Here is a 45,118-nt window from a genome sequence, read left to right on the forward strand (position 1 = left end):
TCCGCCGCTACATCATCTGGCGAAACCGCCACGCCGACGACCGGCACCTACGCGCCGTCGTCGACAGGGCGAACGTTGCCTGATGCGGCACTAGCGGGCCCTCGCCGAGCGCGCCAAGCGCGAGGCACACCCCCGAAGCCGTCGAGCAGGCCCACGCCGACTTCACCACCAGCCGGACCGCGACGGTCCCTGAGCCTCGCCCCGCTACCCTTGACGGAGCGTCACTCTGATATCAGAGAGCTACTTGTCACTTCGCGGCAGCTTCGGGAGGACAGGGCCGAGTCAGGAGCGTGTCCTGCCTGCCGGCCAGAACGCGAACTCGTACGCGGCCAGGGAGCCGATGGGGAGTTCGAAGACGGAGCCGTTCTCGTCTTCGGCCCGGATCCGGGGCGGTGCCGAGAGTCGTTCCACGATGAGGAGCGCCATGGCTCCGGAGCCCCCGGAGCGCCGCCGCCACACCTGTCCGGGCGCGCTCAATGTCAGCGGGTCCCCGTCCAGCACGCGCTCGCAGGCAAGGGCGAGGGCGCTGTTCTCGGTGAGACCGTCGAGCAGTATCAGTTCATCTGCACGGGCGCGGATGAAGCGGGCGGCCCCGCGCGGCCCCATCATGCGGACGAACCTGTGGGTCATGGCTGTCTCTCCCTTGTCCCTTCGGGGACGATGACGCACCGCGCCAGTACTCCCTGCACGCCGACCGCCGGGCGCCGGTTCAGGCCACGGATCCGATCCGCAAGGGATGAGAGAGGTCCATGAACCGTCCGCCACCGGTGATCGTGCCTCTGATTGTGCCGCCGGGATCACGAGTCCACGCGGCAGGCCCAGGCGTCCCAGCCCGGGCCACACGGCCGTTCCGCTCGCATCCCCCCCGAGCGGAACGGCCGTGGCGCGTCGTCCTTCGCAGCCTCAGGAGCGTCGACGACGACTCTTGCGCATCAGGACGAGGCTGAGGACGAGCACGACGGAGGCCGCCCCTGTCGCAATCGTTCCGGCGAGCCCCATGAAGACCTTGCCCGGGTACGTGTCAGCCAGGTCGTCCGCCTGAGCGACGGGCTCCAGTGAGGGCTGGGGGGAACCGGTGAGCGGGGCCTGGATCAGAGCGGCTTCGTCCCCGCCGGAGGCATTGCGGGTCACCGCCGGCACACGGGACGGTGCGGGCGACGCAACTGTCGCCGAGGGGCGGCCGGGCGGTGAGGCGCCCGCTCCGGTCCGGAAGATGACGTCCGAGCAGTAGTACGAGGTCTCGGCGAGAGCGCCGGCCTCCCAGATCGTGAAGAGCACGTGTCGACCCTTCTTCCCGGCGGGCAGCTCGATGTCGAAGGTGTAGGCCGAGTCCGACTGGGGCGGGTCGGTGACATCCACGAGCGGCTTGCTCTCCAGATCCGACCAGCGCAGAGGGACCGTGGGGTCGTATCCGTTCTTGGTGATGTAGACGATGAACCGGCCCTTGTGGGCCACGGTCGCGAGGAGGGAGAACGTGAAGTCCGTGCTCGGCTTCACGATCGTCGCCGGCCAATCGGACCTCGGCAGGTTCAGCCCGCGGTACGCGTCGAGCCCGGCGCCGCACAGCTCGCCGTCCGGTACCTCATCCTGGTGCTGCCCGTTGACGCCCTTCCGGCGGGAATTGTCCCACTCGTCCAGCGCTCCGGCATCGCTGGACGCCTGGGCGGCCACGCAGGCCGGCGAGTCCCCGTACCTCTCGTTTCCCGGGGCACACGCGGCACCCCGGCTGATCGGATTCCACGGCGCGCCGTGTGCCTGTGCGGTGGACGCCGACAGGACAGCTCCGATCACGACAACTGTCCCGACACAGGCCGCCTTCGCCATTGTGGCCCAACTCATTGATATTTCCTTCCCGTTCACCTTCGAAACCTTGTGCCCGTCCGGCACTCCGCTTTCCTCGGTGCGGTTCAACATCCCCCAGGGAACGGGTCGGACTTGCTCCGAAGGCCTCCTTCATCCGGGTTCAGCGGCCGTGGCGCAGCCGCTGCCACATCGGCATGCCGAACCACAGCCATGCCATCCCGCTGAAGGTCACCGAGCCGACGAGCGCGGACTGAACCTGACCGAGGACGACAGCCACGACCAGGAGCAACGCGCTGCTCATGGAGAGCATGAGCAGCGCGAGACCGGACAGGGCGAAGGCGTGGGAGATGCTGAGCAGCCGGTGCTTCAGGCCGTGCCGGAACACGACCCGATGGAACGGCGCGGGCGCCGTCAACAGGGTCGCCGCGGCAAAGGCCAGCATGAGCGTGAAGACGTACTGGTACGCCTGGAAGGTGCTCAGCTCCTGGAACCGGGGCGTGAAGGCGAGGGTCATGAGGAAGCCGAGCAGGAACTGCACGCCCGTCTGGGCGACTCGCACCTCCTGGAGGAGCTCGGCGTACGCCTTGTCGAACTTGGCCTGCGCTTCATGGGTGTCGACAGCGTGGACAACCGGCCGCGGGTCGGCGGGCGCTGACGGGACGAACGGAGGCAAGGCCTGATCGGCCGGCTGGACTGACATGACGTGACGGTCCCTTCATGTGCGGGCGCCGGTCGTCGGTGTCGTTCGCCGGACTCCGGCGCGGTCTTCATCGCTGTTCTCAGGAACGACGGACCGGAGCCGTCGGTTCAGCGATGAGGCAGGGTGCGGACCACACGTGCCGTGCCGATGACCGCGGCTGTGCGACCAGATGTCCCCGCCCGGTGCACGCAGCGGCCGGTCAGGAGGACGACAGAATCCATTCCGGGTCGCTGCCCGTCAGGTACCTCGCGTCCAGGCCGTCCACCAGGTCGCCCTCGCGTATGAGGGCGAGCAGCTCGACGGCCGCCATGCTCCGCCCTTCGGCAGCCGTCCCGCTCTGCCGAACTCAAGGGCAAGATGGCAGACATGGCCGAAGGCCGGCTTGCGGCGTACCCGGTCGGCGCGATCGCTCAGAACTTCGAGCAGACCCGTGCGCCAGTGCAAGAGATCTACGTGTTCGTGTCGGAGAGTGGGCAGTCGTGGCTCGGCCCGAGCGGCGACTGGGCCCTTACCCGAGGCCCCCGGTCGACGGCGTCCGAGACGACGACCACGCGTCCGGTCAGGACCTCGTCGAGGCGCTCGGCTGACCACACCGAACCACCGGACCACCGGACCACCGAACGACTGCGCCCCACAGCCTCGGCCGTGGGGCACAGTCGTGTATCCGTCCGACTCGCCCGATCATCGCTCAGCCGAGGGTGTGGCGTCTGTGGACTCGATGGCGGCGCATGACCGACAGCTCTCCCGGTCCCCCGGAGAGCCGAACCGTCGTACGCGTCCGTGCCGCGAGCAGGCGCCTCTGCTTGCGCCGGTACCCCCGCCGGACGACGGCGTAGAGGGCAGCCACCGTCACGGACGCCAGGCACCACCAGCCGGCCACGAGAAGAACCGTTCGGACGACATACATGTGATCACTCCATCGGATGGGCTGCAGCGTCAGCGATCCGGAGCCAGTCCGCGTGGGCTCGCATGGTCCACCGCATCGCTTGAATGTGGAGGTCGACGGCCATCCGGCTCCCGGCGGAGAGGTCCATGTCGGCACAGACGGCGCCGGCTTGTGCCGCAAGACTCCGGAAGTCCCTCAATGTCCGGTCGGCGCTGCGGCCCGCTTGGACGGCTGCGACGGGCACGCACCCCGAGAACGCCTCGTCGACCAGGGCGAGGTGCTCTCCGGTGAGCGATCGCAGACGAGTGAGGAAGCCGGTTCGGTACAGGTCCGGGCGGAGGACCTGTCCGTGGAAGACCTCGGCGAGGTCGAGAAGCGGCAGGCACAGGGCCGGGAACCGACCGGCTCCCTGCAGGGCTTTGAAAGCTTCTTTCCAGTGCGCGCCCGCCCGGGTCCGCCACACATCGGGCATGTCGCCACAGGAGCGTTCCCAGACATCCACCCAGGCTCGCACGAGCGGCGGGTGGGTACGGAGGCGCGGCGCGCCGGGGCAGTCGATGACGGTGGTGAGCTGCCCCACCGTCTCCTGGACCCACGCTCGGTCCCTCCGCGCTCCCCCGCCCGCGAGTCTGTCGGCGAGGAGAAGGGCCCAGCCCACCAGGTCGGCGGCGAGATCGAGTTGGGCCGACGGGATCGCGGGGAAGAGCCCGGTGGCGAGGTGGGTGACACGGCCGGCGAGAAACCGGTCGGTGTCGGTATCGTCGAGGAGCAGTCCTCGCTCGGTCATCCAGACCAGGTTCCGTACGGCGGCCCGGCCCACTCCGGGGTTGAGCTCACGGAAGGAGGGTGCCAGGAGCAGTGTCGTCGGCCCCATTGTTCGTCCTTCCTTGTGTTCCCGCTGAGCAGACGTGCGTACGACACGTCACGCTTGGGCACGTAGCGCGATCCATGCCGGTTCATGGACGGAGGCAAAGGGACCGACGGGATGCTTGGCAGGGGGCCGACCGACCGGTTCAGGGCGTCATGAGGCAGCGGGCAGTTCGGCCAGGCTGATGAGCTGTCGCGGGGGGAGAGCTGCCGTGCTGCCGTCGACAAGAGCCAGACGAAGGGAGGTGACACGGCGTGCGACACCTGCCAGAAGGTCCTCCGAATCCCACACGGCTTCGAGGACGACGCCCAGTTGCCCCTCAGACGCCCCCCTGCCGACGAGGACGATGCTGCCGATCACGTCGTATGCTCCCGCGTGGGCCAGCAGCATGCTGTCCAGCGCCATCCGAGCTCCCAGCAGGCCGCGTTCCCAGATGGACAGCCCATCAAGGGCCGGGTGCCCACAGGCCGTCGCGTCGGGGACGGCCTGAACGCGCGCCTCGTCGGCCAATACGGTCCGTTCCCGGGTCAGCCACCGCCAAGACCGCCCGGCATAGGCGACGGCGGGGTCGTTCGCGCATCGGACCATCGTGATCCGTCCGGCACACCAACTGCGCCAGAGGGCGTCGTCGCGGATCTTGTGCCGGAGCCGCGTCAGGGCCGTGCCGGTGTCCGGAGGGCCTATCCCCCACCTGCACACGTGCTCGTGCTCCGCGGACAACAGCACAGTGAGCGTGAGGACCTCGCAAGCCGCTCTGGAATCGAGGGAGCCTTCCCTGTGCACGCCGCTGTCACGCAAGAGTTGGTCCACGAAGTCCTCGGCGTCGAACCAGTTCTCGGGCGATCGGCGATGGCGCTTGTCGTGCACGGCCCCTCCAGCTTTCGGGAAGATACTTGCTCGTCACAGGGCAGTACGGCTGGGGGCACGGCCCGGTTCGGGGGCGCGTTGTCGTCAGCCCGCCGCAGGCTCCCCCGGACCTCGGTAGGCCGCGAAGATACGCAAGAATTCACCGTCCTGCTGCTCGATGGAGCTGCAGGTTGAGACAGCACGGGGCGTGGGTCCGCCCGGACAGGGCCTGTCGCGCCCGGCCGACCACATCGACAACCGACCGAGTCCCTTGGTGCGGGCGAACTCGATCAGTCGCTCGGCGTCATCCGGCCGGAAGACCTCGGTGGCGATGTCGTTGAGCCCGATCATCGGGGTCAATTCCAGGGCCTTCCACGCCGCGGTGTCGGTGAGACCCAGCAGAGTCCTCAACTGCGCGTGTACGGCCCGGGCCGCCTCCAGGGCGTATTCGGCCATGTTCCCCTGGTACTCGGTCCCGTAGTTCATCGTCATGATGTTGACGCCCGAGATCTGGACGCCGGCGCCCACGGCACTCTCCAGCAGGCTTGTCCCGTCGTCCGAGAGTCCCTCCGGCATGACCGGCAGGGTGAACGTCACCTGCAGTGGCCGTCCTGCCGCGGCGGCCTCGCCCTGGAGCAGGGCGATCACTCTGGACCGCCGGTCGTTGGCCGCCGTGTCGCCTAGGTCGTCGCCCTCGATGTCGAAGTCGACCTTGGTCAGCGCGTAGGTTTCCAGGACTTCGCGGTAGGCGTCGGCGAGGCTCACCTCGTCCGGGCATGCTGCCCCGAGTTCGACACCGTCGGCCCCGCCGAAGGAGACGCGTACATCGGCTCCCGCCCGGCGTAGCTCACCGATCTGGGCGGCCACCGGGTTCTCCCGCAGTCCGTGCCCACCCCAGCTGGGTGAGCAGCCGTCGCCGGACTCCTCCGCCACGACGAAGGCGAGGGTGAATTCCCTGACGCCGCTGTCGCGCACGGCGTCGACGAGCGGACGGGCGTCGGACAGGGAAGTATCGACGTACGGTGAGAAATCCGCGCGGTCGCCCGTGCCGGTTTCCATGCCGGGCATGGCTTGAGCCCGATCGGCCCTCGGAGTGCGCTGGGGGGCCGCGCCGGACGAGCTGGGCGACAGGGAGGGCGAGGATGCGAGCGAGGCTGCCGGAGTGGGCGAGGCTGAACTCGCCCGCGCCGAGGCGACGTCGACGGACAGGCGCCCCAGGGCGAAGGAGGACGCGGCGACGAGGGCGAGTGCGCACAGCGCCACGGCGACGAGGGGACGGCTGGCGGGTTGGTGCGGCGGCATGGAGTCTTCCCTCTCGCTACCGGCGTCGGGGCGGCTAGGCACGGCGACGGCTCTGGCGCCAAATGAAGAACGAGAGGACCAGGACGACGGCGGCCGCTGCCGTCGTCAGCATGCCGGCGAGGACCACGGCCATCCGCCCCTGCCCGTCGCCGGGAACCCGGGCCACCGAGGCGAGGGCTGTCGGAGAGCTCTGGGCCTGCGGGGTGACGGGCCGAGTGCTCTTCGGCGTCGGCGTGGAGGGGGTGGGACGGCCACCGACCGCCACTCCGATCCCTTTCGTCGCCGCGCCTGGCGAGGGGCGTTCGGAGAGTGTGTCGCGGCCTCCCCAGAACAGGATGTCCGAACAGAAGTAGTAAGTGTCGGGGAGGGTGGTGTTCTCCCAGATCGTGAAGATCACGTGCCGGCCCTTCTTGCCCGAGGGAAGGCGACTCTCGAACTGGTAGGCCGAATCGATCAGTTCGGGGTCGGTCACGTCCGCGAACGGCTCGGACTCCAGGTCCGACCAGCGCAGCGGCTCCATGGGGTCGTAGTCGTCCTTGGTGATGTAGAGCGTGAACCGGCCCTTGTGCGGAATGGTCGCCAGAAACTTGAACGTGTGAAGGGAGCCCTCGTGGAGGTGGGTCGCGGGCCAGTCCTTGCGCGGGAGATTCAGGCCCCGGTACGCCTCGAGGCCAGCGCCGCAGAGTTGACCGTCCGGGACCGCGGACCGGTGATCGCCGTTGACGTCCTTGCGCCGCAGGTTGTCCCAGGCGTCCAGAGCCCCGCCGGGGGTGGCGTTCTGCGCCGCGACACAGGCCGGGGAGTCCGAGTAGCGCTCGTTGTCCGGGGCGCAGGCGGCGGCGCGGCTGATCGGGTTCCACAGTGCGCCGTGCGCGTAGGAAGGCTGGGCCGGTGTGATCGACAGGACGAGAACGATGATTCCAGCGATGACCGTTGCCGACGCGACGCGATCCCAATACACCCTTAACCCTCTCGTTCACTTGTTGTCAAGCTTCTGTCTGCCATTACGCCGCCCGCTTCTTGTCGGTTCAAACCCTGTGAAAGCAGGGGGATTCAACGCCCTTCGGCGAGCCGGCCGTAGCGGAGCCGCTGCCACATAGGAAGTCCGAACCACAGCCAGGCCATTCCGCTGAAGATGACCGCGGCCACGAGGGCCGACGGATTCGGTCCGAGGACCACGGCGACCGTGAGAAGCAGGGCGCTGCTCATCGAGAGCATGAGGAGTGCCAGTCCCGCGAGCGCGAAGCCGTGCGAGATGCTGAGCAGCCGGTGCTTGAGTCCGTGTCGGAACACGACACGGTGGAACGGCGCCGGCGCGGTCAACAGCGTCGCGGCCGCGAAGGCCAGCACGAGGGTGACCACGTACTGGTACGTCTGCATCGTGCTGATTCCGGGGAAGCGCGGCGAGAAGGCCAGGGTCATGAGGAAGCCGAGAAGGAACTGCACGCCTGTCTGCGCCACCCGTACCTCCTGCAACAGCTCCGCATATGCCTTGTCGAAGCGGGCCTGCGCCTCGGGCGTGTCGTGCTTCCGGGCGGCCGGGACCGTTTCGTCGCCATCGGCCGCGTCGCCGTCGTCAGGGGGTTCGGGGGGCATGTGGGCCGTCCCTTCGCAAGAGCGTGTGTCGTCCTCTCGAACGGGAGCGCCGCGCGCCAGGTTCACTTCGCCAGGTCGGACGGATCCCTTTGATCCAGACGCCCCGGACATGCGTGACCTCCTACGACCAACCATGCTGTAGCTGGGGAAGTAAGGAGGAACACGTGACGCCGTCACACCAGGCACCACGTACGGAGGTCGGCGCCTACGTGCTGGGGGCTCTCGAGCCGGAGGAGAACACGGAGCTTGAGGACCACATGCGAACATGCGCGCTCTGCGCCGAAGAGAGGCGGTCGCTGACCAAGGTCGCCGACCTGCTGGCCGAATTCGCCGCGACCGGACCGGACGCGGACGAGCTTCTGGCCGAAGAGACCGCTCCGACCGACGACAGGTCTGTCCCTGCACCCGTCCCTTTCACTGACACGAAGTTCCAGAGTCTTCGGCGTCGACGTCGACAGTTCCTCATGCTGGCCGCGTCCGTGGCCATGTTCGCCAGCGGCCTCGCCGTGGGGAACATGCTCGGATACGTCGAGGACCCGAACGACCCTCAGCAGAACCCGCGGTGGGCGGCGCAGCTGCTCCTGGTCGGCGAGCAGCATTGGGGAACCAACGCAGAGACAGGCGTGTCGGCCAAGGTCGGTCTCGAGGACAAGAAGTGGGGGACGCACATCGCCCTTGAGCTGAAGGGCGTAGCCGGACCGCTCGACTGCCGACTGGTCGCCGTCTCGACCAACGGCGCCCGCCAGACCGTGACCGGCTGGACGGTACCCAAGCCCGGCTACGGCGTTCCCGGCTCGCCCGACCCCTTGATGGTGCACGGCGGATCAGCCATCCCCCGTGCCGAACTCGACCGATTCGAGGTGATCACCCGCAACGGCAAGCAGCTGGTCAGCGTGGACGTCTGACACCGACCGCAGCCCGTTTCGGCCCCCTGGCAATGCGCCAGGGGGCCGAAGCCATTTCCCAGGGCCCCGGAGCCGGCGCGATGAGAGTTCAGCCGCTCGCGGCGGCGTCGTCCGATCAGATCTCCTCCCCTTCCTCCAAGTGATCGTCCAGGCCGTCCAGGAGATCGGCCTCGCTGAACAGCGCCAGCAAGTTCTGCGCCTCCGTCATTTCCAAGTAGGCGGCACCACACTCTTCGCAGTGCCGGAGATGCTCCGCTACCGTACGGTCCTCCTCAGCACACAGCGCGCCGAGGACATAGGCCCCCAACAGCAGGCGCACATGGGAGCCGCCTTCAGAAGGCGGCATGGTCATCTGCCCCCCGCTCTTCGATCCCCCTACGATCCCTCGTTTATATTCCATTCTGCGGAAACGCACGGGCCGAACCAGGCAAACAGAAATCCTCGAAACCAGCGGCTCGCCCGGCGAGACCGGTGCGTTCACTGACGCACGGCCGTCCTCGCACGTGGCGGCCCCGACGCCCGTTAGCCGACGGTGTACGCCACCTCCGCCAGTTGGCGGATATCTCCGCCACTCCCCCGGCGTGATCCTGTACCGAACCAGGCACGCCAAGGACATGTCAGCTGACTCTCCGAAAGAGGTGTCATCGTGAACTCTCCAGTCCAGAACGCCCAGGCCGTGACTCCCGCACGTACCGACGAACGGGCCCTGGCAGCGCTGCAGCAGGAGCACGGCCGCGCTCTGTTCAGATTCATCCTTGGGCTGACCTTCGGAGACCGTCACCGCGCCGAGGACCTCGTGCAGGAGACGTTCGTACGGGTCTGGCAGCACCCGGAGGCCCTGCGGAGCGATCACGAGTCCATGCGTCCCTGGCTGTTCACGGTGGCCCGCCGACTGGCGATCGACGCCAGAAGAGCACGGCAGGCCCGCCCGAAGGAGCTCAGCGACATGGCGCTGGAGAAGACGCCGTCGGCTGTGGATCCCTCCGAACGTTCGATGGCCGGCCTCGACGTGCGCCAGGCGCTCGCCGGGCTGAGCGCGGAGCACCGCGCGGTGCTGGTGCTGGTGTACTTCCGCGGCATGTCGGTGGCCGAGGCCTCCGAGGTACTCGACATACCGCCCGGCACCGTGAAGTCCCGTACGTATTACGCGCTGCGCGGTCTGAAGGAAGCCCTTCAGGGCTAGGCCGCCTTCCAGTGACCGCGGGTCCCCTCACTCGCCCTTCACCACGTCGAGTGCTGCGCAGCCTCCCGTGACCACCTCTACGCGCGAACGCGCCTCCGTCGGTGTGGGCGCGTCCCAGCCCGTTCGATCCCGAAGGTCCTCAACCGGCCGTACGCCTGTGTGAAGGGCCCCGGTCCGCCGGCAGAACTCCACGGCCTCGCCCTGCCGCTCGCATGCCGCTGCCTGATCGCCACCGGCTGCCAGGAGGGCCACAGCGGCCGCGGTGGCACTTGCGGAACGTCCGGCCCGTTCGGCCATCAGAGCACCCGCCGTGATCCGGTAGGACGAATACGCCCGTTAAGCCCTCCGGGATCGGACGGACCTGAAGCTCGTCGAAGTGCGCTGCACAGAGGGACCGCCCGGAGCCCGCGGAAGCCGCTGTGCCAGTGCGAGGAGACGGCGCCGGGGCGGCAGCCCGCCGCATATGTCTTCCGCGCGCTGCGCTGCACGCAGTGGAGCTGGATCAGGTTCACAAGGTGCCCCCGGCACATGGCGGGCGAGCGCCCGCCGCACATGGCAGAGCGGCCGTTCCGCCGGCAGGACGGGGGCCATGAATGCCGGCGGAACAGCCGCTACCCGAGCGAGGCGGAACAGCTCGGGCCTCCGCGTGCGGATTCGGGGGAGTAATCCGGTCGCGGACACATTCAACGGCACGGGTCACCCCGCCCGGCGGTTCACCACGGTGCGAAGCAATCCCACCGTCAGGGGGGTGGGTTCCGTCCTGAACCGGTCCTCCTTCGGCCACGTGGTGGTCGGCACGGGACAATCTGTCCCGACATGCTCTCGACGAGGAGGAGACATGCGCGGAGGACGGTCCGTCTTGGATCTGGTCGCCATGCACGTCGTGATCACTGCCATGACGGCGATTCTGGCCGCGGCGGCAACGTGGGACGGAACGCTCGCGCCCGACAACGCGCTCGGGCGGCTATTCATGAACCTCACCTTCGTTCTGCTGGGCTGTGCCGCGTTCCTTGCCCTTCTCGCCGCTGCCGTCCTACTGCGGCAGAAACGGCGCCGTCCGTTGTTCCCCACGCGGACGCCTCTGCCGACGGGACTGCGGCAGACCCAGGCATCGGAGGGGTGACCATGGCACACGAAACCCCGCCGCCCATCCCGCCGTTCGTGTCCCACCTGAATACACGCCTTCCCTGCACTTCCCAGCCTTCGCTGTTCCACCCGCCGGACGACGGCTACAACGACCACGGCAGTCGCGGCCGTCTGCGCGCCGCCGATGCCGTGTCGCTGTGCCGGAGGTGTCCAGTGATGCTGGCCTGCCGCCAATGGGCCCGGAAGCACCGCGAGTTCGGCGTGTGGGGTGGAGAGACCGACGAGCAGCGTCTCCGCGCCACCGACCATGCGCCGCAGGTACGGCGTGCCCGCACCAGATCCCGGGATGCCGCTGCCCTCGACGCCGCCGCGGCGACGGTACGGCCCGACGCACCGCCACAGCCGCAGCCCGGATCCTCGAGGATCCCCCGCCTGACCCCGGTCGAGGAGCAGGTCCTGGCCGCGCTGTGCGAGGGCATCGGCGCCGGCCACCTCCATGAGGCCCTGGAGCACAACCATTCCGTGGTGACCAGAGCGCTGACGGGTCTGCAGCGGAAACTGCAGACCCGTGTGGACGGGCTCGTGGACGCGGCGCGCGAGGCGGGAGTTCTACCAGCGCCGTACGTCCCGGCGGCGTGACCCTCTGTGAGGCGGTCCCGTCGCTCTTCGCACCCTCGGTGGAACACGTTTCCATCGGCTCCGGGGTGCCTCTGTGTGATTCGTCAAGCCTGAGCTGGTCATGCGGTGGCGGCTTCGGGCGTCTCGTGATTCGTAGAAGGTCCCGTCGCGGAGAATGGCGAACAGGACGCTGATGCGTTGCCGGGCCAGGCGGAGGAGGGCCTGGGTGTGGGTCTTGCCCCTGGCCCGGCAACGGTCGTAGTAGGTGCGGGAGGCGGGGTCGTGCAGGGCGGCGAACGCGGAGAGGAACATCGCGCGTTTGAGCTGCCGGTTGCCGCCTTTGGGCGCGTGTTCGCCGTGGATGGAATGCCCGACTGCTTCGTGGCCGGGGCGAGGCCGGCGTAGGAGGCGAGGTGGGCGGGGGTGGGGAAGCTGGTGCCGTCGCCGACGGTGACCAGCAAGACGGCGGCGGTCCTGACGCCGACGCCGGGCAGCGACGTCAGGACCTGGGAAAGAGGGTGGGCCTCCAGCAGCTCGTTGATCTGGGCTTCCAAAGCCCGGCGTTGTTCGTGCACGGCGGCCAGGGACGGGATCACGATGTCGAGGGTGCCGGTGCCCGGAACGACGACGGTCTGTTCGTCGAGCGCGTCGAAGACGTCGTCGATGAGCCGGGTGGCCATGCGCGGGGCCTTCGGGCGGATCAGTTCGACGAGTCTGCGGCGTCCGGCTTTGCGCAGGGCGGCCGGGGATCCGTAGCGCTCCAGCAGCCAGGTCACGGCCTGGTGGTCGAGGCGGGGGCCGAGGACGCGTTCCAGGCTGGGGTGGAACTGGGTGAGCAAGCCCCGTATCCGGTTGGAGGTGCGGGTGGCCTCGGCGGCGAGGTCCTGGTCGAAGCCCACGAGCACGGTGAGCTCGTCGGTCAGCTCCAGACGGCGCAAGGTGTGCGGCATCGTCCATGCCGCGTCCGCGATCACCGCGGCGTCCTTGGCGTCGGTCTTCGCCTCACCCGGGTAGAGATCCGCGATCCGCCGCATCGCCAGTCCCGGCAGGTAGGCGACCTGGCAGCCCGCATCGCGGGCGACGGTCAACGGCAGGGCGCCGATGGACGCGGGCTGGTCCACGATCACCAGAACGGTGCCGAACTTCGCGACCAGCTTGTCGAAGACGGCCCGCAGCTTCGGCTCGCTGTTGGGCAAGGGCTTGTCGAAGACCTTCTTCCCGGCCGGGGTCAGCCCGTGGCCGTGGTGCGTGCTCTTGACGACGTCCAGGCCAAGGAAGACGCCCACGCTGCTGGTGTCGATCACGGTGCCCCCACTCGCTTGCTCGGTGCTGGCCTGGGCGTCCGGGCCGTTCTCGCGCATCCACGTTATGCAGACCTGCCGCCCGCGAGCGGCCGGGCATTGCGCCCGGCCAGGCGGTGGTCGGACCTCTCATCAGCGTCTCCGACGGCACCCCTCGGACCCTGTGACACCACCCCCCAGGTCATCCGCTCCAATGCCGTTGCTTTTGAGGGAGGCAGGGCGTTGCGCCGTTCGTGTTGGTGTCGCGTCTGGAGCGACTGGGGTTGGGGATCTTGACCTGGTCGTGTCCGCCTGAGCTGGTGGATCGGGTCGTTGCCGAGGCGGGGTGCGGGGAGAAGCGCCGTCGCCTGCTGTCGGCCCGGTTCACTGTGTACCTCGTCCTCGGGTTATGCCTGTTCCCGCGGGTCGACTACCTGGAAGTTCTGCGGTTGCTGAAGGCGGGCGAGCCAGGGTTGAGGCCCTGGTCAGGGTGAACAAGTCGTCCCTGACCAGGGCCAGGCAGAGTCTGGGCTCGACGGTGATGCGCGACCTCCTCCATGCGATGACGCACCCTCTGGGACAAGGTCCTCAGCTCTTCCACGGTCTGCGCATCCTGGCTGTCGACGGAATGCTGCTCGCGGTGCCCGACTCGGCCGGCAACCGCGACGCGTTCGGCAAATGCGGCTCGCTGCGCAGCCCCATGGGTTATCCGATGGCGCGGATGGTCGCCGTGGCGGAATGCTCCTCGCACGCGGTGTTGGACGCAGTAATCGGAGGCTGGAAGGACTCCGAGCGGATCGTGTCCGACGAACTGACGCGTCATGTCGGCGACAGCACGTGGCGTTCCGATCGCGGGTTCTGGGGCCTGGCCCGCTGGCACCGGCTCCGTGACCGCGGCGCCCACCTGCTGTGGCGGACGGATCGACGGATGGCCCGCAGGGTCGAAGACGCCCTGGCGGACGAAAGCTACCTGGCCCGCATCGAGCCGAACAAGCACAGCAAGGCGGCCGACACGGTGAAGGCACCGCCCGCCCTGGTGCGGGTGATCGAGTACCGGATCGACGGCCAGGCCGAAGTGGTCCGCCCCATCACGAGCGTGCTGGACCACGAGCAGTACCCGGCTGGCGAACTCGCCGCACTGTATGCACGGCGCTGGGAGATCGAGCTGGTCTTCGACGAGATCAAGACCCATCAGCGCGACAGACCGGTCCTGCGGTCGCAGACCCCTGACGGGGTACGCCAGGAGATCTTCGCTCACCTGATCGTGCACCACGCGACCCGAGATCTTCTGGCCGAGGCGGCCCGCCTCGGCCAGAGCCCGGCCGAGCGGACGTCGTTCACCCGGGCCCTACATGTTGTCCGCCGCTCGGTGATCGCACCGTCCGGCATTTCCCCCTCGGCCCGTCGGCGTAACCGCCGACTCGGCATCGCCGAGATCACGGCGGCTCTGCTGCCAGGACGGCGGTCACGCGCTGCCCGCGGAAGATCAAGTCGCGCATCACACCATTCGTCAGCAAAGCACCTGGCGAACCCGCCACCAGCCGTCCGCTCTCCCGCCGCTGTCGCGCTGAACCACCGATGGCACGACCACTAAGGCAACGGCATTGTCATCCGCTCGGCAGGGGGCAACAGTCATGCCGGGCCCGGAGGCCAGCGGCCCTCTTGCAGGACCACGAAAAGCATAACGGGGCGGGAAGATGAGAGCCCTCCCGTTCTCTGCAGCGGACCCTCCGGCGTAGGGGTCACCCCCTGACATTCCTCGACTTCGCGCTGCGGTCACCTGTACTCGCCGGCACCGCGGATGTCTTCGGCTGCTGATCTGCCCGTGTACTGCGGCGAGCCCAGCCCAGCGCACCGGCGACGATCACCAGCAAGACACATGTGGCGACGGCCGAGTGGACGAGCAGGTTGTTCATGCGGCCGGCGGCGAGGTACGCGCCGGTCGCCATAGCCGCCAGGGCACAGACCCCGCGGTCCACGATGGACTCCACGGACAACAGGGTGGCCCGGTACGGGGTGGTCGGGATGGCCTCGTTGACCAGCTGACGCTGGATCGGATAGCAGAAGCCGCTTGCCGCGGCGAAGACGCAGAGCAGGCCCGCGGTGACGGCTCCCGTCGCCCACGCGGCGACCGCGAGGACCCCGGCCATCGCCACCGTCAGTGCGAACACCGCCGAGGAGTCCCGCATCCGACGGCGGACCAGCCCCGGTCGGGCGGCCGCGACCGCCTCGGCCAGGGTCATGGCGGACAGCACAAGGCCGTGGTGGGCCACCGGAACGTCCTTGTCGAGCAGGAGCGGCTGGAAGAGGTTGACCTGGCAGATCCGGGCGAGGGTGAAGACGGCGACACCCTGGAGCATCAACGGGACAAGCATCTTGCTGTCGATGGGTACCCGGGCCGCTCCACGCAGCGCGGTGAAGGGACCGTGACCGACGCCGGCGGCCGAGCTCTCAGCCCCGGTGGGCGCAGCCGCGCGGGGCAGCGGTGGCAGGGCGAGGACACAGACCAGGGAGGCGCCTGCGCTGAGCGCGGTGAGCCAATAGGGCGCACTGACCGCCACGGCGGAGACCAGACCGACGAAGGGCCAGCACGCGATCTTCGCGGCGAGGCCGAGGGCGCGGGCGGACCCCTCCGCCTGCGTGTAGCGATCCGCTACCCCGTGGCCGTCGAGGGCCTCGTAGAGGTAGGCGCTGCCGGCGCCGGACACGAGCGAGCGAGCGGCGGCGAGCAGCAGGAAGTGGAGCAGGAACCCCGTGTGGTCGGCTCGTACCGCGGGAAGGACGTTGGCCACGACCATGACGGCCGCGCCGAGGCGGAGGCAACGACGCAGTCCGATGCGGTCGGCCACCAGGCCGGTGGGCACTTCCAGAAAGCAGAACGCAAGGTAGTAGATGCTCTGGATGCCGAAGATCTCGGTGTCGGACAGTCCGCTTCCGCGCTGGTATTCGTAGAAGACCGGCATCCACCACAGCAGGTTGAAGCTCAGCTGGAAGCCGTTGTTGAGCCGCACGATCCGGCGGAGGACCGGCGGGAGGGACGGTGTCACGGTGCCCCTCAGATCGCGTAGGGCCGGATCTGGACGATGTGGAGTCGGCCCTGCGGGTCCACCAACCACTCGACGTCCAGCGGTCTGGCGTAGGTCGGCCGACCGCTGAAGTGTCCTTGCAGCAGGCGTCCGGCGAGCGCGAGCTGTGCCAGTCGCTCCTTGGTGGACGCGTCGAGGTCCTTCGGGGATCCGCCGAGGCTGAGGGTGCGGCCGCCGCCCTCGACGGTGTTGTAGAGGTACTGGATGGGCAGCGTGGTTCCGTCGACGACGGCTTCGACCGATTCCACGGCGCAATTGATGAAGACGTTGCGGAAGTCGTCCCGGCGAGTCGGGTCGCACGTGACCATGACCCCCCCGAATGCGGCGGGTTGGCGGCGCTGGACGATCACGCCCATGTATGTCTCGTCGAGCGGAATGCCGGCCTGGTGGCGCAGCCGTACCCCGCGTGCGGTGAAGAGCGACGCCCATACCTGCTTGACGGCCGCGGCTAGGTGCTCCGGGCCGGGGACGCACGTGACAGAGTCGTAGAGTCCGGCGGCGGAGAACCCCGGCAGGTCCTCGGCGTTGGAGGAGGAGCGGACCACCAGTTCCCTGGCTTCCGGCACGTGGCGGACCAGCGCGCCGAGGAGCCTGTTCACGATGCGTTCGGGCAACGGCGCGGACCGCACCAGAGCTTGGGCCCCGGCGCACAGACCGTCGATCTCGTGGTCGGCGCCGCGCGCGAGCGCCATCTTGATCTTGCCGATGAGCTGTTGCACGGACGGTATACCAGCGAGGAACTCCTGTTGGACGGCGAACGGAGCGGCTATGCCGTCCGGCACCGAGACTGTGTCCCGCAGGAACGTCGCAGCACGTTCCGCGAGTTGTTCCGAGGTGCTGTCGTCAGGCGCGTCCAACCGCTCGGACAGCCGGCCCAGCAGGTGGGGTCGCGGTGGGCGGGAGACGGTATAGAAGCCGCTGAGGGCCGAGGAGCCGTGCCGCAGGACGTGCAGGAGCTCGCCGAGGTTGGCGGCTTTGGTGCCGTACGCGTGCCGGTCTTCGGCGCGTAAATGCCGCAGCGGCACCACGGGCAGCGGTTCGGTGCGCGGGACGCCCAGTGCGACGGGCCGAGCCCGCTCGGGACGCTTGAGGGCATCGAGGTCGTGACCCTCGGCCACCGGTTCCAGGACGAGGTCGTCCGCGGTCACGACGTAGCGGATCCAGGCGCCGTCGAGAGTGCCGTCGGCCGGGGCAAGGCGCGCCGCGAGGTCCCGGACGACCGCGTTGGGAATTCCCCAGCCCGCGGCGAGGACGTTGGTGTGGGACAGCGGGGTGGTGGGGCGGGTGCTGATGAGGCCTGCGACCTGAGGGATGTCGTCGGGGACGACGGGCAGGGCGAGAATGTCGTACCAGGCGATGTCACCTCGCCCCTGAGCCTCGCGGTAGTCGTCCGCGTCGGCGAAATACCGCAGCCTCCCATAGGCCTCACCCGGGTTGAGAGCCGTGAAGTCCGCGGTGCCGTGCAGTTCGTGGGCGTCGATGCGCGGCAGCTCCCATTCGGGCACGCTGTCGAGCGCCGCCTCCTGGATGTGGTTGGCGGGCTTGAGCAGCAGGGGCAGCCGGGGGTCGAGGCGTTCGCGGACCGCTGCATAAAACTCGGTGAGGAGTCTGATGCCCATGGTGTCGGCCTCGACGGTCTCCAGGACCATGAACGGTTCCTTCGGAAGCACTCCACCGTCCACGCGGCGGTGATGCAGGGAGAGCACGCCGAGCAGGAAGCGGCGGTCGGGGTTCTGGTACACGCTGTCGTTGAACGCGTCGATGCCGGAGTTCAGGGTCTCCCGGTCGATCCCGAGGAGTCGGTCGGCGATGTAGTGGGCGTGGAGAGCGTATTCGGCGTGGTCGAGGACGTGCCATCCACCGCGGTGCCGGTCCACCACCACCTTGACGTACGGGTGTCCGGCGAGAATGCCGGCGAGTTCGGCGAACCGGTCGAGGTCCAAGAGGCCCGTGCGGTCATCGGCACGGCGCGGAACCGTCGGCAGCGCCGCGGGCAGGGCCCGTACGAGCCGTCGGCAGTCCTCGATGACACTTCCCGCGTCGGCGCCGTTGACGAAGCAGACGGCTACGCGTGCACGCCCGCCCTCCCCCGCCGCGTACGGGCCGACCGGCGTGCCGTCCTCTTGGGAGAGCTCCGGCACCACCTGTATGGAGGTGCTCAGGGAGAGGAGGGACATCCAGTCCACTGCTGAGAAGTCCCACAGCGCCTCGCCCTGCCAGGGTGCTCCTGTCTCGTCGACCGCCAGCACGACGAGGGAGGCGGCTGCGCCAGGTCCCTGTGTGAGCATGCGCCGGGGGTACGTGACGGGCATGCCGAGCAGTTGCCGGACCAGCATGCCGATCATGTCGAGGCCGTACACGTCCTCCGCCTGCCGGGTGATCATCACTCCGCCGAAGCGGGCGCCGGTCTCGATGACCCACATCTGCCCGTTCGGGCCGAGCTTGATCTCCGTGTGGGTGGCGCAGGTGTGCAGGCCGAGTGCGTCGACCGCGGCTTGGGCGACGTCCTCGATACGGCGCTGCAGGTCCTCGGGCAAGTCGACGGGGGTGATGCTGCCCCGCTCCGTGAAGGGAGGCACGGTGGGCAGCCGGCCGCTGATACACAAGGCGTGGTGCGTGCCGTCAGCGACGATGCCCTCGACACTCACATAGTCGCCCCAGCCGCCTTCGGCGAACCAGCCCTCCGTGGTCCCGGTGACGATCTCCTCCAGGAGGAAGTCGCCGTCGGTCCCGGCGACGTGCAGCTCACCGTAGCCCTGGGTCGCCGTCGCGCGCATCAGCGCGTTCGCGTCCTGCCAGGCCCGGACGGCCTCGTCCGCGGTGTTGACCGTGGCCTGACCAGTCGAGCCGGCCCCCCAGGCGGACTTCAGCAGCAGCGGCGGCTGCAGGAGGTCGAAGGCTGCCTCGATGTCGGACTCGTCGAAAACCGGTGCGAATCCGGGCACCGGGACACCCACCCGCTGCCAAATGCGCCTCATCTCGCGCTTGTCGCGCGCGGTCACCACGTTCGGTCCGGCACCTGCGAGGCCCAGCGCATCGCAGGCCAGCGCCACGGCGACGACAGCGAACTCCGACAGGGTCAGGATCGCCTGGGCACCGACGGTCTCCGCCTGTCGTTCGATGAGCTCGACGATCTCCCAACCGTCGCTGTCCGGTCCGACGTCAGTTCCGCCGACCTCGACGATCGACGTACACAGCGGGGCCCACAGCTGTCGGCGCGCCGCAGGCAGCGGAGTGAGGGCCAGGAGGTGCACCTCGGCCTGGGCAGCCACCTTGGGCAGCGCGTATTCCAGCGGCGGACCGCCTACCCCGTGCACCAGCAGCACGCAGCTCATCAAGAACTCCAACGTAGGACAGAAGAGGAAAGGGTGTGATCGCCTGAACAGGCCGTGACTCCAGCGAATCACGGCCGGATCGTCGGTCTTCCTCTCGACGCCTGCCGTCCGTTGGGCAAATGCCAATGCTCTCGCCGAACACGCGAGCACCTGCGTCCCCTGCGTCCCCTGCGTCCCCTGCGGCGGCGTCCCGGTCACGCCGTCGCCGCCCTCGGCCCCACTGACTGCGGATCGGTCAGAACTCGCGGAGCCAGGGTGGAACGCTCGACTCCTGCGCCATGGCTTCCTCCCTCTGCGGAACTGTTGCGATCGTCCTGCCCCGCCGCTTGAGGCCGACCCGGTCTCGTCGCATGGCACGCCGGCTCGGGTGCCGCCGACCATCACGCGCCTCGGCCTGGTGCGCCACCGGGATGTCCTGCCACTGTCAGGCGACTGATCAGGACGCCGCAGCGTCCGACCGGCCGGAGACCGGCCGGAACGTCTCACCCGCTCCAGGTACGTGCGTTGGGCGCCGACCGGATGTCACTGACCGTGGACGCGTTGTCCTGCCCCTCGCACAGGAGGGGATCCGCGCAGGTGTGCTCGTCCAGGGCGAACCACACCCGGGAGCCCACACCGTCGAGGCCTTGCCCCGTGCCCCATCGTGTGGCGCACATCTCCACGAGCTGAAGGCCGCGTCCGCCCTCGGCCTCGTCGTCCGCTGGGCGCCGCGCCGGTCCCGCCTGGCCGGCGTGGGCGCCCCGGTCCACGGCGCTGAAGTGCAGCCCGCAGCGGTGCCCGACGAGCCTCACGCGGACCCGCCCGCCGCCGTGGAGGAGGGCGTTGGACACGATCTCCGTGGCGAGCAGGCAGGCCGTGTCGACGAAATCCGCTGAGCGTCGGCTACACAAGGCGATCCTTAACGCCTCACGCACGATGCGCACCATCCACAGCTGTCTGTCCAGTCGGATGTCGCATTCCCAGCCCTGCGACTCCTCGCCACCGGGCTCCACGGACCGTCCACCCATGACGTCCTCCGCTCCCCGCGCACTTGTTCGCTCTCCAACTGCACGCGGAGCGGACAAAGGACGTTCACCGGGCACGACGAAGGTCCGCCGAAGACGATCGAAAAGAGTCCGCGCAAACGGTGAACCGTACGCCCGTCCCTTCCATGGCAAAGGCATCCGCCTCCGCAAGGAGCACACACCTGCCCTTGGACGTGACCGACCCCACTGGCACCCGGCCTCGCATGGACCGCGAGAACGCCGACCCGCGTCTGCGTGATCCGGCGCAGTGGGTCTTCACGTCAGGGTGCCTCGGGCCCGCCCGCCCGGAGGGAACTGCAGCTGGCGTTCCGGGCGCTGCTCGACGCAGGCGACGACCTGGCTCTCGTGACTCCCGAGGAGGAACTCGTGTGGCGGGGCGGCAATGTACGGGGCATCAGGCAGCTGCCAATGGCCTTCGCTCCTCTTCGTTGACGCGCCCCCGCCCTCACCGGCGAGGAGTCCACCCACGAAATCCGATGAGGGCCCTGTCGGCTGTCCTGTTCCGTCAGGAGCCGCAGCGAACGACCAATAGGCCCTTGACGAGGCTGAGACCCTGTTCGCTGAACTCGATCCACAGCTCAGCCCGTCCTCGATCGGAGGCGGCCCCCGGACGCGGTAGAGGACGAAGCGCCGCGACCAACGACCCGGGCCCGGCGACGACCGGATGCACGAACGGTGCCCCCCTGGATTCGCAGTACCCGTACGTCGGACGAGCCGTTGGCGTGGATGCAGGCTGCGGCCTGCGCGAACACCGTGATGCCTGACATCTTCACCGAACCCGGCCACCTCGGCCAGGCCCTCGCCTACTGCCAAAGATGTCCAGTCCTCGCCGACTGCTTCGCGTTCACAGCCGGACTGGTGGGCTTTCATGGCGTGGCGGCCGAACAGCGCTGGCCACGACCCCGCAAACTCCCGTTGCCGTGCAGGGCCATCCCCTGATCCGTGAGCCGGCCTTGCCAGACCTCGGCGCACCTGGGCCGTTCACCTCCGCCTTCGGACGTGGAACGGCATCTTCTCGTCTCTTGCCCATTCTCGTTCGTCCGTCCTCCGTGGGTCTCCCCTTCGGAACAGGCCGTGGAACCTGTCGGCGTCCTCCGTCTCGTCGCGGTATCCGGGGATCAACGTGGCGAGGCCGTGGCGCATCGCCGACCTCCCTGTCCGCGGGAGGCGGTCGGCGATGTCTTCGAGTTGGGTCATGCCTCGTCCCATCGTGTCATCCATTACTGAAGGGCAGCGCGAGTGAGGGTGGTGTGCTTAGTGGTCCGATTTGGAAGTCCTTCGGGCAAGGCCTGGTAGTTAGCGTTTTCGCAGGTCATGCAAGGGAGTTGAAGGATTTCTGACGGAGAGCAGCGGAGCTCGTTGGTACAGGTAGTCGTCCAAGACAGCTTGTCCCGCAAGGAGCTCCGTTGCCTGTTCATTCTGTCTCGCCGTCGGCGCTGTCGGCCATCACCCGTGCGGTGACTGTGGCCGCGGGCCGGTTCGCTCCCGGACATCTGGGAGCGCTGACGCCGGTCGTGCCGTTCGAGCTCATCGATGCGGTTCTGTCCGAGACCAGAACCGTGCAGCGGCGGTTGCGTGATCTGCCCTCGCGGGTCGGCGTGTACTTCCTCCTGGCGATGTGCCTGTTCCTCGAGATCGGGTACCGGCTGGTCTGGGGCAAGCTGACCGCCGGCTTGTCGGGGATGCCGGTCGTCTGGCCGAGCACGAAAGCGCTACGTGATCTGCGCCGCAGACTCGGCAGCGCGCCGGTGCGGGCGTTGTTCGAGGTGCTGGCCGGGCCGTTGGCCCAGCCGACCACGCCGGGGGTGCGGTTCGGCCCGTACCGGACGGTGTCGTTCGACGGCTGCAGCTCGTTCAAGGTGCCTGACAGCGAGCGCAACCGGGGCTGGCTGGGGCGGTGTCCGCACGGCGGATATCCCCAAGTCGAGCTGATGACACTGGTCGAGACCGGCACCCGGGCCGTGATCGCAGCGGTCTTCGGTCCCACCCGGGAGGGCGAGACCTCCTACGCCACCAGGCTGTTGCACCATCTGGGCCCCGACACGCTGGTGCTGTGGGACCGCGGCTTCGACGGCAACGACTTCCTCGCCGCCGTGCACGCCACCGGCGCACGGGTCCTGGGCCGCATCAACCAGCGTCGCCGGCCACCGGTCCTCAAGCCGCTCGCGGACTCCTCCTACCTCTCGGTCATCGGCGGCGTCGTGGTGCGCGTCATCGAAGCCCGGGTGAGCGTCATCTGCACGGACGGCACCACCTTCGAAGGCTCCTACCGTCTGGCCACCACGCTCCTGGACGCCCGTCGCTACCCGGCCGACCGCCTCGTTCGTCTCTATCACGAGCGGTGGGAGCACGAGAGTGCCTACTACGCCTTGCGCCACACCATCCTGCACGGACGCGTCCTGCGCTCGCACGACCCAGCGGGCGTCGAGCAGGAGATGTGGGCCCTGCTCACCCTCTACCAGCTCCTGCGCCGCACCATGGTCGAGGCCGCGGAGTCCCAGCCCGGCACGGATCCCGACCGCTGCGGCTTCACCATCGCCTTCCAAACCGCCCGCGACCTGCTGGTATGCGCGGAAGGAATCTTCGAGGAGGGCCTTGGGGCAATCGGCCGCCGCGTCCTGTCGGCGCTGTTGCCCGCCCGGCGGTCCCGCGTGAGCACTCGCAAGGTGAAGTCGCCCATCTCGCGCTACGCGGAACGGAAACTGGACGGCCGCCCTGACAACAGCCGGGCCGTGACCTCGACGACGATCACTCTCCTGCCGCCGCCAACGCCGCGGCCCGCGCTACCCGCGACGACCGTCCCCCAGTACGCCGGTCCCGGAAAGACCAGCAGCCGCATGGTCCGCGTCCTGGCCATCCTGCAGGCAGAGCCCGAACGGCTGTGGCGAGCACGGGAGATCGCCGAGCTGCTCGGCGACGTCACCCTCGTCGCCACCTACCGACAACTCGCCCGCTGGACCGAGAAAGGAATGATCAAGAGAGTCCGTACAGGCCGCTACACAGCTATCGCCCAGGACAACAGATCCCTTGCATGACCTGCGAAAACGCTAACTACCCGGCCTTGGTCCTTCGGGGGTTGATCATGTAGCTGGCTCGGCGGAGGATTCTTCGTGGTGATCGGTGGTGTGCCGGTCGAGCCTGGCCAGCAGATCGTCCAGGTCGGAGGTGGTGAACTTCCACTGGAACGGCTGTGCTGTGGCGTTGTAGCGGTCTTCGAATGCTCGAAGCCGGTCGGTGACCTGGGCGAGGTCGGTGAAGTCGTTGGGCGAGACGACCTTGCGCTGCACGACGGAGAAGTAGATCTCCACCTGGTTCAACCACGAGGCGTGCACGGGGGTGTGGACCATCACTGCGTTCGGGAAGGCGGCGGCCAGGCGGTCGGCGGCCTGCTTGCCGCGGTGGGAGGAGCCGTTGTCCACGATCCAGAACACGCGCTTCGCGCTGGCGTAGGGCTCGGTGCTCATGACCTGGGCGACCAGGTTCATGAACGGGTCGATGCCGGTGCGGGGCTCACAGCGGCCGGACACTTTCGCGGCGTGGACGTCGTAGGCGGCGAGGTAGGCCAGGGCGCCGCCGCGTCCGTAGGTGTGGTTGACGCGCATCGCGCGGGCCTGTCCGGGAGCGAGGGTGGGGTGGCAGCGGGCCTGGATGGAGGTCTTCTCGTCGGCGCTGATGACGTACTCGTCCTCGCCGAGTGGGACGCCCTGCCAGGTGCGGGCGTACAAACCGAGCACCCGCTCGGCCTTGATCCGGAAGCCGGGGTCGGTGATGAAGATCCAGGACTGGTGCTGCCAGGGCTTGAGCGCGTCGTCGGTGAGCCAGCGGCGCACGGTGGAGGCGGAGACCGAGCAGGCGATCGCCCGGGCGACGACCTCGCGGGCCAGTTCCGGGCACGACCAGCGCGCCAGCGGCACGCCGCTCTCGGCGGGCAGTCGGCAGGCCAGGGCCTTGACCTGGGCCACCTGCAATGCGGTGAACGACGGCGGCCGCCCTGATCGTTCGCGGTCGGACAGACCGGCCAGACCGTGCTCGGCGAACCGGCCGCGCCAGCAGCGGACCGTGTCCAGATGCAGCCCCGTCTCACGGGCGATGCGCGCGTTGGAGCGTCCGCGTGCGGCGTGCAGTACCACCTGCGCGCGCATCCGCAGCCGGTGTTCGGTCTTGTGGCCGTAGGCCATCTTCTTCAGTCGCTCGCGCCCGGCGGCGCGCAGGACTATCGGGTGGGCGGCGACAACGGGCAAGGCAGGCAGGCCGATCAGCAGAAGTGGATCACGACGGGCCGTAGCCTGCCGCATCCGGCACCCGGCCCCTCGGGCAGGATGAACGACATGCCCACGCCCTCGGAACACACCCGGCTCTCACTGGAGGCGCGCCTCGGTGAGCGCGCCCGCACCGCCTGGCCGCAGCTGGAGCAGCTGCACATCCGCCACCGGGGAGCCTTCGCCTACGTGGAGGCCGGCCTGGCCGACGGTGAACGGGTCAAGCTGATGCGGCTGCGCTACACCGGCGCGGTCGGCAGGTGGGGCTTCGCCCTCTACCCCGGGTTCGACATAATTCGGCGGCCTAGAGAGCCGAAAGTGGGGTCTGACCTGCGGGGACATGGGTGTGGCCGCCTGGAGGGCGTGTCTCTAGGCGGTGGTGTTCTTGCTGGTCAGCGCGGTGCGGGCTGAAGGTCGGCGATCTGCCTGGGGGCGGGGATGCCGAGCTTGGCGAGTAGGTCCTGCTGGGGCTTGGTGGGGGTGGTGACCTGCTGGAACGTGCCGGTGGGGCCGGTGAAGGTGCCCAGGTGAAGGCGGTCGAGTTCGCGGCGGATCCGCGGCCAGGTGTCGCCGGTGGTGGTCTCCGCGATGCGGATGAGCAGGAGCGCGAGCCAGCACAGGACGACGTGGGCGCGGATGCGTTCCTCGAGGCGGTGGTAGACCGGCCGCAGCTTGACCTCGGGGGATGTGGTGCGGAGTTTCTCGCCGATGATGTAGGCGTCGGTGCCGCTGCGCAGGTAGCGGCGGTTGCGGTCGGAAGAGAAGCCGCGGTCGGCGACCCAGACGATCTTGGAGAGGGTCCAGTCCCGCATGTCGTCCTTGACCTGCCGGATCAGGGTCTGGTCGGAGGCATTTCCGGGCCATGACCATACACGGACCGGGATGCCGTCGCGGGTCACCTGCTTCCAACCGCTGCTGGAGACCATCGCTGATCTGGCGGGCGTGGTCGTGACCAGCGACGCGATGCACACCCAGCGCGAGCACGCGGCGTACCTGCTCGGCCGCAATGCGCACTACATCGTGATCGTGAAAGGGAATCAGAAGAAGCTCCGCACGCAGCTCAAGTCTCTTCCGTGGAGGCAGATTCCGCTGCAGGGACGTACCCGCGACGCCGGGCACGGCCGGGGCGAGATCCGCCGGAGCAAGGTGTGCACGGTGAACAACCTGCTCTTCCCCGGGGCCCGCCAAGCCGTCCAGCTCAAGCGCCGCCGAGTGGACCGCAAGTCCGGCAAGATCAGCATCAAGACCGTCTACGCGGTCACCAGCCTCACTGCCGAGCAAGCCACACCCGCCGAGCTCGCGAGCTTGATCCGCGACCACTGGAAGGTCGAGGCCCTGCACCATGTCAGGGATGTGACGTTCGCCGAGGATGCTTCCCCAGCTGCGGACGGGCACCGCGCCTCGCGCCATGGCCACCTGGCGCAATCTCGCCATCGGCGCCCTCCGCCTGGCCGGCAAGACGAACATCGCCTCCGCACTGCGGCACAACGCCCGCGACGCCCGCCGACCGCTCGCCCTGCTCGGGCTCACATGATCACGAACTGGACATCACGACACTTTGCCAAGGCCCTGATCGGCGACGCCTGTCGAACACTCGTCACGCGGTAGCCGGAACTTGCGGCGTGGAAGCGAATCTCGGATTACGCGAGTACGAAGCTTCAAGCCAGCTCCTCGTACGGCAGGGAAAGGGCTTGTGCGTGCCTCCGTCCGGACGAAAGCACGTAGGCGCGCCATGCCTGCCTGCACTTGTCGCACACGTCCACGCCACCGAACATCCCGGCCTCCCCACGAGCGCCGTAGATCGGATGGCGGACGCAGCGTTTGCAGAACTCCTCCACCGTTCGCACCAGGGTGGCTTCCAGCCCGGGATACAGCAAATCGCTTACGGCTGCCATGGCATCCCGGTCATCGGCCCAGGAGCGCTGCGGGAAGATCAGCCCTTGTTCTGTTTCCTTCCGGTACCAGAGCTTCACATTGGCCCGTGCCTGCGCTACCACTGCATCGGACTCCGGTTTCCCGATGGTCAGGCCGTCTTCGACGTACCTGTAGCGGCGCATCGACATATGAACCAGAGGTAGTTGCTTGACGACGTTCACCGCGCACCTGCCTGCCACGCTCCGGCACCATTGGGTTTCCAGGACCCACAGCGTTGAGCGGTGATCCCGGTACGCGGCCTTCCTGAATTCGATGTCCTGGCCGCAATAGGCGTACAAATTGGCGATCTCGCCTTCGGCCCTGTGCTTATAGAACGCAACAGCGTCGTAGAGTGTGACCCCAATGTCTGCTATGGCCCGGTACTGCTCCTCGCTGAAGGTCGGTACCAGGTTGTTGCAGGCCAGTGCCGATGCGACGAAGAACCGCACCTGTGCATCGCAGTCGCGCAGCCGGAGATAGTCGACGGGTGACAGAGCGAATGCCTCCGCATGCCGCCTCCACAGGACGGACTGCCGGTCCCGTGCCTTCTCCGCCATGAACAGGACGCTCGATGTGTACTCGCGGGCCATCTCATCGTGCACTCCTGTCCCGGCAAAGAGCGTGTCCAGCAGTTCGGGGACGTTGTATCCGAGAACCGTCTCGCCCGGGGTCATGCATTTCCTCATGTCCACCAGGTGTCCACGGTACTCCGCCACGGTAGTTAGTACCGTCAGTCGAGTGAAGGCTAGATATCTCCCCCAGTTGGTGAACTCCGGCACTGCGCAGCGTACGTATTCCCATGCCACCGTGAACACCTGTGCCCGCTCATCGGCGGGGAGTCCACAGTCGCGGAGGTCGTCTTCGAGTTCTTGCGGGTAGGCCAACAAGTCTTGGCCAACCAGGTAGGTGCCTACTCGTCTTGCCTTGACCGTTCCTTTTTTCACGGCCTTCCCTTCGCGCTCGCTGAATCGTTGGAGTATTCGGGCTCATATGTCGGGGGCGCCTGAACTTGGACCCACTTTGGCCGGTTGAATCGTGACCACGTGGCCTGTGGATGTGGTCGTTCAGTCGGTTTCTGTGGTGGCGGTGGGGACCGAATCCACCGATTGCGAAACCATTCGGCGCGGCCGTCCCGCAGCCGGATGCCGCAGACCATGCCGTCCTGGCTGAACCAGGAGTAGTCCTCCGCGCCGCGGCGTCGGGGCGGCGCCACCGGATTGCCGCCGATCTGTGTGAACAGCCCATCCAACTCGGGCGGGATCCTGCCCTTCACCGGAAGGCGGTGCGCGGTGCGTTCGGTGTAGAGGGGCGTGAAGGCACCCTGCAGGAACGGACTGACTCTGCTCGACATGTGTCACTCCTCGCGTCCCGGCGAGGCTAGGCTGCATCGGAGCCGGGCGGACGCGGCCGGTGAAAACCTGGCCGACCGATTCACCCGGCCCGCGGTGTGCCGCATCCTTCGTCCACGTACTACAGCCGGAGATCAAGTCGGTCGGGGTGCCGGGGCCAGGCGAAGCCCTCGTACGCCGACTCGTAGTCCTCCCGGTGCTGGAGCAGGAAGTCCCTGGCGGCCCGGAGCTTCTCCGTCGCGCTGCGTTCCGATATGTGTCCTCTTCATGGGGGAGTGTTCAATGTTATAAATAGGCTCAATACCAGTGACTATGAGAGTGCGGAACGTGAGCTCTTGTCCGTTTCGTGGTTGAGGTTGGGGAAGGATCGCTGGTCGCGGGCGGGGGATGCTCCTCAAGAGCCGGGGCGGGCGAACAGTCCGGGTTCGGGCTCGGTGAGGATGCCCCGGCTGACCAGGCGTTTCAGTTTGGAGCGGATGCCTTCGGTGTTCTTCGGGAGGATCGGCAAGTCGAGGGCCTGGCAGAGGTCGCGGGCGCGCATCGGCCGCCCGGCGTCGGCCACGGCAGTGAGAATCTGCTGGTAGGCGGGGTGGTCCGGGATGTCGGGGCGGTCCGGTTCGGTGGCGGGTGAGGGCAGTGGGAGTGCGAGGAGGGTCTTGCGGGTGATGCGCAGGCTTTCGCTGTCCGCGTCGATCTCGCCGAGCTGCCGGGTGAGTTCCTCGATGCGGGTCCGTAGCTGTCCGGCCTGGTCGTCTAGTTCGCGCTCGCGGGTCTCGATGTGTTCGAGAATGGCTTTGACCTGTGGGTTCTCACTCATGAGGTCCTGAAGGAGGCGAGGGTGCCTCCGGTGAGGCGGCGGCTCATGACGGAGGTCATCGCCCACAGGACGCGGGAGCGGGAGGAGGCGGGCCGGTGTTCGTAGTCGCGTACGAGACGGCGGTAGAACATCAGGATCCCGTTCGTCTGCTCCACGATCCACCGCTTGGCCTGCGGGACGAAGCCCTTGTCATACGGGTTGCGCTCGACGATCTCGACGTCGATGCCCAGGTTCGTGCCGTGCTCGACGACTTTCTTCTTGAAGCCCTGGTCGACCAGGGCCTTGGTCACCGTGTCGCACTGCGCGGCGACACCGTCCAGCAGGGCGATGCCGGCGGTGTTCTCGTGCGCGGAGGCGGGCAGAACGACGCAGTCATTGAAGAGGCCCAATACGTCCACGGCCGGGCATCTCTTCCGACCCGGCACCCGTTTCGCAGCATCCTTGCCGGTCGTCGTGGCGGGGACACCGACGGCGGCGTGGATGCTCTGCGTGTCCAGGACCACGAGGCTCGGGTCGGCTGATCGCTTCCGCTTCCCCCGCAGCTACCAGCGCAGCAGGTCGTGAATGTCCTGGTCGGTGCCCTCGTCGCGCCAGAGGTAGAAGTAGTACTTCACCGCTCCGGGTGGAGGCATGTCGTGGGGCAGGAACTCCCACTGACAGCCCGTGCGGTTCTGGTAGAGGATCGCGTTCACGATCTCCCGCATCGCGTACTTGCCCTGATGGCCGCTGACCGACAGATGCCGGGCCTTCCATGCGGTGATCACGGGTTCAACGAACTCCCACTGCTCGTCAGTGAGATCGCTCGGGTACGGCTTGCGCATGCTCATTCCACAACCCAGCGAACCCCGAACGCCTGACCGGCGACGATGCCCCAACGTCACACCATCGAGCGATGACAAGACCGACGGAACGCCACGTCCCGCACTCTGAGGAGGTCGCCGCCCGCATGATCGAGCCGCTGGCTCGCCTCGGCGCCTGCCGCAGCGGCTACGCCTGCCGGGTCAGGACCCGCCGCCGGCGCGGGTGATCCCGACGATCCGGTGCTTGCGCATCAGCCGCTCGATCTTCTTGGAGTTCACCACCCGCCCGGCCCGCCGCAGGGCGGCGTGGATCCGCGGGGCCCCGTAGGCACCGCGAGATCCGGCGTGAAGCACCCGGATCTCGCCCACCAGCACCTCCTCGGCCCGCTCCCGCACCGTGCCGGGCCGGCCGTGACGCCCTGTGCGCGTAGCAGGTGGAACGGGGCACTCCCAGCACACGGCACAGAAACGCAACGCTGTGACCTGCAGGATCACCTCCGATACCTTCTCCGCATCGATGAAACGACACCGTGCCACGGTGTCTACCTCATCTTGTCCTGAGCGAAGAAGGCGGTCGCTTTTCCCAGAACCTCGATCGTGGCCTCCTGCTCGCGAACCTTCCGCCGCAGCCGGACCAACTCCTCACGCTCCGCAGACTCTGCTGCGCAATTCCGTGCGGGGTGTTGGTGGGCGCGGGATGATCGTCTGTATGGCCGTTGTCCTGTCGTGCGGCCGTGGGGGTGATGTGGTTGTCGATGCGGCCGAAGGGGCTTCCGGAGGTTCCGGCGCAGACCGCGACGGTGGCCCGGGCGGCGTTCCCGCGGGGGAGTCTGGCGATGCGGGTGCGTGATCGGCTCGCGGAGGTCTTTGCCGACGAGCCGTTCGCCGACGCGTTCGGGGTACGCGGTGCACCGGGTCTGTCACCTGGGGTGTTGTCGCTGGTCACGGTGTTGCAGTTCGCCGAGGACCTGACCGACCGGCAGGCCGCGGCGATGGCGGTGCGGGCGATCGACTGGAAGTACGTGCTCGGGGCCGAGCTGACGGACACGGGCTTCGAAGCGAGCGTGCTGAGCCGGTTCCGCACCCGGCTGGCCGGGCACGGCATGGAACGGGTGGTCTTCGACCGGCTCCTGGAGCACTGCAAGGACGAGGTCCTGGTAGCCGCCGGGGGCAAGCAGCGCACCGATTCCACCCATGTGATCAGCGCGGTGCGGGACTTGAACCGTCTGAAGCTCGCCGGGGAGAGCGTGCAGGCAGCTCTGGAGGCCCTCGCGGTCGCGGCACCGGCCTGGCTGGCCGGACAGGTTGATGTGGCCGAGTTCGCCCACCGTTACGGGCCGAGGGTGGACGGCTGGCGCATGCGGTCCTCGCGGACGAAACGCGACCGGCTCGCGCAGGTCTTCGGGCAGGATGCCCTGGCGTTGTGCCAGGCGGCGTGGGCCCCCGACGCCCCGGGCTGGATCCGTGAGATCGAGTCTGTACGGCTCCTGCGGCAGATTCTCGTGCAGACCTAATACCTGCACGCCGACACCCGGGGACGGGTGGTGATCAAGAAGCGGGACGCCGACGACGAGGGTGTCCCGCCCGGCCAACTCCGCCTGGCCTCCCCCTACGACCCCGATGCCCGCTGGGCAGCCAAGGGCGAAGACCTGTTCTGGATGGGCTACAAGGTCCACCTCACCGAGACCTGCGACACTCCCGCCGAAGCCGAAGCCGGGGTCCCGGCAACACCGAACCTGATCACGGACGTGTTCACCACCGACGCCACCGTGCCCGATGTGAAGGCGACGGCGCCTGTTCAACGGCGCCTGGCCGAGCACAGGGTGAGACCCGGCGAGCACTACCTCGACTCCGGTTACCCCTCCGCCGATCTCATCACCGCCGCGCTGAAGCGGGGCACTCGTATGGTCACCCCCGTCCTGCTGGACCACTCGGCCCAGGCCAAGGCCCACGCCGGCTTCGACAAGAACGCCTTCGCCATTGACTGGAAGGCCCGCCAGGTCCGCTGTCCCGCCGGGAAGAGCAGCGCGCACTGGAACCCGGTGAAGCAGCACGGCGCGGACGCGATCGTCATCACCTTCAGCGTCCGCACCTGCCGCCCCTGTCCCTTCCAGAAACAGTGCACCAGCTCCGCGCCGGGTCGGCGCATGCTCACCCTGCGGCCCAGGGAACCGCACGAGGCCCTCATCCGGGCCCGCGCCGAGCAGAAGACCGAGACCTGGAAGGCCAAGTACGCCCTGCGTGCAGGAGTGGAGGGCACCATCAATCAGGCACTGGACATCACCGGCATCCGCCGGGCCCGCTACCGCGGACTGCCGAAGGTCCGCCTCCAGCACGCCTTCTCCGCCACCGCACTCAACGTAATCCGACTCGACGCGTACTGGACCGGACACGACCAGCACCACACCCGCAGCAGCCGCCTCGAACACCTCGCCTACCGGCTCACAGCCTGACCCCGGAATTGCGCAGCAGAGTCTCCGCAGTGGTCAAAGCCCCGGCGGGTCCCTCACCGCGGCCCCGATCCGGCCGAGGCTCCCAGCGAACACGAGTGGTGGCTGGCCGACTTGGCAGCGGAACTCGGCGTCACCCTGGGAGGACTACGAGTCGGCGTACGAGGGCTTCGCCTGGCCCCGGCACCCCGACCGACTTGATCTCCGGCTGTAGTACGTGGACGAAGGATGCGGCACACCGCGGGCCGGGTGAATCGGTCGGCCAGGTTTTCACCGGCCGCGTCCGCCCGGCTCCGATGCAGCCTAGCCTCGCCGGGACGCGAGGAGTGACACATGTCGAGCAGAGTCAGTCCGTTCCTGCAGGGTGCCTTCACGCCCCTCTACACCGAACGCACCGCGCACCGCCTTCCGGTGAAGGGCAGGATCCCGCCCGAGTTGGATGGGCTGTTCACACAGATCGGCGGCAATCCGGTGGCGCCGCCCCGACGCCGCGGCGCGGAGGACTACTCCTGGTTCAGCCAGGACGGCATGGTCTGCGGCATCCGGCTGCGGGACGGCCGCGCCGAATGGTTTCGCAATCGATGGATCCGCTCCCGGCGGGTGTGCCGTTCTCTCGGCGAGTCCCGCCCCCCGGGGCCGCGCCGGTTCTTCACCGATGTCGTCAACACCAATGTGGTCTGTCACGGAGGCCTGCTGCTCGCCCTGGTCGAGACAGGGTGCCTGCCGGTCCGGCTGAGTGAGACCCTGGACACCGTCGAGTACTCCGACTTGGGCGGCGGACTGCCCATAGGAATCACCGCGCACCCCAAGACCGACCCGGTCAGCGGGGAGCTCTTCGCGCTCGCGTACTCGCCGCTGCACACCTCGGCCGACTATCTCGTGATCACCGCCGAGGGAACGATCAGGAAGACGGAGCGGATCCCGCTCGGCGGCAGACCGATGATGCACGACATCGCCCTGACCGAGAAGCATGTGGTGCTGTTCGATCTACCCGTGCGCTTCCACCTCGGGCAGGCGGCACGCGGCAGGTTTCCCTTCCGCTGGGACGGCCGGCATCAGGCGCGTATCGGTCTGCTCCCCCGGGAGGGCGGAGCCGGCAGTCTGCGGTGGTTCTCCATCGCGCCCTGCTTCGTCTTCCACGCGGTCAACGCCACCGAGGAGAACGGAGTCGTCCGGATCTACGCGCTGCGCTACCCGAAGATGTTCGACGGAACGAGTCAGGACCCCTTCGCGTACGGGGCGTGCATGCTCTGGGAGTGGACCATCGACCCGGCCACCGGCAAAGTGACGGAACGCCAGCTCGATGACCACCAGCAGGAGCTGCCGCGCATCGACCCCCGACGGATCGGGCGGCCGTTCCGCCACTGCTACGGCATCAGCGCCCGAGAGCAGGGGCTGAGCACCTACGAGCCCGAGGTGCTGCTCAAGCACGACTTCGCGCGGGAGCGAACCGAGGAGCGCGCCTTCCCTCGTGGATCGGTGCCCACCGAGCCGGTGTTCGTCCCTCGCGCGGGCAACGGCGCGGCTGAGGACGACGGCTGGATACTGCACTTCCGCATCGACGCGCTCCATCATGAGAGCGACCTCGTGGTACTCGACGCCCGCGATTTCACCGGCCCGCCCGTCGCGACCGTACGCCTACCCGTGCGCGTGCCCTTCGGGTTCCACTCGAACTGGATACCCGATGCGGAACTCGATGCTGTCGGCGCCGGGCTCGGGCCGCCCCGGTGACACGTCGGCTCAGGCCACCCCGGTGACGCGCTGAGCCGCCAGTCGTCCGCTGATCAGCACCATGGGGACACCCACACCCGGCCGGGTGCCCGAGCCGGCGAAGACGACGTTCTCGCCGTAGAGGTTGCCGGGCCGGAATGGGCCGGTCTGGGAGAAGACGTGCGAGGCCGCGAACGGTGTCCCCTCGGCCATGCCCATACGCTGCCAGTCGGCGGGGGTGATCATGTGCTCCACCTCCATGGCCGAGCCGAAACCGGTGTAGCCGTGGCTCTCCAGGGTCGCCGCCACCTCGTCGCGGTAGAGCGGCCCGAGCCGGTCCCAGTCGAGGCCGGACCGGAGATTGGGCGTGGGGAAGAGGGTGTAGTAGGTGTGCCGGTCCGGCGGGGCCAGCCGGGGATCGGTGCGGCTGGGCGAGGTGACGAAGAACGACAGGTCGCTCATCAGTCGCCCCTGGTCGAGCAGTTCGGAGAACACGCCTCGCCACGCACGGCCGAAGTGGATGTTGTGGTGGCCCAGGTCCGGATGGGTGGCCCGGCCGCCGGAGAGCAGCAGGAAGCAGGAGGGCGAGTACCGCAGCCGCCGCACCGAGCGGGGCTCGCGGCCGAGCAGCTCGCGGTGGGCGATGGGGAGATCGGGGTTGAGGACCACGGCGTCGGCCGGGATCCGCTCGCCGTCCGTGGTGATGACCGCGGTCGCGCGCCACCCGGACATCTCCACCCGGGCCGCCTCGGTGCCGTACCGGAAGACCACCCCGTGCTTCTCCGCCGCCCCCGCCAGCGCCCTCGGGACCGCGTGCACCCCGCCGACCGGGAAGAACACCCCGCCGACCGTGTCCATGTAGGCGATGACGGCGTACAGGGCCAGGGCCTGCTGGGGCGAGACCCCCGCGTACATCGCCTGGAAGGAGAAGATCCGCTGGGTGCGGTCGTCCCGCAGATAGGAGGCGACCTTGGGGGCGAGGCGGCGGAAGCCGCCCAGCGCCACAAGCCGGGCCAGGTTAGGGGTGAGCACGTTCCATGGCCTGTCGATGTTGCGGTCGATGAAGTCGTTCATCTCGTACCGGTACATCTGCTCCATGAAGCGGTGGAACCGCCGGTATCCGGCGGCCTCTCGCCCGCCGCAGACCCGAGCGATCTCCTCGGCCATGTCCTCGGGGTCGGCCCGTACGTCCAGCCGTGTGCCGTCCGCGAAGGAGGCCCGGTACACGGGGTCGAGCCGGACCAGCTTCAGCCAGTCCTCCATCCGCTCGCCGACACAGCCCAGGGCGTCGGCGATCAGGTCCGGCATGGTCAGGACCGTCGGACCGGTGTCGAAGGTGTAGCCGCCCTCCTGCAGCAGCCCGGCCCGCCCGCCCGGCACCGGCTCCCGCTCGACCACGATGACCTCCCGCCCGGCGGCGGCCAGCCGCAGGGCCGCGGACAGTCCGCCCAGCCCCGCCCCGACGATCACCACCCGGCGGGTGGGTCCCTGAACCGTACGGATTGCACGTATCGCCATGGAGTGTCCTCTCGAGTGCGGGCCGGTCAGTGACGCCCCGGTTCGAATACGGCCGCCGGCCGCCGTGCCCGCCCGACCGCCGTGCCCATCCGTTCGCGCACCGGCGCGGCCCGGACCAGCAGGACGCTGTCGACCACCAGCAGATTGGTGGCCAGGAAGAACACGGCCTCCTCCAGGGGCAGTCCGGCCGGCGCGAACCCCACGGTGTGCACGTCGCTGATCCGCCACGCTCCGGCATGAATGGCCAGCGCGTCCGCCGCCCACAGCACCGGGGTCAGGGCGAGTCCGCGGAGACGGTCCGCACGGGCGGCGTGCAGTACGTCGGCCCCGATGGCCGCCTGCAGAGCGAGCGGCGGGGCGAACCAGACAAGGATGGCCCCCAGGTACAGGCTCGGCTGATTGGTCGTCAGCAGCCAGCCGGCGCAGGCCGCGGCGAGCCACCCGGCGCAGCATGCCGGACGCCGCCACGCCTCCTTCGCGGGCGTCCGCTCGGGGGCACGGGCGGTGACGTACAGCGTCCAGCAGCCCGTCAGTAGCGTCTGACCGACCATGAACAGGTACTCCTCGACCGGCACCCGGGCCACCGTGCCGATCACGCTCCCCGGCGGATAACTCCAGGCGCCGTGCAGGATCAGCCATCGGTCCCACGGCGTCGTCCACACCACCGCCACGACGGCCAGAATCCCCACCGTCACCAGTCCGCGCCGCCCCCCGGCACGCAGGTCCGCCGGCAGCGCCCGGTGGCGCATCACCAGCAGGGCGACGACCAGGAGCAGCAGCGGCAGCAGGACGGTGCACAGGAAGACCCGGTAGGTCATGCCCCGCTCACCTCCCACTGCCGCCGAGCGTGCAGATACGCGGGCAGCGCCACCCGCAGCCGTCTGAGCAGGCTCACGGCCGCGCGGCGGTTGTCGAAGACCTGGTGGTCCGCTCGCTCGATCTCGTCGAGGATACCGCCGTACAGGGCCAGGGCGGTGTGGATGCAGTCGCGGCTGGAGGGCGCCAGCATGTCGACGCCCTCGGCCGCGAACGCGTAGATCCGGCGGGTGCGGTGGATCTCGTAGCGGAGCAGTTCCCTGATCCGCGGGGTGACGACGCGGGCCTCGAGCTCTTCGCGGCTGACACCGAAGGCGTCCAGGTCCTCCAGGGGAAGGTAGAGGCGTCCCCGGTCCAGGTCCTCGTCGATGTCGCGGATGAAGTTGGTGAACTGGAACGCCTCGCCGAGCGCATGGGCCCGCTCGTACGCGCCGTCCTCGCGGGGCTCGAGGATCGGCGTCATCTCCAGCCCGATCACCGCGGCGGACCCGTACATGTACTTCTGCAGGTCGGCGTAGGTGGGGTACTCGGTGACGGTCAGGTCCATGAGCATCGACGTGAGGAACGCCTCGATGTGCTCGGCGCGTATGTCCCAGACCCGCATCGTGTGCAGCAGGGCCCGGCAGACCGGGTCGGCGCTCTCGCCGCGCCGCAGATCGTCCAGGGCCCGGTCGCTCCACCGGGTCAGGGTCTCGGCCCTGGTGAGTGGGTCGCCGTTGTCCACGATCTCGTCGGCGTAACGGGCGAAGCCGTAGAGACTGTTGACGTACGGGCGCTTGGCGGGCGGCAGCAGCAGCGTCGCCAGGTAGTAGGTGCGGCCGAAGGAGGCCTGCAGTTTCCGGCACTCCTCGAAGGCAGCCCGCAGAGCGGGGTCGTGGATGCCCGCCGCGTCCAGCCAGCGTGCGTGCGAGCTCTTGATGCGCGTGGGCTTCGGCCGCCCGGACGCCGTCCCCGGGCTCATCCCCGGACCACCGTTGTGCGCTCGCCGACCCGGTAGTGCGTCAGATCCGGTTCCCGGGTGGCGAGGCGGTACCGGTAGGCGCGGTGCGGCCACAGATTGGTGACTGTGCCGGAGTCGGTCTTGTACCAGCTGCGGCAGTCACCCAGCCACACCGTGAAGCTCAGTCCGGCGTCGAGCCCGCGCTGGTAGTCGTCGAGCGCCTGCCGGCTGACCTCCATGGTCCGCCGGTCACCGATGACCTCGAGGCATCGCAGCAGATACCGGACCTGGCTCTCCAGCATGTAGATGACCGAGTTGTTGCCGCTGCTGGTGTTCGGTCCGTAGAGCACGAACAGGTTGGGAAAGCCGGGGACGGTCATGCCCAGATACGCCGAGGCGCCGCTTCGCCACACGTCGCGCAGCCGCCCGCCGGGGCCCTCCACCTCGATCGGGGACAGGAAGTCCGTCGAACGGAAGCCGGTGGCGTAGATGATGGTGTCCGATTGGTGGACCCTGCCGTCGACCGTCTCGATGCCATCCGGGGTGACGCGCTCGATGCCGTCGGTGACCAGTTCGACATTCGGGCGCGTCAGGGTCGGGTAGTAGTCGTTGGACAGGATCATCCGGTTGCAGCCGAACGGGTAGTCCGGTGTCAGCTGCGCGCGCAGCACCGGGTTCGGGATCTGGCGGCGGAGATGGTGGCGGGCCTGGGCAGCCAGCACCCTGGCGATGGCACCCCGGTGGATCGGCGAGTAGGCGACGGTCTCGGCCATCAACCACCAGGCGGCACGCGGCACCTGCCGCGCCCAGGATAACCGCTCGAAGGCCCGCAGGGTCGCCGGCCCATACGTACGGTCCATCTTCGGGATGATCCACTTGGGGGAACGCTGGAAGATCCGCAGCCGCTCCACGACGGGAGCGATGCGGGGCACGAACTGCACCGCGCTGCATCCGTTCCCGATCACCGCGACCGAGCGTCCGGTCAGGTCGTGCCCGTGGTCCCAGCGGGCCGAGTGGAAGGCGGTGCCCCGGAAGTCGTCCATGCCCTTGAGGTCCGGCAGCCGCGGGCGGTTGAGCTGCCCGGTGGCGGTGACGAGCACCCGGGCCTCGTACTGCTCCCCCGATGCCGAGCGCAGCCGCCAGAGTCCGGTGCTCTCGTCGAAACGGGCGTGGGTGATCTCGGTGCCGAACCTGATGTGCGGCCGGATCCCGTTGCGCTGCGCGCAGCGCCTGATGTAATCGAGGATCTCCGGCTGTTCGGCGTAGGTGCGGGTCCATGCGCCGTGCCGCTCGAAGGAGTACGAGTACAGGCAGGACGGGATGTCGCAGCCCGCGCCGGGATAGCTGTTGTCGCGCCAGACCCCGCCGATTTCCTCGGCCTTCTCGAACACCGTGCAGGAAGAGATTCCGGACTGTTTGAGGCGGATCGCCGCGCACAGCCCCGCGAGGCCTGCCCCGATGACCGCCACCTGGATCGGGGCAGGCGTCTTCTCAGTCGTCATTCGGTTTCCTGTTCTTCGCTGCTCAGCGGCGGCGTACAGCTCGAAAGGCGCGCAGGACATTGGTGTAGCCGCGGGCCAGCGTCTCCTGGCTGAGGCCGAGGGGCGGCTCCAGGGCGACACCGCGCTGGGTGGCGATGGTCTGCGCCTCGGTGAACCTCTGCAGGCCCTCGATCCCGTGGCGGCGCCCGATCCCGGAGTCCTTCATGCCGCCCATGGGCGCGTCGATGCTGCCGTAGCTCACCCCGAAGATCTCGTTGACATTCACGGTGCCCGCCTCCAGCCGGGCGGCGACCTTGCGGCCGCGGGTGCTGTCGCCGCTCCAGACGCAGGCGTTGAGGCCGTACCGGCCGGCGTTGGCGCGTTCGATCTGCTCCTCCACCGAACGGCACCGGTACAGCGCGATGACCGGGCCGAAGGTCTCCTCGTCGAAGCACTTCATGTCCGGGGTGGCCCCGGTCAGCACGGTGGGCTCGAAGTAGTACGGGCCGATGTCCGGCCGATGCCGGCCGCCGACGAGGACGTGCGCCCCCTTGGCTACCGCGTCCTGAAGGTGTTCGGTCACGGTGTCGAGCTGCCGCTGCGAGACCAGCGAGCCCATGTCCGGGCCGTACTCCAGGCCGATGCCCAACCGCATCCTGCGGATGCGGTCCAGGAATTCCCTGGTGAAAGAGTCGTACACCCGGTCGTGGACGTAGATACGCTCGCTGGATCCGCACAGCTGGCCGGCCGAGGTGAAGCAGTCGCGTACGGCACCGGAGGCCGCCTTGACCGGATCGGCGTCGTCGAGCACCAACAGTGGGTTCTTGCCGCCGAGTTCCAGGGAGATGCCGATCAGTCGGCGTCCGGCCCTCTCGGCCACGAGCCTTCCGACCTCCGACGATCCGGTGAACGAGATGTGGCCCGCCCGCTCCACGACGGCTCCGCCGACGCCGGGCCCATCACCGAGCACCACCTGGTAGACACCGTCCGGCAGACCGCACTCGCGCAGCAGCCGCGCACCCCACAGCACGCTCAGCGCGCCCTGGTTGTCCGGCTTGTGCACCACGCCGTTGCCCGCCAGCAGCGCCGGCAGCACATCGGACAGGCCCAGTTCGAACGGGTAGTTCCACGGCGAGATGGTGCCCACGACCCCGATGGGGGCGCGCAGCTCCAGCACATGAGTCAGGCGTGGCAGCAGGCCGTAGCGCCGGGCGGGGGCGAGCAGTCGCGGCGCCCGCAGCCCGTAGTAGCGGGCGTTCATCGAGGTGCCGGCGACCTCCTGGAAGGCGTGCCAGCGTGACTTGCCGGTCTCCACCTGGATGAGGTCGATGATCTCGTGCTGCCGGGACAGCAGCAGGTCGTGGAAGCGCAGCACCACCTCGGCGCGTTCCTTCACCGTGACGGCGGCCCAGCTCTCCTGGGCGCGGGCGGCGGTGGCGTAGGCGTCGGCCACGTCGCGCTCCGTGGACTGCGGGAGTTCGACCAAGGGCTCCCCCGTCAGGGACGAGACGGTCTTGACGGGGGGAGCGCTCGCCACCGCGTAGGCGAGGAGCGGTTCGAGGGGAACGGTCGTCGTGGTGCGCATTTCGGCTCCCTGATCAGGCGTATGGCCGGGTCGTCAGTACGACTTCTCCAGGCCGAGGGTGTGCTCGGCGACGAAGTTGAGCAGCATCTCCCGGCTCACCGGGGCGAGATGGGCCACCCGGACCATCGGGTAGAGGATGCCGACCAAGTGCTCCTCGGTCAGTCCGTAGCCGCCGTGGATCTGCACCGCCTGGTCGACGGCCCTGATGGCGGCCTCCCCGGCTGCGTACTTGGCCATGTTGGCCACTTCTCCGCTGACGTCCTGGCCGTGGTCGTACAGCCAGGCCGCCTTCTGGACGAAGGTCCTGGCCAGTTCGAGATTGATCTTTGCCATGGCGAGCGGGTGGGACAGGCCCTGGTGCGCGCCGATGGTCGTGTTCCACACCCGGCGCTCGCGCGCATAGCGGACGGCCCGGTCGATGGCGTAGCGGCCGAGCCCGCAGCTCCAGGCCGCGAAGGTGATGCGCTCCGGGTTGAGCGCTCCGGCGAACAGCGCGCGGAGGGCGGAGCCGTTCTCGCCGACCAGGGCGCTGCCGGGCAGGCGCACCTCGTCCATGGTGACCTCGAACTGCCCGGTAGCCGCCGTGAAGACCATCGGCGTCTTCTCGTACGACAGACCGGGCGCGTCCCGGTCCACGATGAACAGGGCCGGGCGCAGCTTCCCGGTGGCGGCGTCCTCGGTGCGGGCGATCACCATCATGGCGTCGCACAGATCGATCGCGGACACCAGCGACTTGTGGCCGGACAGCACCCAGTCGTCGCCGTCACGCCGGGCGGTGGCGGCGATGCGGTGCAGATTGGAACCGCCGGCCGGATCGCTGACGCCGAAGGTCATCCGTGCCGAGCCGTCGGCGAACCCGGCCAGCCACCGCTTCTTCTGCTCCTCGGTGCCCGCCTTCGCGATGAAGGTGGCGCACATGGCCGTCGATACGGGGAGGAACAGCAGCGGCACTCCTCCGGCGGCGAACTCCTCGGCCACGAGCTGTAGTTCGTAGATCCCGGCGCCGGCACCGCCGTACTTCTCGGGGATGCTGACTCCGAGGAAGCCCGCGCGGGCGGCCTCCTCCCACACCTCGGTGGTGTCCTCGCCGGACTTCGCCTTTCCGGCGAAGTACTCCAGCCCGTAGCGTCCGGCCATCTCCGCCACCGAGCTGCGCAGCCGCTGCTGTTCGGGTGTCTCGTGGAAGTGGTTCATCGCACCTCTCCGCCCTCGTCCGCCTTCGTCAGCTGCCGGGCGTCGCTCCCAGGGCCGACGGCGGGTTCAACGTAGGCGGCGCCACCCGCTCCGCGGTCCTCAGCGGGCACTCTGCGGCCGATCGGCCACTGGGGGCGCAACGGCGCGAATCCTTCGGCCACCTCGGACATCCGCACTCGGCCACATGATCGCGGAGATAGGTGAGTGGAAGGCGAATCAAAGGTACGCACTAGGACACGCACGGACCGGTCGACAACGCCGGGGGCCGGCCCAGGACAAGTGGAGGACCTGTGTCGTACAGCAACGATGACTATGGACCCATCAGACGGGCAGGCGTCGTCCTGCGCAGTCTCGGAGTCCTTCACCGGTCGGGTCTGATCCGCTTCGGCAGGCCCGATCTGCTCGTCCGGTCGGCGCGCGCGATTCGCACGCTCGGGGTGGCCGCCGGTCCCGTGTGGGCAGGGGCCCGGAAGGAGGGGAGCGCGCTGTGTCTGGTCGACGAGCTGGGCGAATTGACGTTCCATCAGATGGATCGGAGGACGAACGCCCTCGCCCGCTCCCTGGCCGAACGCGGTATCGGACCCGACTCGTTGGTCGCTCTGCTGGCCAGGGACCACCGCGGTGCGGTGGAGACCATGGTCGCAGCCGGGAAGCTGGGGGCCAGGTTGATGCCGATGAACACTGGATTCGCCGGACCCCAGTTGGCCCAGGTCGCCGAGCGCGAGGGCGTGGACGCCATCGTGTACGACGAGGAGTTCTCCGAGGCCTTGGCCGCGGCCCGTCTCCCGGAGACGGTGCGGTCCTTCCTGGCCTGGACCGACGGCGAGCACGCCGGGGAGGGATCTGCCGTACTGACACTGGAACAGTTGATCCAGGACGCGGACGACAGGCCACTGCCTCCACCCGCGCGGACGGGCCCCTTGGTGCTGCTGACCAGCGGCACCGGGGGGACGCCAAAGGCCGCACCCCGCGCGGTCGGCAACCCGCTGGCGGTCGCACAGCTGCTGGACCGGATCCCCCTGCGTAACGGCGAGTGCACCGTGGTGGGGGCGCCGCTCTTCCACGGCACAGGTCTGTCGCAGTTCCTCATGTCCCTGTCGCTGGGCTCGGCCGCCGTGGTGCGCCGCCGGTTCGACCCCGAGGCCCTGCTGGGCCAGATCGAGAAGTACCGGGCCACGGCACTCGTGCTGGTGCCCACGATGCTCCACCGGATCCTCGACCTCGGCCGGAAGGTTCTTGACTCGTACGACACCTCGTCGCTGAGGATCATCCTTGTGGCCGGGGCGCCACTCACCCCCGAACTGGGCAACCGGGCCACGGAGCGTTTCGGCGATGTGATCCACAACATGTACGGGTCTACCGAGGTATCGGTCGCGACCGTGGCCGTGCCCGAGGACTGGAAGGCCGCTCCCGGAACTGTGGGCAGGCCCCCGGTCGGCTCCCGGATCGCGATTTTCGACCGGCACGGGCAGCGGATCACGGAACCCGGCATCACCGGCCGGGTCTTCGTCGCCAGCAACCTGGCCTTCAAGGGATACACCGACGGGCGGCCCCGCGAGATGATCGGTTCGATGCTGAGCTGCGGCGACCTCGGCCATCTCGACGCCGAGGGAAGGTTATTCATCGACGGCCGGGAGGACGACATGATCGTCTCCGGCGGGGAGAACGTGTACCCCGCCGAGATCGAGAACATCCTGGCCGAGCACGAGGAGATACGGGAGGCCGCAGTGATCGGTGTGCGGGACGAGGAGTTCGGTCAGCGCCTGAAAGTGTACGTGGTCCCCGTCGAGGGTGCCTTGCTCGACGAGGACGGGGTGAGGTCGTACGTCAAGGCACACCTTGCCCGTCACAAGGTTCCGAGAGACGTGGTGTTCCTCGGCGAACTTCCCCGGAACAGCACAGGAAAGCTGACCAGGAACAGACTTCGCTAGCTGCCGGAGAATCCGTCCGCCGGACTGGCGGACTACCGGGCGGCAAACTACAGGACTGCCGGACTGCCCGGTGCAGGGCCTCACCGCGAGCGCCCGAGCCGATGCCGGTTCCGTTCAGGTACACAGGCGAACCCACCGCCCATTTCATGCGTGTCGATGGCAAAGCCGTTGTGCGGTGGATGCGGTGGGAGTTGCCGGTGCGACCCGTACGCACGGACTGCGCCCGCACCGCAGCTCCGCCTCACTCTCGGGGGCAGGCTCCGGCACTGGCGCCGGGACATCTGCCCGCCAAACTGTACGTTTGTCAGAGGAGTCGGCATGGCACAGCCCCCGCTGCGAACCCAGCGGCCGTTCGACCAGTTCCAGACCACGAAGACGACCACTGTCGAAGGTACCCGGCCCGACGCCCACTCCGCTCGAGGGCGGATGGTGATCTCTGTCGCAGCGCCAGACCTTAGCACCGGCAGGCAGGCCAATGCGGCGATCACGGTCGGCATAGCCGATCACGAGATTCTGGTACGGGGCGGTATCCGAGCGATGTTGGAGCAGGCCGAGGGCATCCGCGTCGCCGGAGAGGCGGGCGACGCCAACGCAGCCGTCGCGCTGGCCTCGCGTCACCAGCCGGGAGTGCTGCTGATCGACGGTGTGATGGCCGGCACCCAAGGGGCCCGGGTCGTCGGTGCCCTGCACCGCCTGGCGCCCACGACCGCCGTGGTGGTGCTCGCCTCGTCGCCGGACGGCAGACATGTCGACCGGGTGTTGCGGGCCGGTGTAGCCGGATGCCTGCTCAAGAGCGGCGACCCGCAGGACATCGTGGCCGCGGTGCGGGCGGTGGTCACCGGAGGGGCGGCGCTGGGCCCGGAGGTCGCCAAACACGTGCTGGAACGGATGGCGGAGATCGACACCGATCGTGTCGAGCGCGCCCGCGAACTCATCGGCGGCCTGACCCTGCGGGAGAAGGAGGTACTGGCGCTCGTCGCGAAAGGCATGGCGAACATCGAGATCGGACGGGCCCTTCACCTGAGCGAGGGAGGCGTCAAGGCCCACATCAGCCGTCTGCTCACCAAGCTCGGATGCAGCAACCGCGTGCGCGCCGCCCTCATCGCCCACGACGCGGGGCTCACCGGCAGCAACGCAAAGGATGCGGCCTGGCCCCGGCCGGCGGCCTGAGTCCACCGGACCGAGCCGAGCCCGTCACACCGACCACGGACCGTGGCCGAGCGGACACCATCCCCTCGCGGGCGGCGAATCCTTCGGCCGCGTTCCCACGACAGCTGACCGCGGAGACCACTCCGTGGCTCCATGGCCGAAGCCACGACCACCCCTGTCTTCCCGTTCCCCCGAGCCGGGGGTTGTCCGCTCTCTCCTTCCCCATTGCTGAGCGCGCTGCGGAGATCGTGGGGATGAGCGTGGTGTCAATCCCCTCGAACCGTGGAGTCCTTCCTATGCAGCCAGTCCCACGGTGAGGCCGGCCCGGTACTCGTTCTCGTAGTCGATCGGGCTCTTGAACCCGCACACGCTGTGAAGTCGGCGGGTGTTGTAGAAGTCGGTGATCCAGGTGGCGACCTTGAGCCGGGCCTCGGTGCGGGTGCGGAAGGTGTGACGGTGGACGTACTCGACTTTGAGGACGCTGTTGAACGCCTCGCTGACGGCGTTGTCGAAGCACGAGCCGACCCGGCCCATGGACCGCGTCACGCCCAGTCGGCGGCAGGCGCGGGCGAACTTCCTGGACGTGTACTCGGCGAGTTCAACTGGTGGTTGCAACACCGGGCTGTTGTAGCGAGCGTAGCTGTTCCTCGAACACCTCCGCTGGAGTCTTCCAGCCGAGGATTTTG

General features: G+C 68.6%; 42 protein-coding genes and 3 pseudogenes. 17 read left to right on the forward strand and 28 right to left on the reverse strand.

Translation table 11 applies throughout. The annotated features are described in order from the left end of the window. Nucleotides 1-83, forward strand: a pseudogene (locus ACFUJR_RS25825) (transposase); the annotation flags it as partial. Nucleotides 84-282: 199 nt separating this feature from the next. On the opposite strand, the gene ACFUJR_RS25830 reads toward ACFUJR_RS25825, so the two are convergent. The 9 genes from ACFUJR_RS25830 to ACFUJR_RS25870 form a co-directional block, all read right to left on the reverse strand. Next, nucleotides 283-630: a hypothetical protein gene (locus ACFUJR_RS25830; protein ID WP_383450752.1), complete on the reverse strand. Its 348-nt coding sequence runs from the start codon at nt 628-630 to the stop codon at nt 283-285. A gap of 273 nt (nt 631-903) precedes the next feature. Next, the gene (locus ACFUJR_RS25835; RefSeq protein WP_383173327.1) at nt 904-1,839 is read right to left on the reverse strand and encodes a lytic polysaccharide monooxygenase; all 936 of its coding nucleotides are present in this window, start codon (nt 1,837-1,839) and stop codon (nt 904-906) included. Nucleotides 1,840-1,963: 124 nt separating this feature from the next. Continuing rightward, nucleotides 1,964-2,503 (reverse strand): DUF6328 family protein, encoded by a 540-nt coding sequence (locus tag ACFUJR_RS25840; RefSeq protein ID WP_383173329.1) that lies wholly within the window; start codon nt 2,501-2,503, stop codon nt 1,964-1,966. 688 nt (nt 2,504-3,191) lie between these two features. Continuing rightward, nucleotides 3,192-3,410: a hypothetical protein gene (locus ACFUJR_RS25845; protein WP_383173331.1), complete on the reverse strand. Its 219-nt coding sequence runs from the start codon at nt 3,408-3,410 to the stop codon at nt 3,192-3,194. A gap of 4 nt (nt 3,411-3,414) precedes the next feature. Then, entirely contained in the window at nt 3,415-4,263 is an 849-nt protein-coding gene (locus ACFUJR_RS25850; protein WP_383173333.1) for a hypothetical protein, read from the reverse strand. 147 nt (nt 4,264-4,410) lie between these two features. After that, nucleotides 4,411-5,124: a hypothetical protein gene (locus ACFUJR_RS25855; RefSeq protein ID WP_383173335.1), complete on the reverse strand. Its 714-nt coding sequence runs from the start codon at nt 5,122-5,124 to the stop codon at nt 4,411-4,413. 84 nt (nt 5,125-5,208) lie between these two features. Next, a complete protein-coding gene (locus ACFUJR_RS25860) occupies nt 5,209-6,405 on the reverse strand; it encodes a chitinase (protein WP_383173337.1) in 1,197 nt (398 codons plus the stop codon). Between the two features lie 34 nt (nt 6,406-6,439). After that, on the reverse strand, nt 6,440-7,366 hold the full coding sequence (locus ACFUJR_RS25865; protein WP_383173338.1) for a lytic polysaccharide monooxygenase: 927 nt from the start codon (nt 7,364-7,366) through the stop codon (nt 6,440-6,442). Nucleotides 7,367-7,458: 92 nt separating this feature from the next. Beyond that, nucleotides 7,459-8,001, reverse strand: a complete 543-nt coding sequence (locus ACFUJR_RS25870) for a DUF6328 family protein (RefSeq protein WP_383173340.1) — start codon at nt 7,999-8,001, stop codon at nt 7,459-7,461. A 164-nt stretch (nt 8,002-8,165) separates the two neighbouring features. On the opposite strand from ACFUJR_RS25870, the gene ACFUJR_RS25875 reads away from it, so the two are divergent. Next, on the forward strand, nt 8,166-8,906 hold the full coding sequence (locus ACFUJR_RS25875) for a zf-HC2 domain-containing protein (protein WP_383173342.1): 741 nt from the start codon (nt 8,166-8,168) through the stop codon (nt 8,904-8,906). A gap of 115 nt (nt 8,907-9,021) precedes the next feature. On the opposite strand, the gene ACFUJR_RS25880 is transcribed toward ACFUJR_RS25875, so the two are convergent. Next, nucleotides 9,022-9,258, reverse strand: a complete 237-nt coding sequence (locus ACFUJR_RS25880; protein ID WP_383173344.1) for a zf-HC2 domain-containing protein — start codon at nt 9,256-9,258, stop codon at nt 9,022-9,024. Nucleotides 9,259-9,552: 294 nt separating this feature from the next. On the opposite strand from ACFUJR_RS25880, the gene ACFUJR_RS25885 reads away from it, so the two are divergent. The 3 genes from ACFUJR_RS25885 (at nt 9,553) to ACFUJR_RS25895 (ending at nt 11,814) form a co-directional block, all read left to right on the forward strand. After that, entirely contained in the window at nt 9,553-10,089 is a 537-nt protein-coding gene (locus ACFUJR_RS25885; RefSeq protein WP_383173346.1) for a sigma-70 family RNA polymerase sigma factor, read from the forward strand. An 859-nt stretch (nt 10,090-10,948) separates the two neighbouring features. Continuing rightward, nucleotides 10,949-11,212, forward strand: a complete 264-nt coding sequence (locus ACFUJR_RS25890) for a hypothetical protein (protein ID WP_383173348.1) — start codon at nt 10,949-10,951, stop codon at nt 11,210-11,212. A 2-nt stretch (nt 11,213-11,214) separates the two neighbouring features. Beyond that, on the forward strand, nt 11,215-11,814 hold the full coding sequence (locus ACFUJR_RS25895) for a WhiB family transcriptional regulator (RefSeq protein WP_383173350.1): 600 nt from the start codon (nt 11,215-11,217) through the stop codon (nt 11,812-11,814). A 114-nt stretch (nt 11,815-11,928) separates the two neighbouring features. Here ACFUJR_RS25895 and ACFUJR_RS25900 read toward each other — a convergent pair. Further along, nucleotides 11,929-13,097: pseudogene (locus tag ACFUJR_RS25900) on the reverse strand (IS110 family transposase); the annotation flags it as partial. Between the two features lie 236 nt (nt 13,098-13,333). On the opposite strand from ACFUJR_RS25900, the gene ACFUJR_RS25905 reads away from it, so the two are divergent. Both ACFUJR_RS25905 and ACFUJR_RS25910 read left to right on the forward strand, forming a co-directional pair. Continuing rightward, on the forward strand, nt 13,334-13,567 hold the full coding sequence (locus ACFUJR_RS25905; protein ID WP_383173370.1) for a transposase domain-containing protein: 234 nt from the start codon (nt 13,334-13,336) through the stop codon (nt 13,565-13,567). A gap of 47 nt (nt 13,568-13,614) precedes the next feature. After that, nucleotides 13,615-14,667: an IS4 family transposase gene (locus ACFUJR_RS25910; protein ID WP_383173372.1), complete on the forward strand. Its 1,053-nt coding sequence runs from the start codon at nt 13,615-13,617 to the stop codon at nt 14,665-14,667. A gap of 148 nt (nt 14,668-14,815) precedes the next feature. Here ACFUJR_RS25910 and ACFUJR_RS25915 read toward each other — a convergent pair whose 3' ends face one another. From ACFUJR_RS25915 to ACFUJR_RS25925, 3 genes are all read right to left on the reverse strand, one after another. Beyond that, entirely contained in the window at nt 14,816-16,120 is a 1,305-nt protein-coding gene (locus ACFUJR_RS25915; protein ID WP_383173352.1) for an MFS transporter, read from the reverse strand. An 8-nt stretch (nt 16,121-16,128) separates the two neighbouring features. After that, nucleotides 16,129-19,494: a PEP/pyruvate-binding domain-containing protein gene (locus tag ACFUJR_RS25920; RefSeq protein ID WP_383173354.1), complete on the reverse strand. Its 3,366-nt coding sequence runs from the start codon at nt 19,492-19,494 to the stop codon at nt 16,129-16,131. Between the two features lie 482 nt (nt 19,495-19,976). Further along, nucleotides 19,977-20,501: an ATP-binding protein gene (locus ACFUJR_RS25925; RefSeq protein ID WP_383173356.1), complete on the reverse strand. Its 525-nt coding sequence runs from the start codon at nt 20,499-20,501 to the stop codon at nt 19,977-19,979. Nucleotides 20,502-21,245: 744 nt separating this feature from the next. Here ACFUJR_RS25925 and ACFUJR_RS25930 point away from each other — a divergent pair. Both ACFUJR_RS25930 and ACFUJR_RS25935 read left to right on the forward strand, forming a co-directional pair. Further along, nucleotides 21,246-21,458 (forward strand): hypothetical protein, encoded by a 213-nt coding sequence (locus ACFUJR_RS25930; RefSeq protein ID WP_383173374.1) that lies wholly within the window; start codon nt 21,246-21,248, stop codon nt 21,456-21,458. A gap of 467 nt (nt 21,459-21,925) precedes the next feature. Beyond that, complete coding sequence (locus ACFUJR_RS25935) at nt 21,926-23,554, forward strand: IS4 family transposase (protein WP_383173358.1); 1,629 nt, start codon at nt 21,926-21,928, stop codon at nt 23,552-23,554. Between the two features lie 45 nt (nt 23,555-23,599). Here the strand turns inward: ACFUJR_RS25935 and ACFUJR_RS25940 are convergent, their stop codons facing one another. Next, entirely contained in the window at nt 23,600-24,760 is a 1,161-nt protein-coding gene (locus ACFUJR_RS25940) for an IS630 family transposase (RefSeq protein WP_383173360.1), read from the reverse strand. 87 nt (nt 24,761-24,847) lie between these two features. On the opposite strand from ACFUJR_RS25940, the gene ACFUJR_RS25945 reads away from it, so the two are divergent. Continuing rightward, nucleotides 24,848-25,189 carry a hypothetical protein gene (locus tag ACFUJR_RS25945; RefSeq protein ID WP_383173362.1) on the forward strand — a complete coding sequence of 114 codons (342 nt, stop codon included), beginning with the start codon at nt 24,848-24,850 and terminating at the stop codon, nt 25,187-25,189. On the opposite strand, the gene ACFUJR_RS25950 is transcribed toward ACFUJR_RS25945, so the two are convergent. Further along, a complete protein-coding gene (locus ACFUJR_RS25950) occupies nt 25,171-25,677 on the reverse strand; it encodes a hypothetical protein (protein ID WP_383173364.1) in 507 nt (168 codons plus the stop codon). The genes ACFUJR_RS25945 and ACFUJR_RS25950 overlap by 19 nt on opposite strands. On the opposite strand from ACFUJR_RS25950, the gene ACFUJR_RS25955 reads away from it, so the two are divergent. Further along, entirely contained in the window at nt 25,661-26,386 is a 726-nt protein-coding gene (locus tag ACFUJR_RS25955; RefSeq protein ID WP_383173366.1) for an ISAs1 family transposase, read from the forward strand. The genes ACFUJR_RS25950 and ACFUJR_RS25955 overlap by 17 nt on opposite strands. Nucleotides 26,387-26,436: 50 nt before the next feature. Here ACFUJR_RS25955 and ACFUJR_RS25960 read toward each other — a convergent pair whose 3' ends face one another. From ACFUJR_RS25960 to ACFUJR_RS25975, 4 genes and pseudogenes are all read right to left on the reverse strand, one after another. Then, entirely contained in the window at nt 26,437-27,636 is a 1,200-nt protein-coding gene (locus ACFUJR_RS25960; RefSeq protein ID WP_383173368.1) for a hypothetical protein, read from the reverse strand. Beyond that, nucleotides 27,633-28,043, reverse strand: coding sequence for a carotenoid oxygenase family protein (locus tag ACFUJR_RS25965; RefSeq protein ID WP_383450756.1), 411 nt, complete (start codon nt 28,041-28,043; stop codon nt 27,633-27,635). The genes ACFUJR_RS25960 and ACFUJR_RS25965 overlap by 4 nt, the downstream gene beginning before the upstream one ends. Before the next feature lie 392 nt (nt 28,044-28,435). Beyond that, nucleotides 28,436-28,858: a hypothetical protein gene (locus ACFUJR_RS25970; protein ID WP_383450759.1), complete on the reverse strand. Its 423-nt coding sequence runs from the start codon at nt 28,856-28,858 to the stop codon at nt 28,436-28,438. Continuing rightward, nucleotides 28,855-29,685, reverse strand: a pseudogene (locus ACFUJR_RS25975) (IS5 family transposase). The gene ACFUJR_RS25970 and the pseudogene ACFUJR_RS25975 overlap by 4 nt, the downstream one beginning before the upstream one ends. Nucleotides 29,686-29,750: 65 nt before the next feature. On the opposite strand from ACFUJR_RS25975, the gene ACFUJR_RS25980 reads away from it, so the two are divergent. Then, nucleotides 29,751-29,885, forward strand: coding sequence for a hypothetical protein (locus ACFUJR_RS25980; RefSeq protein ID WP_383181340.1), 135 nt, complete (start codon nt 29,751-29,753; stop codon nt 29,883-29,885). Here the strand turns inward: ACFUJR_RS25980 and ACFUJR_RS25985 are convergent. After that, nucleotides 29,860-30,027 carry an IS3 family transposase gene (locus ACFUJR_RS25985; RefSeq protein ID WP_383181337.1) on the reverse strand — a complete coding sequence of 56 codons (168 nt, stop codon included), beginning with the start codon at nt 30,025-30,027 and terminating at the stop codon, nt 29,860-29,862. The genes ACFUJR_RS25980 and ACFUJR_RS25985 overlap by 26 nt on opposite strands. 467 nt (nt 30,028-30,494) lie before the next feature. Here ACFUJR_RS25985 and ACFUJR_RS25990 point away from each other — a divergent pair, with 467 nt between their 5' ends. The 3 genes from ACFUJR_RS25990 to ACFUJR_RS26000 all read left to right on the forward strand — a co-directional run bounded on the left by ACFUJR_RS25990 (nt 30,495) and on the right by ACFUJR_RS26000 (nt 33,839). Then, nucleotides 30,495-31,172: a transposase gene (locus ACFUJR_RS25990; protein ID WP_383181334.1), complete on the forward strand. Its 678-nt coding sequence runs from the start codon at nt 30,495-30,497 to the stop codon at nt 31,170-31,172. 30 nt (nt 31,173-31,202) lie between these two features. Continuing rightward, nucleotides 31,203-32,111 (forward strand): transposase, encoded by a 909-nt coding sequence (locus ACFUJR_RS25995; protein ID WP_383181331.1) that lies wholly within the window; start codon nt 31,203-31,205, stop codon nt 32,109-32,111. Between the two features lie 330 nt (nt 32,112-32,441). Beyond that, a complete protein-coding gene (locus ACFUJR_RS26000) occupies nt 32,442-33,839 on the forward strand; it encodes a carotenoid oxygenase family protein (protein ID WP_383450762.1) in 1,398 nt (465 codons plus the stop codon). Nucleotides 33,840-33,848: 9 nt separating this feature from the next. Here ACFUJR_RS26000 and crtI read toward each other — a convergent pair whose 3' ends face one another. Genes crtI through ACFUJR_RS26030 form a run of 6 tightly spaced genes read right to left on the reverse strand, consistent with a single transcriptional unit; the run spans nt 33,849 to nt 41,352 of the window. Continuing rightward, nucleotides 33,849-35,336 carry a phytoene desaturase family protein gene (gene crtI, locus ACFUJR_RS26005; RefSeq protein ID WP_383178164.1) on the reverse strand — a complete coding sequence of 496 codons (1,488 nt, stop codon included), beginning with the start codon at nt 35,334-35,336 and terminating at the stop codon, nt 33,849-33,851. Between the two features lie 26 nt (nt 35,337-35,362). Next, on the reverse strand, nt 35,363-36,154 hold the full coding sequence (locus tag ACFUJR_RS26010) for a lycopene cyclase domain-containing protein (protein WP_383178168.1): 792 nt from the start codon (nt 36,152-36,154) through the stop codon (nt 35,363-35,365). Continuing rightward, nucleotides 36,151-37,113, reverse strand: a complete 963-nt coding sequence (locus ACFUJR_RS26015; RefSeq protein WP_383178171.1) for a phytoene/squalene synthase family protein — start codon at nt 37,111-37,113, stop codon at nt 36,151-36,153. Before ACFUJR_RS26015 ends, ACFUJR_RS26010 begins: the two co-directional genes overlap by 4 nt. Then, nucleotides 37,110-38,594: a flavin-containing monooxygenase gene (locus ACFUJR_RS26020; RefSeq protein ID WP_383178174.1), complete on the reverse strand. Its 1,485-nt coding sequence runs from the start codon at nt 38,592-38,594 to the stop codon at nt 37,110-37,112. Before ACFUJR_RS26020 ends, ACFUJR_RS26015 begins: the two co-directional genes overlap by 4 nt. Nucleotides 38,595-38,616: 22 nt before the next feature. After that, nucleotides 38,617-40,158 (reverse strand): succinic semialdehyde dehydrogenase, encoded by a 1,542-nt coding sequence (locus ACFUJR_RS26025; RefSeq protein ID WP_383178177.1) that lies wholly within the window; start codon nt 40,156-40,158, stop codon nt 38,617-38,619. A gap of 33 nt (nt 40,159-40,191) precedes the next feature. Next, a complete protein-coding gene (locus ACFUJR_RS26030; protein ID WP_383178179.1) occupies nt 40,192-41,352 on the reverse strand; it encodes an acyl-CoA dehydrogenase family protein in 1,161 nt (386 codons plus the stop codon). 290 nt (nt 41,353-41,642) lie between these two features. On the opposite strand from ACFUJR_RS26030, the gene ACFUJR_RS26035 reads away from it, so the two are divergent. Together ACFUJR_RS26035 and ACFUJR_RS26040 are read left to right on the forward strand one after the other, a co-directional pair. Continuing rightward, complete coding sequence (locus ACFUJR_RS26035; protein ID WP_383178182.1) at nt 41,643-43,283, forward strand: AMP-binding protein; 1,641 nt, start codon at nt 41,643-41,645, stop codon at nt 43,281-43,283. 318 nt (nt 43,284-43,601) lie between these two features. Further along, a complete protein-coding gene (locus ACFUJR_RS26040) occupies nt 43,602-44,453 on the forward strand; it encodes a LuxR C-terminal-related transcriptional regulator (protein ID WP_383178185.1) in 852 nt (283 codons plus the stop codon). A gap of 273 nt (nt 44,454-44,726) precedes the next feature. On the opposite strand, the gene ACFUJR_RS26045 is transcribed toward ACFUJR_RS26040, so the two are convergent. After that, nucleotides 44,727-44,966 carry an integrase core domain-containing protein gene (locus tag ACFUJR_RS26045; protein WP_383178188.1) on the reverse strand — a complete coding sequence of 80 codons (240 nt, stop codon included), beginning with the start codon at nt 44,964-44,966 and terminating at the stop codon, nt 44,727-44,729. Nucleotides 44,967-45,118 lie beyond the last annotated feature (152 nt).

Source organism: Streptomyces sp. NPDC057271 (assembly GCF_042668715.1).
Lineage (GTDB): Bacteria > Actinomycetota > Actinomycetes > Streptomycetales > Streptomycetaceae > Streptomyces.

Excerpts from the sequence above, each read along its gene's own strand:
- ACFUJR_RS25870 (WP_383173340.1), bottom strand. The coding sequence starts at position 8,001 with ATGCCCCCCGAACCCCCTGACGACGGCGACGCGGCCGATGGCGACGAA.
- ACFUJR_RS25880 (WP_383173344.1), bottom strand. The coding sequence starts at position 9,258 with ATGACCATGCCGCCTTCTGAAGGCGGCTCCCATGTGCGCCTGCTGTTG.
- ACFUJR_RS25955 (WP_383173366.1), top strand. The coding sequence starts at position 25,661 with ATGCCGTCGCGGGTCACCTGCTTCCAACCGCTGCTGGAGACCATCGCT.
- ACFUJR_RS26000 (WP_383450762.1), top strand. The coding sequence starts at position 32,442 with ATGTCGAGCAGAGTCAGTCCGTTCCTGCAGGGTGCCTTCACGCCCCTC.
- ACFUJR_RS25835 (WP_383173327.1), bottom strand. The coding sequence starts at position 1,839 with ATGAGTTGGGCCACAATGGCGAAGGCGGCCTGTGTCGGGACAGTTGTC.
- ACFUJR_RS25930 (WP_383173374.1), top strand. The coding sequence starts at position 21,246 with ATGCAGGCTGCGGCCTGCGCGAACACCGTGATGCCTGACATCTTCACC.
- ACFUJR_RS25910 (WP_383173372.1), top strand. The coding sequence starts at position 13,615 with ATGCGCGACCTCCTCCATGCGATGACGCACCCTCTGGGACAAGGTCCT.
- ACFUJR_RS25845 (WP_383173331.1), bottom strand. The coding sequence starts at position 3,410 with ATGTATGTCGTCCGAACGGTTCTTCTCGTGGCCGGCTGGTGGTGCCTG.
- ACFUJR_RS26040 (WP_383178185.1), top strand. The coding sequence starts at position 43,602 with ATGGCACAGCCCCCGCTGCGAACCCAGCGGCCGTTCGACCAGTTCCAG.
- crtI (WP_383178164.1), bottom strand. The coding sequence starts at position 35,336 with ATGGCGATACGTGCAATCCGTACGGTTCAGGGACCCACCCGCCGGGTG.
- ACFUJR_RS25920 (WP_383173354.1), bottom strand. The coding sequence starts at position 19,494 with ATGAGCTGCGTGCTGCTGGTGCACGGGGTAGGCGGTCCGCCGCTGGAA.
- ACFUJR_RS25830 (WP_383450752.1), bottom strand. The coding sequence starts at position 630 with ATGACCCACAGGTTCGTCCGCATGATGGGGCCGCGCGGGGCCGCCCGC.
- ACFUJR_RS25945 (WP_383173362.1), top strand. The coding sequence starts at position 24,848 with ATGCCCACGCCCTCGGAACACACCCGGCTCTCACTGGAGGCGCGCCTC.
- ACFUJR_RS25850 (WP_383173333.1), bottom strand. The coding sequence starts at position 4,263 with ATGGGGCCGACGACACTGCTCCTGGCACCCTCCTTCCGTGAGCTCAAC.
- ACFUJR_RS26015 (WP_383178171.1), bottom strand. The coding sequence starts at position 37,113 with ATGAGCCCGGGGACGGCGTCCGGGCGGCCGAAGCCCACGCGCATCAAG.
- ACFUJR_RS25895 (WP_383173350.1), top strand. The coding sequence starts at position 11,215 with ATGGCACACGAAACCCCGCCGCCCATCCCGCCGTTCGTGTCCCACCTG.
- ACFUJR_RS25980 (WP_383181340.1), top strand. The coding sequence starts at position 29,751 with ATGACAAGACCGACGGAACGCCACGTCCCGCACTCTGAGGAGGTCGCC.
- ACFUJR_RS26045 (WP_383178188.1), bottom strand. The coding sequence starts at position 44,966 with ATGGGCCGGGTCGGCTCGTGCTTCGACAACGCCGTCAGCGAGGCGTTC.
- ACFUJR_RS26025 (WP_383178177.1), bottom strand. The coding sequence starts at position 40,158 with ATGCGCACCACGACGACCGTTCCCCTCGAACCGCTCCTCGCCTACGCG.
- ACFUJR_RS25925 (WP_383173356.1), bottom strand. The coding sequence starts at position 20,501 with ATGGGTGGACGGTCCGTGGAGCCCGGTGGCGAGGAGTCGCAGGGCTGG.
- ACFUJR_RS25970 (WP_383450759.1), bottom strand. The coding sequence starts at position 28,858 with ATGAGTGAGAACCCACAGGTCAAAGCCATTCTCGAACACATCGAGACC.
- ACFUJR_RS25860 (WP_383173337.1), bottom strand. The coding sequence starts at position 6,405 with ATGCCGCCGCACCAACCCGCCAGCCGTCCCCTCGTCGCCGTGGCGCTG.
- ACFUJR_RS25990 (WP_383181334.1), top strand. The coding sequence starts at position 30,495 with ATGCGGGTGCGTGATCGGCTCGCGGAGGTCTTTGCCGACGAGCCGTTC.
- ACFUJR_RS25840 (WP_383173329.1), bottom strand. The coding sequence starts at position 2,503 with ATGTCAGTCCAGCCGGCCGATCAGGCCTTGCCTCCGTTCGTCCCGTCA.
- ACFUJR_RS26010 (WP_383178168.1), bottom strand. The coding sequence starts at position 36,154 with ATGACCTACCGGGTCTTCCTGTGCACCGTCCTGCTGCCGCTGCTGCTC.
- ACFUJR_RS26030 (WP_383178179.1), bottom strand. The coding sequence starts at position 41,352 with ATGAACCACTTCCACGAGACACCCGAACAGCAGCGGCTGCGCAGCTCG.
- ACFUJR_RS25965 (WP_383450756.1), bottom strand. The coding sequence starts at position 28,043 with ATGTCGAGCAGAGTCAGTCCGTTCCTGCAGGGTGCCTTCACGCCCCTC.
- ACFUJR_RS26020 (WP_383178174.1), bottom strand. The coding sequence starts at position 38,594 with ATGACGACTGAGAAGACGCCTGCCCCGATCCAGGTGGCGGTCATCGGG.